General features: G+C 42.2%; 26 protein-coding genes. 12 read left to right on the top strand and 14 right to left on the bottom strand.

What is annotated here, in order from left to right; all coding sequences use genetic code 11:
* Positions 1-131: 131 nt before the first annotated feature.
* Together Q0954_RS16975 and Q0954_RS16970 are read right to left on the bottom strand one after the other, a co-directional pair.
* Positions 132-509: a four helix bundle protein gene (locus Q0954_RS16975; protein WP_299458690.1), complete on the bottom strand. Its 378-nt coding sequence runs from the start codon at positions 507-509 to the stop codon at positions 132-134.
* A 176-nt stretch (positions 510-685) separates the two neighbouring features.
* On the bottom strand, positions 686-1,849 hold the full coding sequence (locus Q0954_RS16970; protein WP_299458689.1) for a metallophosphoesterase: 1,164 nt from the start codon (positions 1,847-1,849) through the stop codon (positions 686-688).
* A gap of 90 nt (positions 1,850-1,939) precedes the next feature.
* On the opposite strand from Q0954_RS16970, the gene ppk2 reads away from it, so the two are divergent.
* From ppk2 to Q0954_RS16955, 3 genes are all read left to right on the top strand, one after another.
* A complete protein-coding gene (ppk2, locus tag Q0954_RS16965) occupies positions 1,940-2,794 on the top strand; it encodes a polyphosphate kinase 2 (RefSeq protein WP_299458688.1) in 855 nt (284 codons plus the stop codon).
* 411 nt (positions 2,795-3,205) lie between these two features.
* On the top strand, positions 3,206-4,513 hold the full coding sequence (locus Q0954_RS16960; protein WP_299458687.1) for a peptide MFS transporter: 1,308 nt from the start codon (positions 3,206-3,208) through the stop codon (positions 4,511-4,513).
* Positions 4,514-4,924: 411 nt separating this feature from the next.
* The gene (locus Q0954_RS16955; RefSeq protein ID WP_299458686.1) at positions 4,925-6,358 is read left to right on the top strand and encodes an MFS transporter; all 1,434 of its coding nucleotides are present in this window, start codon (positions 4,925-4,927) and stop codon (positions 6,356-6,358) included.
* A 136-nt stretch (positions 6,359-6,494) separates the two neighbouring features.
* Here the strand turns inward: Q0954_RS16955 and Q0954_RS16950 are convergent, their stop codons facing one another.
* The gene (locus Q0954_RS16950) at positions 6,495-6,881 is read right to left on the bottom strand and encodes a DUF1987 domain-containing protein (RefSeq protein WP_299458685.1); all 387 of its coding nucleotides are present in this window, start codon (positions 6,879-6,881) and stop codon (positions 6,495-6,497) included.
* A 233-nt stretch (positions 6,882-7,114) separates the two neighbouring features.
* Here Q0954_RS16950 and Q0954_RS16945 point away from each other — a divergent pair, with 233 nt between their 5' ends.
* Together Q0954_RS16945 and Q0954_RS16940 are read left to right on the top strand one after the other, a co-directional pair.
* The gene (locus tag Q0954_RS16945; RefSeq protein ID WP_299458684.1) at positions 7,115-7,912 is read left to right on the top strand and encodes an SDR family oxidoreductase; all 798 of its coding nucleotides are present in this window, start codon (positions 7,115-7,117) and stop codon (positions 7,910-7,912) included.
* A 731-nt stretch (positions 7,913-8,643) separates the two neighbouring features.
* Positions 8,644-9,222, top strand: a complete 579-nt coding sequence (locus tag Q0954_RS16940) for a phosphatase PAP2 family protein (RefSeq protein WP_299458683.1) — start codon at positions 8,644-8,646, stop codon at positions 9,220-9,222.
* A gap of 119 nt (positions 9,223-9,341) precedes the next feature.
* On the opposite strand, the gene Q0954_RS16935 is transcribed toward Q0954_RS16940, so the two are convergent.
* The 4 genes from Q0954_RS16935 to Q0954_RS16920 form a co-directional block, all read right to left on the bottom strand.
* The gene (locus Q0954_RS16935; protein ID WP_299458682.1) at positions 9,342-10,055 is read right to left on the bottom strand and encodes a LytTR family DNA-binding domain-containing protein; all 714 of its coding nucleotides are present in this window, start codon (positions 10,053-10,055) and stop codon (positions 9,342-9,344) included.
* Positions 10,056-10,324: 269 nt separating this feature from the next.
* Positions 10,325-11,392 (bottom strand): sensor histidine kinase, encoded by a 1,068-nt coding sequence (locus Q0954_RS16930; protein WP_299458681.1) that lies wholly within the window; start codon positions 11,390-11,392, stop codon positions 10,325-10,327.
* A gap of 4 nt (positions 11,393-11,396) precedes the next feature.
* Entirely contained in the window at positions 11,397-11,600 is a 204-nt protein-coding gene (locus Q0954_RS16925; RefSeq protein WP_299458680.1) for a hypothetical protein, read from the bottom strand.
* 99 nt (positions 11,601-11,699) lie between these two features.
* On the bottom strand, positions 11,700-12,611 hold the full coding sequence (locus tag Q0954_RS16920; protein WP_299458679.1) for an alpha/beta hydrolase: 912 nt from the start codon (positions 12,609-12,611) through the stop codon (positions 11,700-11,702).
* 822 nt (positions 12,612-13,433) lie between these two features.
* Here Q0954_RS16920 and ggt point away from each other — a divergent pair.
* Positions 13,434-15,140, top strand: coding sequence for a gamma-glutamyltransferase (gene ggt, locus Q0954_RS16915; protein WP_299458678.1), 1,707 nt, complete (start codon positions 13,434-13,436; stop codon positions 15,138-15,140).
* 431 nt (positions 15,141-15,571) lie between these two features.
* Positions 15,572-16,540: a hypothetical protein gene (locus Q0954_RS16910; protein WP_299458677.1), complete on the top strand. Its 969-nt coding sequence runs from the start codon at positions 15,572-15,574 to the stop codon at positions 16,538-16,540.
* Positions 16,541-16,593: 53 nt separating this feature from the next.
* Here the strand turns inward: Q0954_RS16910 and Q0954_RS16905 are convergent, their stop codons facing one another.
* Positions 16,594-16,983 (bottom strand): hypothetical protein, encoded by a 390-nt coding sequence (locus Q0954_RS16905; RefSeq protein WP_299458676.1) that lies wholly within the window; start codon positions 16,981-16,983, stop codon positions 16,594-16,596.
* Between the two features lie 118 nt (positions 16,984-17,101).
* Positions 17,102-17,464 (bottom strand): hypothetical protein, encoded by a 363-nt coding sequence (locus Q0954_RS16900; protein ID WP_299458675.1) that lies wholly within the window; start codon positions 17,462-17,464, stop codon positions 17,102-17,104.
* Between the two features lie 390 nt (positions 17,465-17,854).
* Here Q0954_RS16900 and Q0954_RS16895 point away from each other — a divergent pair, with 390 nt between their 5' ends.
* Complete coding sequence (locus tag Q0954_RS16895; RefSeq protein WP_299458674.1) at positions 17,855-19,009, top strand: DUF6569 family protein; 1,155 nt, start codon at positions 17,855-17,857, stop codon at positions 19,007-19,009.
* A gap of 81 nt (positions 19,010-19,090) precedes the next feature.
* Positions 19,091-19,963 (top strand): hypothetical protein, encoded by an 873-nt coding sequence (locus tag Q0954_RS16890; protein WP_299458673.1) that lies wholly within the window; start codon positions 19,091-19,093, stop codon positions 19,961-19,963.
* Positions 19,964-20,487: 524 nt separating this feature from the next.
* Here the strand turns inward: Q0954_RS16890 and tyrS are convergent.
* Positions 20,488-21,807 carry a tyrosine--tRNA ligase gene (gene tyrS, locus Q0954_RS16885; RefSeq protein ID WP_299458672.1) on the bottom strand — a complete coding sequence of 440 codons (1,320 nt, stop codon included), beginning with the start codon at positions 21,805-21,807 and terminating at the stop codon, positions 20,488-20,490.
* 419 nt (positions 21,808-22,226) lie between these two features.
* Here tyrS and Q0954_RS16880 point away from each other — a divergent pair, with 419 nt between their 5' ends.
* Both Q0954_RS16880 and Q0954_RS16875 read left to right on the top strand, forming a co-directional pair.
* A complete protein-coding gene (locus Q0954_RS16880; RefSeq protein ID WP_299458671.1) occupies positions 22,227-29,405 on the top strand; it encodes a gliding motility-associated C-terminal domain-containing protein in 7,179 nt (2,392 codons plus the stop codon).
* A 154-nt stretch (positions 29,406-29,559) separates the two neighbouring features.
* Positions 29,560-30,048 (top strand): hypothetical protein, encoded by a 489-nt coding sequence (locus tag Q0954_RS16875; protein ID WP_299458670.1) that lies wholly within the window; start codon positions 29,560-29,562, stop codon positions 30,046-30,048.
* Positions 30,049-30,113: 65 nt separating this feature from the next.
* Here Q0954_RS16875 and Q0954_RS16870 read toward each other — a convergent pair whose 3' ends face one another.
* Complete coding sequence (locus Q0954_RS16870; RefSeq protein ID WP_299458669.1) at positions 30,114-32,321, bottom strand: SulP family inorganic anion transporter; 2,208 nt, start codon at positions 32,319-32,321, stop codon at positions 30,114-30,116.
* 488 nt (positions 32,322-32,809) lie between these two features.
* On the opposite strand from Q0954_RS16870, the gene Q0954_RS16865 reads away from it, so the two are divergent.
* Entirely contained in the window at positions 32,810-33,736 is a 927-nt protein-coding gene (locus Q0954_RS16865) for a DMT family transporter (RefSeq protein WP_299458668.1), read from the top strand.
* A 22-nt stretch (positions 33,737-33,758) separates the two neighbouring features.
* Here the strand turns inward: Q0954_RS16865 and Q0954_RS16860 are convergent, their stop codons facing one another.
* From Q0954_RS16860 to Q0954_RS16850, 3 genes are all read right to left on the bottom strand, one after another.
* A complete protein-coding gene (locus Q0954_RS16860; RefSeq protein ID WP_299458667.1) occupies positions 33,759-36,125 on the bottom strand; it encodes a SpoIIE family protein phosphatase in 2,367 nt (788 codons plus the stop codon).
* Positions 36,126-36,506: 381 nt separating this feature from the next.
* Entirely contained in the window at positions 36,507-37,364 is an 858-nt protein-coding gene (locus Q0954_RS16855) for a M57 family metalloprotease (RefSeq protein WP_299458666.1), read from the bottom strand.
* Positions 37,365-37,949: 585 nt separating this feature from the next.
* On the bottom strand, positions 37,950-41,162 hold the full coding sequence (locus Q0954_RS16850; protein ID WP_299458665.1) for a S8 family serine peptidase: 3,213 nt from the start codon (positions 41,160-41,162) through the stop codon (positions 37,950-37,952).
* Positions 41,163-41,672 lie beyond the last annotated feature (510 nt).

Here is a 41,672-nt window from a genome sequence, read left to right as displayed (position 1 = left end):
GTTTTATGGTTTTATGGTTTTATGGTTTTATGGTTTTATGGTTTTATGGTTTTATGGTTTTATGGTTTTATGGTTTTATGGTTTTCATGTTGCTTGGCGCAACATTCAAAGCGAAGCCCCTCGAAGAGAAACTATGTTGTCAGTTTTTCATTGGTGTATTTAATGAGGCTATTGATCAAATAAGGTAAATCTTTTAATTGAGCGTATATGTGAGCGTACTGTTGCTGGGTGACTAACTTCCTTACTTTTGCCTTTTCGCACCAATCCAAGCATTCATACAAAGAGCCTCTGGCGTATAAATAAAATTTTATTTTATCCTTCTTATGGTACCTTCCAAAGCCCTCAGCAATGTTTGCCGAAATGCTATCGATTGCTCTTACAAATTGTTTTCCTACCGTATCTTTGGCAAAATAGTCCCAATGCGCAACCAGTTCCCACACGTCGTTACTCAATTGAAAAGCCTTTTTGTAAGCTTCTACATCGTTTAGAGTTAAATATTTTTTCGCCATTATTTTGATAGTTTATGTTGTGATTTTATGGTTTTATGGTTTTCATGTTGCTTGGCGCAACATTCAAAGCGAAACCTATCTTTAAGGCATAAGTTCAGAAACTTGAACATTCGTTGGAATGATAGAAAAAAGTGCTTCGCGAGCCATAAAGCCATTCCTAGCCATTTTTTAATTACTTATTTTATCTCAAATTGATGCGTTGGCGTAAGCCACGCTCCATTACTGGTTTTAAACATAGTTTTGACTGTACAAGTAGGGTATTTACCCTCAGGGCGTGATTGGTCGATGCGCTTGAGAACAAATTTTACAGGGTAGCCTTTGGTTTTTTTCTTCAAAAATACCTGGGTGGCTTTATGAGGCGACATTTCCCAACGCCCATCTGGATTGTCCCATTGCAGGTAAAAATGAAGGTCTTGTGAAGTGAAGTTATTCATGTGGAAGCTTACCTCGTAGCCTTCAGGTGTTTTCTTGAGTTGGCTAAAGTGGGCAAACTTGGGTTTGAATAAGTAATAATAGAGCAAGAAGTTTTCGTTATCGCGTGGGTATACCATTGTTGGGGGCAGTACACTGCCTGCTTTGATAATGGCATAGCTAAATTTACCATCGCGAACGGTGGCGAGTAAAAAGTGAGGGAAAGTGCCGCTGCGTAACTCATGGGTGCCCGATTTTCCGGTAGCGTTGGTCATTACATATTGTATACCGTCGCGTTCTTGGTATTCGTAATGATGACGATGCCCATAAAACACGTTTTTTACTTTATATTTTACAAACAGTGTATGCAATTGTTCGTGGTTTTTCAGAGTGTAAATAGGGTGATGAAAAAACACCATTCGATGAGCTTTGTTCTGGGCTTTCCTCAGGTCTTTTTCCAACCATTTTATTTGTGCTTTGCCTATCTGTGCTTCTTTACCATCGTTGCTGTTGAGTATGGTAAAGTGGGCATTTTTGTAGTCAAACGAATAGTTGGTTTTGCCCCAATATTGTTTGTAATAGGGCAAAGGATTCCCTTTTTTGTCTAACACATCGTGGTTGCCGGGTACAGGGTAATAAGGTGTGTTGCCCAAGGGTAGTAGTTGGTCTTTGAATCTTGCCCATTGTTTCAGAGTAGTGTCTTTGCCCTGGAGCTTACCTTTGATCAAGTCGCCTACTTGTATCACAAATGCGGGCGAGAGTTGGGCTACTTCATTGACTATTTTGTTAAATAGGGCAGGCGTGTTAAACTGGCTGTCGCCCAATATCACAAAGCTGAACTCTGTTTTGGTGGTTTGCTGGGCAAATAAATTTCCCGAAAGAGTGATAAAAAAAACCAGTGTTGATATAAATCTTCTCAAATTCAACATTTTACAACAATATTTTATGTATTATGAGGGCTAAATTTAGAGTTTAATCTCTAATGTTATTGTTGTTAAAATGTTAAAGATGTAAGAAATATGTCGGACTATAATCTCACCGTAGAAGATTTGCATTTGATCAATACCCGCAAAGGTTTGAAGGAGTTGCTGAAGCATAAGCATATTGACTGGAAGAAAATCGTAGAAAAACTACGCTACGAGGATGAGTTGGTGCTGCTACAGGCAGAGTTAAATAAGCTTCATAAATGGGTTCAAATTGAAAAAAAACGAATCGCCATTATTTTTGAAGGACGCGACGCGGCCGGAAAAGGTGGTACAATTAAACGTTTTTCTCAACACTTAAGTCCGCGATCTACCCGAGTAGTAGCCTTGCCCAAACCTTCAGATGTAGAAAAAGGGCAATGGTATTTTCAGCGCTATGTGAGCCATTTGCCTAACCCTGGCGAAATAGTGTTTTTTGATCGGAGCTGGTACAACCGTGCGGTGGTAGAACCTGTGATGGGGTTTTGCACCAAGCAGCAATATGACCAGTTTATGCACCAGGTACCTGAGTTTGAGCATATGTTGTATGAAGATGATTTGGTATTGATCAAGTTTTGGTTTGCCATATCGAAAGAAGAACAACAGAAGCGGTTTAAAGACCGGAAGGTAAACCCGCTCAAGCAGTGGAAACTAAGCCCGGTAGACCAAAAAGCCCAAGGCATGTGGGACAAGTATACTGTATATAAAGAAAACATGTTTAGTCATTCGCATACTTCGTATAGCCCCTGGATTATAGTAGAAGCCAACGATAAGCGCAAGGCAAGGTTGGAGTCTATTCGTTATGTATTGGCGCAGTTTAACTATGAGGGTAAAAACGAGGCAAAGGTGTCGTTGCACCCCGACCCCAACATAGTAATGCGTTACCACAGGCATTCAGAACATTCAGACTGATAGATTCTATTCTTAATAGAGGCAAGCATTAAGCGACAGGCGACAAGTTCCCCTTGCTTTACAAGCTTTCACAGTTTTATATCGCGTTGATTTTTAGTGATGTATGAAGGCCTTTATAGAGGCAAGCATTAAGCGACAGGCGACAAGTCCCCCTTGCTTTACAAGCTTTCACAGTTTTATATTAGTTGATTTTTAGTGATTTATGAGAGCCTCTGTAAAGGCAAGCTTTAAGCTACAAGTGACCTCGGCTTGCTGCCCCGGTTAAGGCAATTGACCTCAGTTGATAATGATATATAGCACTTCACCACACGGCATAGCAACTTGCCTAATAACCCCATGAATGCCAAATAGTATTTTGGATATTTGATGTATATCAATTGAAAATACTGATAATAACCAAACTATATAACTATGAAAAATCATCCTAAAGGGTTGTTTATCCTGTTTTTTACCGAAATGTGGGAGCGCTTTAGTTACTATGGGCTCAAAGCCTTGTTAGTACTGTTTTTGGTGTCCAAAACCAAAGGCGGCTATGGTTGGGGCGAGGCAGAAGCTTTGAGCTTGCTAGGGCTTTTCACTGGCATGGTATACATTATGTCCATTCCGGGCGGCATCATTTCCGATCGTTGGCTGGGGCCCAAGCGCTCAGTAATGGTAGGGGGAGCATTGCTGTGTGTGGGGCATTTTATGATGGCTTTTCCTGACCCCACGTTGTTTTATGTAGCACTTTGTTTTATTGTAGCAGGCATAGGCATGCTCAAGCCCAATATATCTACTATGGTAGGCGAACTGTATACCGAACAAAAGCGTCGGGATGCAGGATTTATTATTTTTTATATGGGCATTAACCTGGGGTCGTTTCTTGCCACCCTTTCTATAGGGTTTGTAGGCGAAACCTATGGTTGGCACTACGGGTTTAGCCTTGCGGGGTTTGGCATGGTGTTGGGGCAAGCAGTGTTTATATGGGGGCAACGCTACCTTAAACATGTGGGCAACAATCTGAAACAACGTCAGCAGGCACCCAAAGAACGCCTCAAGCTATCAAGTACCGATATTAATCGTTTGGTTGTGTTGGGCATATTGTTTCTGGTCATTTTTGTGTTTTGGATGTCGTTTGAACAAGCCGGAGGGCTGATGAATCTGTACGCCAAGAAATACACCAATCGGGTAATGTTTGGTTGGGAGGTGCCCGCCAGCATGTTCCAGAGCATCAACGCGGGGTATATACTATTGTTTGGTGGGGTGGTGGCGGCTTTTTGGGCAGCCCGTAAAACATCGGCTATAGCCAAAATGGGCATAGGCACTATACTGGTAGGCGTTGGCTTTTTATTTATGGTGGGAGCGTCTATGCAACGTGCCAGTGCTGGTCAATCGGCACTTTACTGGTTGTTTTTTGCTTATTGGTTCCATACCATTGGCGAGCTGTGTATTTCGCCGGTGGCACTATCTTACATTTCTAAAATAGCCCCCAAAGCCTTGGTTGGTTCTATGATGGGTGCCTATTTTGCTGCTACGGGTTTTGCCAATATTGCTGCCGCAGAGGTAGGCAAGCTTGCGGGCAAACTGGGCGAATTAAACATTTTTTCGGGCTTGGTCGTTGTGTCAGTGCTTACAGGTAGCTTGTTGTTGGTTTTTGCTCAAAGGCTCAAGAAAATGACCAGAGAAGACGAACTTGAGGAATCCAAAAATGAAGCAAAAGAGGCAGTAAAAGTTTCTTAGTACATTTATTTTTTGCTGTACAAGTACCCATACAAAGCACAAAAAACGGCCACATCTAGCCGTTTTTTGTGTTTTAGATTCTTTAGGTATTACTTTTATAATACAATTTGTTTGCCTCAATGCAGCACTTGCTCTACGAGTGTTATATTTTGTTTGCAGGGCGACTGTTTGTTTGCTTTCTCTTCTATTTTGCCAAAAAAATGTAAACATTTGCTTTGATATTCAAAATAGTGTAACAATGGAACATTATACAGGAACTTTTAAGCGGGTTTTTCTCCTATCTTACCATTGAATTAGATTTTTACTATATTTTGTGCAGGTAAAAATCTGTGAATTTTAATATATTACAAAGGATCATTAACCTGTGTATTGACAGGAATTATAAAAATCCAGCTTAAAAGAATTGAGTCCATGTTAACAACTACAAAGGAAAAAGCAATAAAACTAAAAACAAGTAAACCTCGCTTATCATTTTGGCAAATCTGGAACATGAGTTTTGGCTTTCTAGGCATTCAGTTTGGTTTTGCCCTACAAGGCGGCTTTATGTCCCGCATTTTTCAAACTTTGGGAGCCGAAAAGGAAGCCATTCCCATGTTATGGATTGCCGCGCCGCTCACTGGCTTATTGGTACAGCCCATCATTGGGTATCTTAGCGACCACACCTGGCATCCCAGGTGGGGGCGCCGTCGCCCTTACTTTTTTATTGGAGCAGTGTTGAGCTCTATTGCGTTGTTTCTTGTACCCCACTCAAGTGCTTTATGGATGGCAGTTGGGTTTCTCTGGATTTTAGACGCCTCCATTAATATCTCTATGGAACCATTTCGGGCATTGGTTGCCGACAAACTCCCCGAATCACAACGTTCTTATGGGTTTATTACCCAAACCCTGATCATAGGTATAGGTACTTGGGTGGCAAGCAATCTGCCTTGGATGGTGTCACAGTTGGGGGTGAGCAATGAGACTACCGCTAGTGGAGGCATACCTATGTCGGTGCAAGTGGCTTTTGCTATTGGTGCTTTTGTGTTTTTGACCAGTGTATTGTATACTATTTTTACCACTACCGAATACCCACCCGAAGACCTGGAAGAGTTTGAACGCCAAAAGCAGCAGAAAAAGCGTTTTGTTGCCGATATTCTCGACAACATTAAAACTATACCTCCTACCATGCAAAAGCTGGGATTGATTCAGTTTTTTTCCTGGTTTGCCTTTTTTACCATGTGGAGCATGGCCAACCCAGCCTTGACCGAGCACGTTTTCCAGACCCCTATGCCAGTAAAAAGTGCCTATGATATGGCTTCATCTGCTGCTGTCGAAGCTTTTCAAGTGGCCAATACAGCATTCCAAAAATCATCCAATCAAGTAGGGAGTTACATGGGCATTTATGGGCTTTCTTCTATGGCTTTTGCTTTGTTGCTTACTTTTTATACTGCCCACAGGCGAATCAATCGGAAACTGGTGCACATGGGGTCGCTCATTGCCGGAGGCATTGGTTTTATCTCTATGTATTTTGTGCCCTCCCCCCAATGGCTCATTCTTTCGTTTACCTTGGTTGGCTTTTCGTGGGGGAGCATTCTTTCTATGCCTTATGCGATGTTGTCGAGTTCGGTAGACCCAAAAAAGATGGGGGTAATTATGGGGATTTTCAACATGTTTATCGTAATTCCTCAAATTGTTGCGGCGCTTGGTGGGGTCAATATTGCTTACAAACTATTGGGGAACCAAACCATTCACGCCATGATAGTGGCAGGGATCAGTTTAGTCATTGCGGGTTTGTGCAATTTGTTGATTACCAATAAAAATGCGATTACCTATCAGCCCAATGAAGTGGCACCAGCAATGAAGTAAATACAGTATAGAGTTTTTAGTAGGATTGATGCCTTTAAGTAGATGGCAAGGATGTGGTCATGCCTTTTGAGGTGGTGTATGAGTAGTTAGCTCAGGAAGAATTAATAACGGTTTTTGGGATGACTAATTGTGGCCTTCATGCCTTCTCTACTTTCAATATATTGAGGGGCAAAACTCCTACTTTACTTTTAATTGTTTTTACATCTTTCATTGTTTTCATGTCCCTACAGTTTACAAACCAATTGATCATTACCAGTATTTTTTTGTTGGTATACAAATCATTGAATAACTGGAGTATTTGAAGCAACGCAGCGTAGGATGAAGCGTGATACTGGAGAAACTGTAAATTGACCGATATTGGTTTATGGCTTACTTGCATGTATGCTTCAAGCCAGTTTTTTACCTGTTCATAAAAGGTGGTAATATGTGCGCTGTCTTCTCCATAAATCTCGAAGAGGTTTGTCTGCCTATTGAATAAAATATAGCTTTTTCCCTCTTTGTCTTGCACTCTTAAATCGTCCATAAGTCTTTCTAAAATAAAATAGTATAATATGTTCAGTGTAAATACTTTAAAAAGAAAGAAATAGATAGAAAGAATCGGTCAATGTTTGATTTTGTTCGATAAAACAATAAAAAACTTTTCTTTTTTGTCATATTCTTCAATGTGACATATTTTGTGAGCCACGCCCTGTTGTTCCCTATAAATTTATTTCCCAAAAGTTTGTCTGCCTTGTAGCAAGGGTGTATACTTACACTATGTCAAAGTTTACAAACAAAGTAATATGGATTACGGGAGCTTCTTCGGGCATTGGAGAAGCCCTGGCTTATCATTTTGCCGCACAAAATGCCCGCCTGGTACTATCGGCACGCCGCCAAACGGAGCTCGAACGAGTAAAAAAGCAATGCAGTGCTGCTGCCGATGTATTGGTATTGCCCCTTGACCTTGCCCAAAGCAATACTTTTGTCGATAAAGTAGCCGAAGTGGTTCAAAAGTTTGGGCAAATAGACTACCTCATCAACAACGGAGGCATCAGTCAGCGGAGCCTTATCAAAGACACACTCGCTGACGTAGATCGACAGATTATGGAAGTCAATTACTTCGGAAACATCTTGCTTACCAAGGCAGTGTTGTCTCAACTGGTTTCTCAAAAACAAGGACATGTGACCATCATCAGTAGCGTTGCCGGAAAACTCGCCGCTCCTTTGCGTTCTACCTATTCAGCGTCCAAGGCTGCCGTTATTTCTTTTTTCGAAACTGTAAGGGCAGAATACCACCACCACAATGTAGAAGTGTTAGTGGTATGCCCTGGCTATATCCAAACCAACGTATCGGTCAATGCCCTTACTGGCGATGGCTCAGCCCAGAATACCATGGACAGCACCACTGGCAACGGTATTTTGCCCGAACGTTGCGCAGCCCTCATTGCCCGCGCCATTCGCAAACGCAAGCAGCAAGTCATTATTAGTGGGGCAAGAGAAAAACTGGGAATCATTGTCAAGAAATTTTTTCCTCGTTTGTTTGCCAACATGGTGCGCAAAGCTAAAGTAGCGTAGGAATGTTGTACTCTACCCAGCTTTTAATTTCGTTGAGCTCAGCACAGTAAAACTGTAGCTTCCTCGCCCCGCCTGCTCCGAGCTTGTCCTTGAAGGTTGCGTGTCTTTATCTATTGATAAATTCCGCTATATGGAGCCGATCGAAACTCTAAAATAAGTCGTTTTTTGGGCTTGTAAATGGTTTAATTTGTGGAGACACCATAGCCGTCAGGTTAAGCAAACAAGTGTAGAAAATTCACCCTAAGGAATGGTGAGAAATTAAATTACCATTCTTGAGGTAGAGGTTTTGTTTTGAGACGAGGCTATTTTTTGCGCCCATAGCAGCGCTACGGGCAATAAAAATAACGAAGTATCAAGGCGAAAAATCACCCCTCAGAGTGTAAATTTATTTTTGAACAATTCCTAAGAATATCGTCATCACCTCAGCGAGTGTCCCCACGCGCTGATTGAGTCTCTAAAAAAAAGCGCCCAAAGACAGTCTGGTCTCTTGTGAAGACACAAGCGACGGCGGAAAAAGAGGCTAGCCTGACGGCTATGGTGTCTTCACCAATTGATAAATCGGGCGGTCGAAACCCTTAAATAAGCTGTTTTTTAAGCTTGTGAATGAGGTGATTTGTGAAGACACAAATCAGGGCGAAAAATAGTAGGGTAGAGTAGGAGTGTTGCTTCCAATTTAAAAAATACTGATTAACTTTGCCCACAAATTGCCATGTGTTGCAAATCATAAATATATGTTAGATCAATTAATACAAGCTGACATTCAGCTATTTACTTTTTTAAATGGATTTCACTCTCCTTTCTGGGACCAAGTGATGTGGTGGATAAGTGCCCGTGCCCCCTGGATTCCGTTCTACCTGTTTCTGGTAGTGGCAATGGTCATGCGCTTGCGTTGGAAAAAAGGCTTGTTGGCGGTAGTATCTATAGTGTTGGTGGTCATCATTGCCGACCGTTTTACTTCTGGTTTTATGAAACCCCACTTCAAACGCCCGCGTCCCTCGCACGAACAAAAACTAAGGGCAACCACCCATGTGGTAAAAGACGCCAACGGGCACGAATATCGGGGAGGGGCTTATGGGTTTGCTTCTTCACACTCGGCAAATGCCTTTGGCATGGCCATGTTTATGTTTTTGTTGTTTCGGGGGCACTGGCGCTGGATGTTTGCCTGGGCGTTTGTAGTAGCCTACAGCCGCATTTATTTGGGCGTGCACTACCCCGGCGATATTTTAGTAGGTGGTTTGGTAGGTTGTGTGGCTGCCTGGCTCATGTACAATGTGTATAAAAGGTTGGCTGAGGTAATTGTAAAAGAGTAGTTGGGAGCAACAACGGCCTCAAGGTATAAGCGACAAGCTGCAAGTTTTTAGGTGCCAATGTATATCATTGCTGCAATCATGGTTTTAAGAAAATCCCTATCTGTTGAAAAATTGCACCATCAAAAACTCAACAACTCCTTAAATTTATTGGCTTGTCTTCGCGAAATCTCTATTTCTTCCCCTGTTTTGAGCCTGACCTTCAGGTTGCCACTAAACCAGGGAATAATTTTGTCAATCCACTGTAAATTAATGATATGCTGGCGGTTAGCCCTGAAAAAAACGCGAGGATCGAGTCGTTGTTCCATATAATTGAGTGAGCGGGCAATGAGGGGTTGGTGGTCTTCAAAAAAGATACGGGTGTGATTGCCTTCTATCTCAAACAATCGCACATTTTTTAATTGAATAAACCAACATTGTTCTCCATCTTTTACAAACACCTGATCGTGTTCGCTGAGTATTTCTTTGGCAGCAGATGGCGGTGGGGTGGTACTTGCCAAAAGTTTTTCTATAGCAGTTTTGAGCCTGGCAGGTTGCACTGGCTTAAGCAAATAGTCGAGAGCGTTGTACTCAAACGACTTTAGAGCGTATTCATCAAAGGCAGTGGTAAATATTACCTGTGGGGTAATGGTTAGCTCTTCCAAAAGTTCGAACCCGGTTTTGCCGGGCATTTCTATATCCAAAAAAATAAGGTCAGGCGAATGTTGCGCTATCTTTTCTTCGGCTTCCATGGCATTGGCTGCTTCGTCGAGTATTTCTATGGTAGGGTGTGCTTTGAGCAAAGTGCGTAGTTCCTGACGAGCCAGCCGCGAGTCGTCTATAATGATTGCTTTCATAAGGTGCAAATATAGTTTTTCTTGGAGAAATTTAACTTGGTATGTACCAAGACAAAATTAAATATACCTAATATGCAAGTATAACTATCATATTATGAGAGAGTTATCTTTACTTGTAGCACCGATATACATCGGTATCTAAGGACTTATAGCTAATTGCACCGATATTCATCGGTATCTAAGGACTTGCTGCTACTTAAAACTACATAAATAACCTAACCCATAGAACTTCGTCTTTGGGTACTGCGCATCTACTGCCTTCTTTTGGATCACTTTATTTTTTTTATTTTACTTGGAATCAAGACCGTAGCATTTACCTTGTCTTGTTTTTCACTGAGCTTTATTTGAGCTTCAGTTCCATACAACATCTGCAGGCGTTCGCGGACATTTTGTAAACCTGTACCTGTACTTTCCTTCGTGTTTTTTAGCGCAAGCGACCCCGTATTTTCTACTTCCAGAGTCACTATTCCATTGTCTTTAGTGCCTTTCAGCAATATTTTACCGCCTTGTGGCAATTGGGCAATGCCATGTTTGATGCCGTTTTCTACCAGAGTTTGCACCAGCATGGGGGGCACTTGCACATCCATAATAGCCGGGTTGATCTGGTTTTCAAACTGTAGCCTGTCTTCAAACTGAATAGAAGCCAGCTGCAGGTAACTATCAACTACCGTAAGCTCGTTTGCCAACGATACTTGCCGGGCGTTGCTGTAGCGCAAAGAATAACGCATCAGCTCTGACAAAGAAGTAAGCATTTCGCGGGCTTTAGTCGGATCTTCTAAAATCAATGCCCTGATATTGTTTAAGGCATTGAACATAAAGTGCGGGTTAATTTGGGCCTTGAGTGCCATCAGTTGGGCTTCTTGTGCCATAGATGCCATCTTCCATTGATCTATTTCGGCTTGCTTATAGTTTTTGAAAAAATGCCAGCCAAAGTATAACAAAGACCACATAAAGGTGACTACCACCACATTGAAAATGATAGAAAGTGCCAGGGGGAGCGTAAATGCTACCGGTTTGGGATTGATAAAAGCAAGAAGCCTCCAGATAGTAGTATTGGCTACAAACCAAACCATACCAATGACCACACAAGCAGGCAATACCCGTAATATTATTTGCCCCATATTCAGCTTAAGCCAGCCTTGGCGTTTGATAAAGCTACGGTAGGCGTGAGTAAGTACCAACCCCATCAATGATATAGCAATATTGAATATCATAGAATGTAGTTTTGGACTTCCGTAAAGACTCGCAAATCCAAAACCAGTCAATGTATACACGCCCCAACCAATGCCTTGGCAATACCAATAATACTTGTTGGAATGGCGATGTGTGCTTGCCATATAGTTAGTTTTTTTTGGCAGCAATATACTGATTCTTATTGAGATTTCGGGCTTGTTTTTTTTGCGCCAAGCCAATGATTAAAAATGTAAACCAAGGAGTATAAAAACTAAAGAAGTTCCAAAAAGGAGTAGACAATAGTAAGTGAATAATGATACTAACGATTAAGCCAGTGGCTCCGATAACGATGAATGGTGTTTTTGATTTCATAATGATTATAAGGTTTATTGATTGATTAAAAGTTTATATATCAGTTGTTTAGCTGTTTTCGGTTCTTTGAAAACAACTGCCTGTAGCTCGCAACTTGAATTAATTATTGCTCAAAGCCTGCCCCTTCAGAAAAGCCTTGAGTTTTTGTATCATCCAGGTTTTGTCGTCATACATAATAAAATGTTTGGCACTTTTGTGCATCAAAAAATGGTGTTGAGGAATGCGGGTAATCTGTTGGGTATAGTTTTTTTTCACTGCTTCCAGTGGTGTCCCATATTCTTTGCCCCACCAAACCCCCATCACCAACGTGGGTGCTTTGATGTTGGCTACTTTTTGACGTAAGTCTATTGTATACAACTCATACATTGCCTGGGCTACGGCTTTAGGGTCAGACTTTAAGTTCCACTGAAGCACCTGCTTGATGTGTGCATCTGAGCTAATCATTGCATGAAGTGTCCGGAGTTGATTTTTTTGAGCCACTTCTTTCGACACAGGCTTGAGCATTTGTTCCTTCATCTGTTGCGCAATGGGTTGCATACTTTGGGAGGTAGCGGCAGGGTTTTGCATACCACCCAAAAAGGGTAAGCCATCTACTGAGACCAATTTCTGGATTAAGTCGGGGCGTTCAGCAGCAATCCAAAACGACATAAATCCTCCCAGGCTATGTCCAATAAGAGTGACATTTTTCAATTGCTTTTTGTCTATATAAGCAATGATTTGGTCTTTGACTACAGGCAACATTGTGTTGGTCTTAAGAGCGGGTTGTCCGGCAAAACCAGCCAAAGTAAACACATGGCAAGCATACGCTTGTTTAAATACGGCTACAGTTTCGTCCCATACCTCTCCGGGGCAACCCAAACCAGGAATAAACAATATATTGCCCGATTTATTGGTGCCGGTTACAGTTACTTTAAATGCTTTGGTACCATTGCCTGGGGTGGCAACAACTGCCGTAATGCCTAAAATAAGCGAGGTGATCAGGCTAATAAAAATAACAGGTAATTTTTTCATTGTGATTTGATTTGTGAATGATTTACTCAAAAGTACGGCAATTGATTACGCAAGAAAAGCAAAACATGACGAGCGGTGTACAGCCTTGATGAGTGGTAAAATGAGCACAGCATGGCGTTGTCTGAAGCAGGTATTAAAGAACTATTGCGTGACAGATGGGCGTGAAATACCTAAAATTTAGTTTTTATTTACTAATTTTGGCAGTTATTAAAACTACAAAACTCATCTGTTTGTCTAAACAGGTGTTTTGTTTTATTAGAACACTTTATTTTTTTCGTTTTACTTATGTTACAATATTCCACAACGATTTGAGTCAACATGACTTGTTGATAACCAGTAGTTGATAGTCAACAATTAAATAAGGTGAACAGCTTTCGAGTTAGCTATGTACTTCTAAATGATGATTTTATAAATGCTTGATAGTAAGTGTGTTATAAGTTTGTTAGGTTTTGAAGCGCAGGATAACCTGGCAGCTAAAACCTAGTACCTTATCCTCTAAGTAAATGCACTATTTATTTTGGATGAAATTTGTTCTCTGACGAACTTCAAAAATTGAGCATAGCCATAGCTACGCGATATTTTTTAAGTAAAGTCAGGGGGCGAATATCGCCGAAATAATGTATCAGGTATTTAGAGGTTGAGGTACTAGTATTGACTAAATACATCTAACGACGTTTTTTTTGTAAGTCACTAAAAATCAATGTGACATAAAAGATGTAGTTAACTATGGAACAGAGGGGAGCACCAATATCTAAGGACTTGCCCCTGTCAGCGCTGTGGACTATTGTTAGCTAGACACATTGTCCCCAAAAGATTGAAAATATGAGGAAAATTTTACACTACCCAGCCTGGTTAATGCTGTTGGTATTGCTTGTTGGAAACGTGACGGTTGTGCGGGCACAAACCCAGCGAGGTCCAATTGGAAAAAATGGCATGGTAGTATCTGCCCACCCTGACGCGTCTAAGATAGGTCTGGAGATTTTGAAAAAAGGAGGAAACGCCTATGATGCTGCTGTAGCGGTGCAGTTTGCCTTAGCAGTGTGTTACCCAGCTGCCGGAAATATAGGGGGAGGTGGATTTATGGTGTACCGCCACGCTGACGGCACCATTGGTGCCTTGGACTACCGCGAAAAAGCGCCCGCAAAAGCCCATCGTGATATGTACCTTGACAAAGGGGGCAAAGTAATCAAGAACTTGAGCCGCTATGGGCATTTGGCAGCAGGAGTGCCCGGAGCGGTAGATGCCATGCTCAAAGTACACCAAAGGTTTGGTAAGTTACCTTTCAAAGAAGTGATTCAACCCTCTATAGATTTAGCCGCCCGTGGGGTGGTACTAACCGATAAAGAAGCCCAACGCTTAAACAAAAGCCGTAATGCTTTTTTTGACCACAACACGCAACCTCCTTATCCGCTGGTTCGCAATGACAAAACCCCCTTTAAAAAAGGCGATGTTACTGTATATACCGACTTGGCAAAAACCCTGGAGCGCATTCGTGACAAAGGACGAGACGGTTTTTATGCCGGCAAAACTGCCGAATTGATTGTCAAAGAAATGAAAGCCGGAGGAGGCATTATTTCTAAAGAAGACCTTCAAAACTATAGTGCAGTATGGCGTATTCCGGTGGTGGGTACTTACAAAGGTCACCGCATCATTTCTATGTGTCCTCCTTCTGCTGGAGGCATTGTGTTGTTGCAAATGCTCAAAATGGTAGAACCTTACGACCTGGGCAAAATGGGTTGGCAAGCCCCCAAAACTGTACAACTCATGGTAGAAGCCGAGCGCAGAGGCTATGCCGACCGTGCCAAATACCTGGGCGATTCTGATTTTTACCCGGTGCCCATGCACAATCTACTAGACCCTGCCTACTTGAAACAACGTATGAAAGACTTTAGCTTCGATAAAGCAGGAAGCTCTACCAAGACCAAAGAAGGCAAGTGGGGGAGTCATAGCGAAGAAACCACCCATTTTTCTATTGTAGACAAGGCAGGCAATGCCATTAGCATTACTACTACCCTCAACAGCGGGTATGGGTCGTATGTGATGGTATCGGGGGCAGGTTTTTTGCTCAACAACGAAATGGACGATTTCAGTGTCAAGCCTGGAGTACCCAATATTTACGGGTTGGTAGGCAACGAAGCCAATTCTATAGCACCCGGCAAGCGTATGCTAAGCTCTATGACGCCTACCATTATAGAAAAAGATGGTAAATTGAAAATGGTTGTAGGCACCCCAGGAGGTTCTACCATTACTACTTCGGTTTTTCAAACCATACTCAATGTGTTGGAACATAACATGACTATGCAAGAGGCAGTCAATGCTCCACGATTTCACCACCAATGGTTGCCTGATGAAGTGTTTGTAGAGAATAAGGCTTTGAGCCAAAAAACAAGGCAAACTTTGCGTAAACTAGGCTATATTATTCGTCCCAGGTCACCTATAGGTAGGGTAGAAGGTATTTTGGTATTGCCTGGGGGTAAACTAGAAGGAGGTGCCGACCGACGTGGCGACGATACAGCTTTAGGTTATTAGAGAGCTTGTTTGTACTTTCGTTTTTGAGAGTAATTGTGATGAATTTGCTAGTCAAAGTCGTACCAGGACTTCAATGCTTACAGTCCCGACCTGTTATGTCGGGGGATGAAATCCAAACAAGGTCTTAGTTATAAGCAAAGCCAGCAACAAATCATTGATATGTTCGTTATCTTTTGAGCTTGCTGGCTTGAGTAAGTACACAACATATCTTAATTATATTGAAGTGGCACAACATCTCGATATTTGTCACTTCACAAAAACATTTACTTAGTAACAAAATGATCCATTATAACAACACTCCACCGCTTTTAACTTCGTGTAGCTCAGCACAACAGCACAGCGTGTGCGCTTCGTCAAATAAAAGCATAAGGAAGAGGGTTTACAACCTGTTGAATTTCAGTATAATATCAGGTATTTATACTCGTACAACAGTGATGGACTACTGTTACAAACATGTTACTTTTTTTACCTGCCTATTATTGCTGGGTTGGGCAAGCGTACAAAACACTGTTGCCCAGCGCCGTCCTTTTGGCGAAACTGAAGGCTATATGAGCTTTGGTATACAGCTCAATGCAATGAATTTTAAAGGAGATGTTTATTCTGATTTGTCGCTTACCCGTCCAGGTGTTTTTTTGCATGCCACCCGTAAGTTGGGCGAAAGGGTACACGCCCGCCTAAGCATAGGGGTGGGACGTATTATGGGCAACGATATCAAAGCCGAAGAAAACAGTTTCAAATATGCCCGCAATCTCAACTTTCGTAATGATTTAAAGGAAATCACTTTGGTAGGTACCTACGATATTGCCGGAAGCCCTGGACGTTTTTTTCGTCGCAGAGGTTTTACACCTTATGTGTTGGGTGGCATAGGCATAGTACATCATAGCCCCAAGGGACACGCCGAAGCAACCAGTGCTGCCCGCTGGACTGATTTGCAGGCGTTGGGTACCGAAGGACAAGGCAGACCAGGCTACGATACTCCCTATAGCAAGGTACAAGTAGTAGTGCCATTGGGCGTTGGTCTACGTTGGAAACTAAACCGCCGCTGGGACTTTGCCATTGAAGCCAGCGTGCGTTTGTCTCTAACCGACTATTTAGATGATGTAGGAGGCAATTTTGTAGACCCTAGTGATTTGAACAGCGACTTAGCCAAAAGTTTTGCCAATCGGTCGTTTGAGGCAATAGGTGCCATTAACCGTACCCCAAGAAATGTAGGGCAATTGCGCGAACAATACGGCTCTACTACTTATACCGGGTTTGATGGCAATGCTTACGAAAACCTAAATAATTTGGGAGTGGGTGACGCCAGAGGTAAAAAAGGGAAGGATATTTATATTGTCACCGGATTTCACTTTACCTATATTATAGATACAGGGCTAAGCTGCCCTCAACTAAGGTGGTAAAATGTAGGACATAAAAAAAGCGGGGTGGAAGCCTCGCTTTTTTTATCTTCAACTCAATGGTTGGGGTAAGGGTTTTTGAACTTGTACCAGTTTTGGTTCTTTGAGTCTTCAATAATTTCCTGCAACATTGCTTCGCTTTGTCCTATCTTAAGGGCATACCCCAAGCAAAGCTCATACTCTTTCTCGTGTATTTCTTTGTCAATCATCATCACTTTTACAATGTCTGACAAGTGCAACATTTGTTGTTCTTCGGTATCTGGAATATGAAATTCCTCCTGGGTAATATTACGCATAATTGTGGCGGAGTCTCTAATACTTAGCCCCATGCGTATAGCTACTCCTACCAATAACTCCCTCTCTTCGGTGGCTAGTTTTCCATCAGCAATGGCAACCAAAAAAAGGTTTTGGAAATACTTTTTAGCTCTTTCTTTATCTAGTGTCATTGATTTAAATATTTTATGGCAATGAATTTCTTTCCTGGATTTTCCACTTTTTCAAATAAAGTGTACAAAAGTCGAAAAAAACTCGCCAATTCGAAAATTGCTGATGTCTAAAAGTAAATTATTTTAATCTATCCCTTTCAGCTTTTATACTATCAATGAGCCTATTCAGAGTGATTTCACTTTTGCCTATTTTTTCGGCGTACCTTTTACAAAGCTCATATTCTTTATTGTGAATAGTACCATCCGACATCATCATACTTACAATGTCTTTGAAGTGAGCCATTTGTTCGTCTTTGCTCTGGGGCACCACAAAGTCCCGGTATCGGATATCGAGCATGATCTCTGAGGCTTCCCGTGCATTGATTCCCATTTTTTGCGAAAACTTTACCAAAATCTTTTTTTCTTCATCGGCAAGTTTACCATCAGCAACTGCTATCAGATACAGATTCTGAAAATAGTGAAGGGCTGTTTGTTTATCCATTTTACTTCCAACAATTTTAGGTTATTAAAATTTAGTTAAGCAAATAGTTTGTGTTTAATCAACAAAAGTTTAACTATTCTAACGATAGAAATTTATGCTTTGATCAGGTTGGTTAAGGGTATGAAGTTGTCTGTATATTTAAATTACTCTAAGAAAATTGTGTTTTAGGTAAGTTTTGCCAAAGAAGCTATTACTTTTCTTACGAGCTACTTTTATGACAGGTTTTGTTATTGATTAAATACTTGATTAACAGGTAAAATACTGAGGAGGTTTGGGGATAAATAGGTGGGTGATTTTGTGTTTTTTTGGTGAAAACCTACTTCTTTCAACGATTTGCTTTGTCTTATTAAAAATGCATTTTTAATAAAAACCTTTATAATCAAAACACGCATGAAAATTACTCGTATGCTATCACTACTTTTGTTGGCAGGGTTTTGCTGTAGCTTGCAAGCCCAGCAGTTTAACCACCAACACGTAAAAGTCTCCTATGATGAAGGCACTGCTTTGGGCAACAAAAAGAATTTCACTTACAAAAACTTACGCTTATACCCAATAAGGGCAAGTAAAACGTTTTTGAAGGACAGCAAAAATATAGGCAAGTATACACCACTGAAGGTTGCCCTGAAAACCAAGAAAGTAGTCATTACCGAACAAAGCGTTTCTAACAATATTACCCCAACTCCCCGTACCCGCAATAATGCTGACACCACCAAGAGGTCAAGCACCACAAATCTACCAACGCGACCGCGAGTGGTACAGCAACGCCAACAGCATACCCGCCAAGTACAACAAGTTCAAAATGTGTATTTGCCTCAAAACATACAAGTGAGAGGCGGAGGAGGGTCTGCTTCGGTAAATAACCTCTACATACAAAACAAGTCGAATGACACTTTGTACATTATGGCAGGCGAAATAGTGCAAGGAGGCAAACAAGACCGGGTGATAGCCCAAGACATGGTGATTCCGCCCAACAGTGGTAAAATAAACCTATCGGTGTTTTGTGTAGAAAAGGGGCGTTGGGCTTATAAGAAATCTAAAAATAAAGACAACTTTGATGGGTATTATGGGGTGTCGAGCATTGCTTTGCGCAAAGTAGTAGACACCGAGAAAAAACAACAAAAGGTATGGAAAGAGGTAGCACGGTCGAACGCAAAAAATGCGGTAAAAAGTGGAACCAATGCGTATACCGAGCAAAAAAAGAATGCAAAGTTTAAGAAAGAGTATGCCGCATACACTCATTTTTTTAAGGATAAGTTTAAAGGTAAAAACGATGTAATAGGGGTGATAGTAGCCACGGGCAATCGGGTAGTAGGCTGCGATATGTTTGCGTCTCCTCATTTATTTCAATCGCAATACCAAAACCTCTTGGGGTCTTATATCAACGAAGCAGTAACTGATGGTGCTCCAGTAAACATTGCAGAAACAAGGGTAGAAAAGTATATGAGTGATTTGCTGGACAAGGAGCTAAAAAACGAAACAGAATTAAAGAAAAAAGGCAAAGTGTTTAAGCACAATCGAAAGAAATTGCACGTGTCAAAGTATTGAGGTTGATTTTTTGTAATTTAAGCCTGGCTGGTGTTCTAGTCAGGTTTTTTTTATACTTTTTAGTTAACTAACCTTGGTATTATGGAACAAGTACTATATCACTATGATGACGACAGTAGAAATATCACTAATGAGATAAGTTTGGTGTATATCCCTGAGGAACAAATAGGAGTACTTAGGATGGAGAAAATTACTCCTTATGACTCTCAACAAGCAACACCCAATCAGATAGAAGAAATAAAGGCTCCTTTTACTTGTAAAAATTGGTGGAACTTTTCAACAGTGAGTAGTATGGTAAGTGGGGTTCAGATGGTAGTAACATTGTACGTAGAAGTATATAATGCAGAAACAAAAATAGTATTGACAGAAACATTGAAACGAGGTTGGGAACCGCCACTGGGTTGGACACAAGACCCAACAGAGAACACAGAGGCACTGGTCTTTGAAGTAAAGGATTTGCTTCAGTTGTATCAACGTATGCAAGCCATGGACAACCTACAAATGTTGGACATAGCTGTAATAGGCGATGTAGCCAAGCAAATCAACGAAGCTATTCGGCGAATGAAATTTAAAAATGCTCCTGGCTATGCCATATTTGAAAAAATCAAAAAACTGATCGTAGTAAAAGAGATCAACGAGTTGCCTGAGGAAGAAAAAAGCTCTATTGCAGAGCAGCTGGCTATTTTGGCACATAGTGTTTGCCAACAGTTTTATGATACTAGCATGGCGTTGGAGATTGTGAGTTTAGGACAAAAGGTAGAGGGTGTTTTGCCAACAATAAAAGTGTTTTTATCAGATACTAAAGCAAAAATCACAGAGTTTGATCAACATAACCGAGAAGTCACCGAAGCACGTCAGGTAGAGCAGGAAAAACTGCAAAATAAAAGTATTTGGTATATTATTGCGGCAATAGCAGGTATTATATTATATATTTTGCAAGAGTTTGTTTTTTAAACGAAATTTCTAAAATTAGGTTCAAAACCGTACACTAATTTTTCACTACTAATACTTGTGCAGAGTTTAATTTTATCAGTCTCAAAAGTGCTTGAAAAACAGCGTCTTTACTTTCCGCCTTAGTTTGTGGGCGTTAAGAAATTTGAGAAATGAAGCCGTAAAAACAGATCACTGTCTGAGCCGCAGGCGAGTTTGAGCTGTTTCGGCGTAATGAAACAAATTTTAGCCAGGCAAACTACAGCGGTGGCTTTTTTTGGTTCGTTTTTTTAGCTAAAGAAAAAAATGAACGGATGCCTGAGGGAAACGAAACCAGGTTTTATTCTACAACTCAGCAGATTAGCAGCTATTTTTATGCTGTAAAACTATCAAAAAAATCAAGACTTATCTGCTATAAAAAGTGTACGGTTTCAAAAAATTAGGTAGAAGATTATGATTTTGTAGGTGGTACTTTTGATTGGTGCCACAAAAAAACCGTACAGTTCGTCACTGTACGGTTCAATTATATTTATAATCAAGTAAAAAACCTATACTTCTACTTCGGCGGCGCGTTGTACTACGCCTACCGTTACTAAAAAGTATTTTCTACCTTTTTTGATCAATAAAAACTTGTCTTTCAACAAGCCAAACTCAGGCTTGCTCTCGCCTTGGTCTTTAGTGACAGCTTTTTGGTTAATCTTTATTCCGTTGTTTTTGATCAAACGACGTACCTCACTTTTAGACACTGGCTTAGCCTCGTCTTCGGTCATGGCACTGGCAATAAGGTCTACAGTACTACCAAAAGCATCAAACTCGGTTTTGGTGTAGTTCTTTTTAGGAATCCCCTTAAACACATCCAGCAAGGTAGCTTCGTCGGTCGTTTCAAAATCTTCCAAAGTAGATTTTCCAAACAACAAACCAGAGGCTTTTTGAGCCCGGTCTAGTTCTTCCTGTGAGTGTACCATACGGGTCACCTCTTCAGCAAGAATACGCTTGAGCATTCTTGGGTCATTGGCATAGTCTGCCTCGTGTTTTTCTATAGTTTCCTGATCGAGCAAAGTAAACACCCGCAAAAGTTTAGCTGTTTCGCTGTCGTCTACATTAAGCCAAAACTGGTAAAATTTATAAGGAGAGGTACGTTTGGGGTCAAGCCATACATTGCCTCCTACCGACTTACCAAATTTGCTGCCATCGGCTTTGGTAATCAATGGACAAGTAACCGCAAAAGCATCGCCTCCACCCATACGGCGGATAAGCTCGGTACCAGTAGTAATGTTGCCCCACTGATCGGAGCCACCCATTTGTATTTTACAGTTTTTGTTTTTATTGAGCCAGAAAAAATCGTAACCCTGTAGCAATTGGTAGCTAAACTCAGTAAAAGACAAACCACTTTCGAGGCGTTTTTTTACCGAATCTTTAGCCGTCATGTAGTTAATGGTCAAATGCTTGCCTACATCTCTCAAAAACTCTAAAAAGTTCATTTGCCCAAACCAATCATAGTTGTTGAGCAATTCGGCAGAGTTTTCGCCACAGTCAAAATCCAAAAACTTGGCCAGTTGTTTTCCTATGGCTGCTTCGTTATGGCGCAAAGTTTTTACGTCCAACAAATTTCTTTCGGCAGATTTGCCCGAAGGGTCACCCACCATTCCGGTAGCGCCGCCTACCAAAGCCACAGGTTTGTGCCCTGCCATCTGTAAGTGCTTAAGCATCATCAAGGTGGCAAGGTTGCCTATATGAATAGAGTCTGCAGTGGGGTCAAAACCAATATAACCCACCGTCATTTCTTTATTGAGTTGTTCTTCAGTACCAGGCATTGCGTCGTGCAACATTCCTCGCCAGCGCAATTCTTCAATAAAATTCTTCTTCATCTTTGTCAATCTTTTCATTTAGCAGGCATGCATTGGTGGGGTTTTACTACTGCATACCCATTATTCATTATTGAATTTCTATCAGCCGTAAAATTGAGAAAGTTTTTTCAAATCTGCCAGTGATTAGTCATAAACTTACTACAAATGTATGCACTCTTTGGCTGACTAAATAAAATGGGCGTGGTGTATTTCCTGGTCAGAATCAGGATCATTTTATCATTTTTCTTACATCAGTGGGGTAATTATGCCTTGTACTCATAATCAACAGGTTATCTTTTGTTACTTTGTGCTTATTCTTGGCTGTGCTATAAATTAAAAGAAAGTGGTTACCTGTTAAAGCGTATCCGTATAAACCCCCATCAGATAATTTAAGGTATATCTGATAAAATTTTAAAACTAACTACAACGTCTGCATAACAATGATAGAGTCGAAGAGAACCTGGTGCTTACTATGGGCGAGTACCCTATGCCTGCTATTTTGCCATTGCCTGAACGCGCAACATAAAACCCCTCAATTGATAGATGCTCTGGTGGGACCTACTGGCAGCAGCCCCGAAATACTTACTGCGGTAGGCAACCAAGTGATTTTTAATGGATCTACTACCTCAAATGGTAAAGAGGTGTACCTGTCGAATGGTACTACTGCCCGAAGTTTTGACATATCTCCTGGAGGCAATGCCAGCGGAGCCAACTATTTTGTGCCGCTGACAGTACAGGGAGTTACTTACGCCTATTTCTTTGCTACCGATAATCAAGGCAATGGATCTTCAGTATTATATCGAGTCAATATCAAAGACAACTTGAATGATAGCCAGGTAGAATTTGTTGCGCGTGCCAACCCTAAGGGGGGAGACAACGGGCAATACCTGGTAAAAATGGGTAACGAATTGTTTTTTTCTGCTCAAGACCCGGTAGGCAGACAGGAGCTGTTCAAGAATGATGGGACAAATACCACTTTGGTCAAAGACCTAAATGCAACCCCTATCCCAGGCGGTGGTGGTATCACATTGCCATCTAACCCAAAGCACCTTACAGCCATCAATGGTACTTTGTTTTTTAGTGCTGACAATGACCCTAATTATGATGGAACAAACGATGCCAACCGCGAACTAGGCATCAGCAAAGGTGATGAAGCCACTACTGTTATGTTTGACCTTCACCCTGGAGGTAGCTCTAACCCCCGGTATTTTGTAGAAAAAGGGGGGCTGGTTTATTTTATAGCAGAAGACAATACTGGTACCCATCTCTGGAGCAGTGATGGTTCTAATACACCCCCCACTAAAATTCCCTTTCCTGCTGGAATTACCTTCTTCAACGAGTCACAACGTTTGGTAGTGGCAGGTGGACACTTGTTTTTTAGTGCTACCAAAACTACCCAGGCTGGATCAGACTATAAGCTATGGTCTTGTGATGGGACAAACTTTGAAGAAATAGCTTCTGTGGGGAATCCTAAGTATATGACCAATATGGGGGGAACGTGTTTTTTTTCTGCCACCGGCAAAAACAGTAAAGGTTTATCAATAGGCTTCGAGCTGTGGAAAAGCGATGGAACCAGTGCCGGCACCGAACTGGTAAAAGACATTGCTTCCAATACGTTTTCTTCTTCGCCTTATAACTTGACCGTGGTAAACACTCAAGTAAATGGGGCAAACAAAAGTACTTTATATTTTTGGGCAGGTATTAGTACTACCAAAGAGCTTTGGAAAAGTGATGGTACTACTAGTGGTACAGAAAAAATAGTGTTACCCAAGCTGAACTCAAGGCTTTCTCTGCCCGACAGCATTGTAGCAGTAGAAGTAAAACCAGGCAGAGAGGGAATCTTTTTTGTGGCAGTAGACAATGACCTGGGAGAAGAGTTATGGTATGCCGCCCCTTGCCCTTCTGCTACATTGAACTATGGCAGCAACAGTATTTGCGGAGGAAGCGGACCAATTAGCCCTCAGTTGGTGGGTGCCGATGGAGAAGATGTAAGCGCAGGAGTTTACTCTGTAGACAAGCAAGGGGTAGGGTTGTCTGTTGATCCTAACACTGGGGTGATTACTCTAGGTGGGAGTACGCCACCAGGCGATTATACGATTAAATATGAAGTAAACCAACAAGGTTGTGTGGTAGAGGCGCAAGTAGTGGTAAAGGTGGGCACCGGAGGCGGTGGTGGAGGAAGTGCTCCTACAGCAAAAATAAGTACTTTGGCATCAGGGTTTAAGTTTGATACAACCATTCAACCTGAAAACGATGGCTCGGCAGGGGTGGTAACTTCGCTCGATGGTAAATACTTGTACGTAGCCGACCAGAGAAACCATTCCATAAAAAAAATAGACCTGGCAACCGGGGGAGTATCTGCTGTAGCCGGAAGTGGTGTGGCGGGTTTCAAAGACGACAACGGTTCCTTGGCTCAATTCAATTACCCATCGGGGCTTGCCATAGACATGGCGGGCAACTTATACGTGGCAGATAAAAACAACCACGCTATACGGATGATTACTAACCCATCGGGCGGGAGCCCAACAGTGAGCACCATTGCTGGAAATAGCAGCTACCCCACCGCTGTATCAGGCAATGTAACCGGAGCGTTGGCTGTGGCCAAGTTTAACGAGCCATCTGGGGTGGCAGTAGACGCGGCTGGTAATATATACATAGCAGACAAAAATAACCATCGGATTAAAAAAATAGCCAACGGAATGGTGACCACTTTTGCCGGACCGGTAGCCGATGGAGTGTTTGCCCCTGGACGTGCCGATGGAGCAGCCGATGCCGCCCGGTTTTTCTTCCCTACCTCTGTGGCCTTAGATATTACAGGTACTCAACTGTATGTGACAGACAAGCTAAATAATATTATTCGACAAATAAATACGACCAATGGCCATACAACCACCTATGCTGGAGACGTGGCAAATGGCATTGCAGGGCATCAAGATGGTAACGCAGCTAGTGCACAGTTTCATTCCCCGGCGGGCATTACAGTAAATGCCATAGGGGAGGTATACATAGCAGATACGCATAACCAGAGGATTAGAAAAATAAGCCAGGGACAAGTAACCACCATAGCTGGAACAGGAGCCGAAGGAGATGAAAGCGATGTGCTTGCCAAAGACGCTAAATTTAGGTATCCTTCGGGCGTATTTGCCGATCTTGAGCAAAACTTATACATCAGCGATAAGCTCAACTTTGCTGTCAGAAAGTATTACCTCGATAATGCAAATGGCAGGGTGGTGACAGGCAAAACAATATGTGCGGGCACCAGCGGAACGCTCAAATTAGAAGGTTTGGCAGGAAGCAGCACCATAGATAAGTGGCAATCGTCTACTGACGGAACCAACTGGACAGACATTACGGGCACTGCCAATGCTACTAGTATCAACTACTCAAACCTCAGCGTAGTTACTTTTTATCGGGCGCTGGTACTCAGTGGTTCTTGTGGCTCAGACCCCTCCAATTATGCCATTCTTAAAATAGGAGGACCAGCAGCACCAGTGGCAGGTCAAGACCAAACCCGTTGTGGAAATGGCAGTGTAACGGTTACTGCCTCAGGTGGCACCGATGGTAGTTATATTTGGTATGACAAAGACGGCAATGTAGACAATGCCCAAACCAATGGTTCTTATACCGCCAGTTTTACCTCAGGAACCTATACTGTACACGTGGCACTCAAAGGGGCTACTTGCGAAAGTGCCAAGGTGCCTGTCAAAATAACTGTAAGCACTGAACCTAAGCCAGTAATTGACCCCACTGGTGCCCAAACAGTGTGTCTTGGTCAGTCACAAATTTACCAGGTAACGACCAACAATACCGCCAACGGCAACACTTACAAATGGGAAGTAACCAATGGAACCATTGTAGGAGCCGATGACCAGCCTCAGGTGACCGTAAAATGGGAAACCTTAGGCACTGGTACTCTTAAAGTAACTGAGCAAAATGGACCTACTTGTGTGGGTGTATCGGCTATATACAATGTCACCATTAACAGTGGTACGGTGGCCCCCGAAGGTGTAGATGGCTCTGGGTGTGGCACAGGTGGAATAAGCATACAGTTGGCCGCAAAAAATGCTACAGGCAGTATGCAATATTTGTGGTACGATGCCCCCGCTGGAGGAAATTTATTAAAAACCTCTGCCGATGCCAATGATGGCACTTTTAATACTCCCTCCATTAACTCTACTACCAGCTACTATGTGAGCATTAAAAGTGTGAGTTGTGAAACCGAAAGGGTAGAGGTAGTAGCCCACGTGTTGGCGGGTACCCCCAATGACCCAACCAATGCATTGACAAGCCCCCAAACCCGTTGTGGTGCTGGCGAAGTAACCTTTAAGGCTGAGGGTGCTGTAAATGGGCAAACCTATCGTTGGTATGACCAAGCCACTGGGGGTAAGTTGTTGCAAGACAACGCCGTAGCTGACTTCAGGACAGGGGTGCCTTTAGGCTCTACTACTTATTATGTGAGCATTCATAATACCAGTTGTGGAGGTGAGAGTAACCGAGTAGCTGTTACCGTAAATGTGACCAATACAGGAGGGACTCCACCACAGGTAACTCCACGGCAAGGCTGTGGCAAAAGTAATTTAGTGCTAGGAGCTACTCACCCCGATGCGGATGGCTCGCCTCAGTTTAAATGGTATGAAAACGCTACTGATGTAGTACCTAAAGCGACTAATACGGGGAGTTTTTTGGTGCCTAATCTTACTACCACTACCACCTACTATGTAAGTTTTGACAATGGTTCTTGCGAAACAGACAAAGTACCAGTAACTGCCACAATTACCAATCTGACTCCACCTCAAGTAATCGATGGATCGAGGTGTGATGCTGGTGAAGTAACCCTGACTGCCACGGGTGCTACGAGCGGACAAGTGTACCGTTGGTTTTTGTCTGCTACGCCTCCCGACGCATCTACTGCCAATTGGCTTAAAAGCTCCACAGATGAAAAAGACAATATCTACAAAACTCCTCCTTTGGGTGCTGGCAGAAGTTTTTATGTGGCAGTAGTAGATATAAATGATCCTGATACTAAAAGCGATGATTGTTACAGCAGTTTGGTAGAAGTAAAAGCAATTATCAAGGGGGCAGGCACGCCTCCTGGGGCGCCTATAGTACGTGCTATTCCCCCCAATTTGTGTACCGCTGGTACGTTTGACATAGAGGCTACCGGAGCCACGGGTGGGCAAGTATACAAGTGGTATGCTGATGCAGCAAAAACAGTGTTGAAAAAGACAAGTAGCGATCATCAAGACAATATGTATACTACAGACCCACATACTACCGGAACGACCGATTATTATGTGAGCATTGTAGATCCAAGTTGTGGCAACGCCGAAAGCACACTTACCAAAGTAAGTGTAAGTGTAGGTGGCGGAGTGGCAGACCCTGTACCTGTTCCTGGCGCCGCTTGTGGACCAGGAAAGGTGACTTTGTCGGCAAGCGGAGGCACCGAAGGTCAATACAGATGGTATACCGATTTGACCAATGCTACTGTATTGAGCACCAGCGCTACTTTTACCACTCCCCACATTGACCAAAGCACTACGTATTATGTGAGTGTACATAATGGCACTTGCGAAACCAAACGTATACCTGTGCTGGCGAGCGTGGAAGCTGCGCCTACTGCTAGTTTTGAGGGCAGCAGCCTGACTTGTGTAAATACTGAAGTAACTTATACTGCGGCAAGTACCGGACTGCAATATACCTGGACAGTGAGTAGTGAAGGAACCATTACTGCTGGAGGTGGTGCCTCAGATAACTTTGTAAAAGTAAGGTGGACAACAGGAGGCTTGGGTAAAGTAACTCTGGAAGAGCAAGTGGGTACTTGCAAAGCACAAACCGATAAAAATATCACCTTGAGTGCCAAACCTGATGTTCCGGTGGTTACGGGTGACATCACAGAAGTATGTGCCTATGCGATAGGCACCAACAACGAGGCGGTATACACCATTAGTACACCCAATCCTGCCTATACTTATGTATGGCGTATTGTAAACGGTGATGTAGCGGGCAAGATTGTTTTTACCAATGCAGAGGCTACTCAGGTGCGCATTCGCTGGAGTAATTCTTTGCCCACCGATATATTTACCGAAACATTTGAGGTGTTTGCCCAAGTAAAAAATACGGGCTGTACCAGCGATGTGTTTACCCAGGCGGTAAAGGTAAAGAGGGCTCCTATCAAGCCATTATTGACCGATAAGGTAGATTCGGTATATGTAAATACTATTCGTACTTATGCTACTACTACCAACAATGCCGGAGCGGGTATTACGTATGAGTGGCAAGTGACGGGAGGTGCTATTCAAAATCAAAACGCCAACCAAGTAACCATTAAGTGGAGCAATACAGCGGCTACCCGAGAATTATATGTCAAAGAAACGGTGACAGCTACAGGTTGTATCAACTATTCAGATACAGCTACCATTTATATATTTCCTTACAATGTGACAGCAAAAGCACTCTACCCTGTGATATGTGAAGGAGGACAAGTGCAGCTACAGGCAAATGATGTAAACGCAGGTACTTATGCCTGGTATACCACAGCAAACGGAGGAGCAGCCCAATACCAGTCTACCAACAATGGAACCGACTCAGATGTGTTGAAAGTACCTCAAAATACAGCGGGATTATATACTTATTATGCGAGCCCGGTCACGCTTTCGGGGGTCAATGGGGCAGATGATTCGGGAGGAGACAACGCCCGTATAGCAGTTGCTTTTGAAGTAAAAGCCAACAATCCGGCAAACTTTACAGTGGTAGGTGATACTACCAATGCCCAAAACTGTACCCCCAATGGCGCTGGTGGTGGAGCAGTAACGCTTACGACCGTATCGGGTGGGTTTGCGGGGGCTCCTTATACCTATCTGTGGAGCAAAACCGGAGAAGCTGCCTATAGTGCCACTACCCGCGATATAAGCGATTTGACTCCGGGTACTTATACCGTGCAGGTAACCGATGCCGGAGGTTGTATGTCTGACGTATATACTTTTGTAATAGAAGATAAGCGACAGTATGTGACTGATGCCAAGTTGAACATTACAAGTACTGGAAGCCTTGTGTTAAACGCGGCCAGTGATACTGCTACTATTACGGTGGGTGAGTCGGTGATTTTGACGGCTACTGCCACCGATGCGGCTACTTTTGCCTGGACTGCCAACACCAGTGCAGAGGTAGCCAATATCTCGGATTTAACTGCGGGTAGCCCCACGCTTACTCCCAGCCAAACCACAAGCTATACGGTACAACTTGCCAACTCTAAGGGTTGCGACACTACCCTAACAATGGTAGTGAGGGTGTTGCGTTTTCAAGTGTTTGTACCTTCTATGTTTACCCCTAACAACGACCAGAAAAATGACCGTTTTCAGGTGTTTGGCAATCAGGTGGCTACCTTAAGCCTTAAGGTGTATAGTCGTACTGGCTTACTGGTGTATGAGAGCAATAGCAAAGAAGAGGTGATGGGAAGTGATGAGTTTGGAGCCAAAACGGGCGAAACCCAAAACAACGGGTGGGATGGCACCTACAAACAAAGACCCTTGCCCAAAGGAAACTATGTGTGGTATTTGCGGGGCAAGTACAAAAATGGAGTGGAATTTAAAGAGTCAGGCAATGTGTTGCTGATAAGATAAAAACGAAAAAGAAGATGTGATTGCCTTGGTGGTTTGCTGTCCACCAGGGCTTTTTTGTGTGGTGGCGTGACCCAATAAATGTATAGAAGAAAACCAGGCGCTAGAGTAGCCAACAATGGTTTGAATACGTTTCCTGAAGTAAACTTTTGAACCTATGATAAAAATATTGGTAGTAATGGTTGGTTTGTTGTGGCAACCTGTTGCAGTGGCACAACTGGTAGGCAGGATAGAAGCCACCTCTCAGGGAGTGGGGGTGGGTACAGTGTTTGTCACTTCTGAAGAAGGCAATGTCGGTTTTAGCGTAGTCAAATTTGAAAACGATTTTTCGGGCGTAGGTGTAGGGCTGGAGTCTCCTTTGTTTTATACCATTCACAATACGACCGATAATCGCCTCATCATAGCCCCTCGTGTATCGTTTGAACACCACAAAAACTTTTTGCCTATGAGTTTGGGAGGACGAGCAAGCATCCTTTATTACACCAATTTTGGCGAAGGTATCCTGACGCTCCGCCCTGAGCTGGGGCTCACCCTGCGTAGCAATATCTACTTGTTTTATGGGTACCACTTTACCTTTGATAAATCGCACTTGATTCCTCGTGTGCACCAACTCACCTTGGGCTTTACGTTGGTAGGTGGTCACTAGTGGAGTTTGCCTTGATCTTGAAAATCCTATACTGCACTACCTGATTAAGTGTATAAAATACTTTTTTAAGTTTTCAAATGTTTCAACAAGTTGCGACCAAACTCAAGCATGTTTTCTGTTTCGGTAGGGCTTGAATAACGTATATTTTTAAAAATGCAAATGGCGGTACCATTGCTTTCCAGGTGATAGGTTTCCTGCGATTGCAAAAAGTGGATCAACTCTTCATTAAACAAATAAGTGATATAGGCTTTGTCAACTCCTTTGAGCAAAAAACGGGATGAAAACTCTTTATGTTTTTTAAAGTTGATATCACCATAGCCAGCAAACTTTTTTAATTTATCAAGCAATACCTCTTTTTCCAGCACAAACACGGGAATCTTAAAAGGGAGGTAGAGAATATGCACCGTGGCATAGTATACCTCCGCATCTGACAACAGACCTTTTACAAAAGTAATATCAAATATTTCCCAACGGGTATTAAAGTCATCGTGTAGCCCTTGCAGTGTGTTGGTCTTGTACTCTAGTATTTTATTTCTAAAATAAGGAAATTTCTTGAGTCCGTGGTTGTCCCATTGAATTTCAGGTCGAAAAGAACTTGAGTGTTGCGTTGCAATCTTCTGAAGTGCGAGCTGGCGGGGATTCAAAAACTTCCGCTTGGGGCGACGCAACGCGTGCAAAGCGTTGGGGTGGTTAGAGGTTGTTTGGTGTACATTCAACCCCACGATGTCAAACTGCCCTCCTTGTTGGTAATAGTTTCGGGCATACTCCTGGGTGTACTCCAGTAGCGTAAAATCTACCACAGAGGCTTTGGCAAAGTCAAGTATAATATGGCGATTGCTGCCTATGTTGTCGAGTAGTTTTTTTACTCTCAGCAGGTTATAAAAGTTGGCAATGCCCACAATGCTGATGTGGTAAGTGTTTTCGGCTTCGTGTGTGTAGATAATATTGGGGCGAAATAACTCTGAGAAAAAGTGTTGGTAGTTTTTACGCGAAAAAGCATGGTGCACCCCCAGGGTAAATAATATGCCTGTAAAAATGCCCCAGAGCAATCCAAAAAACAGGGTAGACAACAACGTGGCAAGCATGATTGCCAATTGCTCCCAGCCTTTGCGATAAGCATCTTTAAAAACCCTTGGTGCAGCCAGTTTATACCCTGTATAAATCAAAATTGCCGACAATGCCGCCCTGGGTATTTCCCGGATGATAGCGCCAAAAAACACAACAAAAATAAGCAGGATAATGCCGTGATAAAAGTTAGACCATTTGGTGAGTGCTCCATTATTTACATTGACCGAACTGCGCGCCACTACAGTAATGGTGGGCAAGCCTCCTATCAACCCCGAAAGTACCGTACTAAAGCCTACAGCTGCCAGGTCTTGGTTGGCGTGGGTGGGGCGTTTGTAAGGATCAATTTTTTCTATGGCTTTGCTACTCACCAAGCTTTCTATAGTGGCAAGCAAGGTGATTTGTAGTACCAATACCCAAAAAGTAACCGTACTTATTTTGCTAAAATCAGCCAGAACAAAGCCGTCTTTTAGATTTTTAGGGATATTTACCAGATGTTGGGGACCTACCTGATAGCTTTTGTTAAATAATGGGATGGTGTGTTCTTTGAAGAAATTGAACAAAAACACCAGAGGGATAGCAAATAGCAGTACCCAAACCGGCGCAGGCACAAATTGAACAACTTTATTTTTGAACCGGGAGTAAGCTACCAATATAATCAGACTCACGGTGGATATAATGGTAATAAAAGGGTTTTGGACCATAAAAGTAGCAGGTACTGCCATCAATACCTGTATAGTATTGCCTGTTTTGGGGGCTACCCCACCCAGCGCCACGTGTAATTCTTTCGATAAAATCATAACCCCAATTGCTGCCAGCATACCCTGAATAACCGATACGGGCAATAAGTCGCTTATTTTGCCCCACTTGAGCAGCCCAATGACTATTTGGATACCCCCAGCTACAATAAAGGCGGCCAGCAAGTATTGATAACCATTGAGCAAGCCTACTCCAGTTGCCACCACTACTATAAGGCTGTTGGCAGGTCCGTTGATGGCTACGTGGCTGCTTCTGAGCAGTGTAGTAACTGTGCCCCCAATGATTGCCGCCATTATACCTGCCATAGGGCTTACCCCTGACGATAAGGCAATGCCTATAGACAGGGGCAGTGCCACCAGCGATACGCTAAATGCCGCAATTAAATCTATGCGCCAATGTTTGGTAATTCCTTTAAAACCGGTGGCAGGTGTATTTTGTATAAATATCATGGGTTGTACTCTTAGGAATTGTTCAAAAATAAATTTACACTCTGAGGGGTGATTTTTCGCCTTGATGCTTCGTTATTTTTATTGCCCGTAGCGCTGCTATGAGCGCAAAAAATAGCCTCGTCTCAAAACAAAACCTCTACCTCAAGAATGGTAATTTAATTTCTCACCATTCCTTATTGCTTTTTTTGGTACCGTAGGATTAAAATAAATACTATGTTGGAAGGTATTTTATTTGTTTTGAGGGGGAATATTAAACTGACTACACTGCTTCGCCTCAAATAGAAATCTGTTCAAAATAAGTTTCCAGGTTTTAGAAGTATGCTCCCCATTAACTGCAAACATATTTCTAAATATATAAAAAGCATCAGTTTTTCACCAAATTAATTGTATGTTTACCGCCTGTAAAATGAATCCACCAGGGGTTTTGGACTGGTGGGCAAAGCCTTCTGCTCAACCGCTCGACTGCTTGCTTTTTTGACTAAAATTTTATGAATAAAACTGCCAAGGTACACCTCGCTTTATTTACTGTAAATTTAATTTATGCAACCAACTATGTAGTGGCTTCCAAAATAATGAAAGACGCTTACATTACACCTTTTGCTATTATTTTATTAAGGGTATGTGGGGCTTCTTTGTTGTTTTGGTTTTTTCAGGCGTTTACTTTCAACGAAAGGGTTCAGAAAACCAGCGACTACCTGCGTTTTGCTTATTGTGCCTTGTTTGGGGTAGTCATCAATCAACTACTCTTTTTCAAAGGGCTGTCTATGACTGTGCCCATTGATGCATCCATTATACTTACTTCGTCACCCATACTGGTATTGCTTGCTTCAGTCATTATCCTCAAAGAAAAAGTCACCTGGCTTAAATTATTAGGGATTATATTAGGTGCTATTGGTGCAGTAATGTTGATCGGTGGCGGCGATTTTTCTTTCAAAGGGGAAAATACCTGGGGCAACCTGTTGGTATTACTCAATGCCAGTTCATATAGTGTGTATTTGGTGGTAGTCAAACCATTGATGCGTCGTTATCAGGCGTTTACCGTAGTCAAGTGGGTATTTTTATTTGGTTGTATAGGTGTATTGCCTTTTGGCTGGAGCGAAGTGCAACAAGTGCAATGGAGCACCATGCCCGGCTGGGTGTACCTTACCTTGGCTTTTATAGTAGTAGGGGTTACTTTTCTTGCTTACTTGCTCAATGCCTGGGCACTACGCTTTGTAAGCTCTACTTTGGTGGCATTTTATATTTACCTACAGCCTGTGCTCACCAGTATTATAGCAGTGCTAAGCAGCCAGGACGAATTGACTTTTAAAAAAGTACTGTTTTCATTGTTGATCTTTACCGGCATATTTTTGGTGAGTTACAGTGGGGCACAAGAGGCTAAAAAACGAAAGAAACCAGAAGAAACAGAGTCGTAGAAAATTTACCACAAACTGCCTGTTACTGGTCGTTGGTAGTTTGTGGTGTGTCTTCCAACTTTTTCTTTTTTTGTGCTGTCTTTTTCTCCTTTATCTTAGCGGCTTGGTTAATACTGACCCCCATCACCAACAAATCGTCAATCTGTGGTTTTTTACCTTTCCACTCCTCAAAAGTGCTATCCAATATTTGCTCCTGCTCAACCATAGGGTGTTGATGAATTGCCAACAGCAAAGTTTTTAATTGAGACTTATTAAACAACCTGTTTTTGTAATTGGGTTGGTCTACATAACCATTGGTAAACATATACAATTTGTCATTTTCTTCCAGTTTCAGGCGGTGTGTTTCAAAAGGTTTCTCTTTGATAAACCTGCCCACAGGCTGTTTGTCAGCCTTTACCTCCAATAGCGTATATTCACCTTGTTGCATAGACCTTATCTGAGCGTTGAATTGGAAATTTTCCAAGGCTTTGGTAGGGCGTATAATGTGCAAAGCATTGTAAGCCCCGGCATATTGCAGTTCCATTTTTTCAAGGTCATACATGGCTAGAGCCATTTCTATGCGTCCCTTGTTACTTTCTTCACCTGCTTCATCATTATGGTGTCTAATCGTTTGCTTTACCTTTTCACGCAGTTGGTCTAAAATCTCCCCGGCGCTCAGCTCCATGTGGTCGCGTACAATGTTGTTCAAAAACGAAATGGCAAGCATGCCTGTCACTGCACTTGGTACTCCGTGTCCGGTGCAATCCGCCGTTACAATTACCACATACGGCTTCACTTTTTTTACCCAATAAAAATCACCACTTAAAATCTCGCGGGGCTTAAACAACACAAAATGATCAGTCAGCACCCGGTTGCGTTTTTTCATATTGGGCAACAACACCTTTTGTATTTCGCTGGTATATACCATGCTGTCATAAATATACTCTTGATGTTCAGCTGTTTGCTTTTCGCTTTCGGCAATTTTTTCTTCCTTTAGTTTCAGGGTTTGGTTAGCAACCTTCAGGGCTTCTTCTTTGGCAGAAATTACCTCTTGTTGATGAGAAATTTCATTATTTTGTGCTCCTACAATTTCTTTTTTCTGGTTTACCAATTCTTTGAAGCGCCTTTTTGTCTTTTTATTTTTTCTAAACAGCCAGACTAACAACCCACTGGCGCCAATACTTACCGTTAGTACCAAAACCAACAGCCACAGTGATTTGGCTTGTTCGTTGGCTAGGGTGGTCTTGTGGGCAGTGCGCAACATATCGGTACGGTGCTGTATCTTCACCTGCGTCTGAAAGCGTTCTTTGGCAAGCGCCTGGCGGTGGCTTTGCGCCAATAAACTATCGTTGAGCACCTGATATGCCTTCTGGTAGAGCAATGCATTTTTAGTATCTGTTTGCTTGTTATAGTACAAGCTCAAAGCTTTTGAAGCATCTCTGGCAATCGTGTGGTTATTGTACTCCAGGCTTTTTTCATACGCTTTTTTAACACATTCAAGGCTTTTTTCCTCATCATCTGCCAAATGCAGCAAACTTAACCTATAGTAACTTTCGGCAACAAATAACTTAGTTCCCAGCCTGTCAGCAAGTTGTAATACCTGCTCAAAACGTTTGATGGCTTTTAGGTTATTTTGTTGGACTTGTTGGCTTAAACCAATATAGTAATGCTGGGTAAGGATGCCTAAATGGTAGTGGCGTTTTTGATAAACAGCCAGGGCTTTTTTAAACGCCTTGAGTGCTTGGTTGGGCTGCCTACGGTTGAGATAAAACATGCCCGTTTTTTGATGAGTAAGCCCCAGTTGTTGAAAATCTTTTTGTTGGGTACACTCTTGTGCGGCTTTTGCAAAGTAGGCCAAGGTTTGAGAGAGGCTGTCTTGTTGGGCAGTGACATCGGCAAGCAAAAAGTATATTTGTATCAAGGTTGGTTTTTGTTGGTATTGCCGGGCTGTTTTCAGGCTTTTATTCAAGAGCTTCCAGGCAGTATCGAGATCACCGTAGCGACTATAAATTTTTGCCATTTCGATCAGGCATTGTGCCGATTCTTTTGTTCGCTTGTCAAGTTTTAGCAAACTGTCGGCTTTTTTATACCAGGTAATTGCCTCAGCGGGTTTATTCTGAGTATACAAAAACTTGCCTTTAGTTTTAGATAAATCAATGAGCCCCTGGCGGTAATTGATGCTGGAAGCATGCTTAAAGGCTTGGGTGAGGTAAAGTTTGGCTTTAAGGGGACGATTCACAACGTATGCATTGCTCAATTGACTCAAGATTTGAATCCGGACAGTGTCAATAAAAGCCTCGCTTAGCTCTTGCTCCAAACTATCGGTTTGCGCCAAAGAAAGTCCATTTTGCCCTTTAACAGCGGGAAAGCTTATGTTCAATAGCAGGATTAAAAGTATCCATTTATACATATATAGGGTTTTGTTTCGAGGGATTTTGTGTATTTAATAATTTTTTACTTATAAAACAATTATTGCTCCCTGATTATAGATTATAAACATAGTAGTCTGATCAGACACTTTTATAGCCTAACAATTTATTTACCAAATAGTTGTAAAGACTACTTTTTTCTGGAGATACCCTCTGTTGATTGAAATAAAATATTTTTTATTAACATAATTTATGTTATAAAACAATCAGTAAAAATACCTGCAATAAAAAGCGCAAAGCAAAGAGGTAAACCCAGAGAAAGGGAAAAAAGAGGATGGGAGAGTGACCAAACCAAAAATAAAAAAGCCCCTGACCGAGCGATCAGGAGCCTTGTTATACTATATATAGTTTAATATTTTCGCTTAAAAATTATCCTTGTACATCCAGTTCAAAGCAGAACGGTCTCCACTGGTAAAAGGACGATCGCTACCATCGGTACAAGCCAACATCCAAGATCCATTATCAGCCAAGTCAGCGTCTTTTGAAGTACCAGGAATGTTGATAGCTCCTACATCACTTGCGCCTTCGTTTGCGGTACTGCCACCACAACTAATAGAGCGGTCAAAGTAGTCGGTATGACGGAAGCCAATGCAGTGCCCCATTTCGTGTCCAATGATGGTAGCAATTCCATCAGTACTCAATCCGTAAGAAGACTCAAGTACTCCACTCATTTTAATTTCATTGTAGGGGTTGCCATTGGTTGGAAAACCAGCCGAACCTAATACGCCTCGTTGTTCGTCTGTTGTGCTCAAACGAGTCATTTTAATGTCAGCGTACCAAGACGAAGTAGTACGAGAAAAGGTCAGGTCTAAGCCCAAAGCATTGTAACGACTGATAGCTTCGTCTAAGCCAGCCAACATTGCAGCGCTGTAGCCTCTGTAACCAGTAGGCGCATAAATGGTGATGTTACGATTGCCGTTCGTGCTTACCACGTTACTGGTACGGAACTGCTCGCTTTTTCCTACGACTAGATTGTGTTGCTTGGGTGTGCTGTTCAAATCTGCCTCAGAAAGGAAAATATCGCCTTCTACAATGTAACCACCATCGGTTTTTATTACCCCAGTATTGGTAAAGCCCAAGGCATTGATCTGGTGTAATACTTTTTCAGAAACTTTGTTGTTAGGTGCCACATTTTTTTCGTCATTTTGCTTACAAGCAAAAGTAAAAGCAAGTATTGTAATTAAAGCGGCGGAAGATGATTTTGATAAAATTTTCATCATGTAATATATATTTGTTGAGTGTAATATTATGGTTGTAAATGTATGGCAGTTATTTTTATTACGCAAATTTTGTTTCGGAATTTACAAACAGTGTGTTTTTGTTAATATGTTGATTATTAAGCGTTTGAATTATTTTTTATTTATGTAAAATAGTGATATTTACTAAGTAAAATAAGAAATATCCCTATATGTTATAGGTATAATTACTATAGATTGCGATGTATGTTTTTTCCGCTATGATAATATAAGTATTATATATTAATATTATATGATTACATGATCATAATTACTTACGATGTGTTTTTGGTACTATTTTACTCTAAACAAAAAAACAAGGTTGGAGTAATGATCCAACCTTGTTAACTTATTATTTAAACAAAACGCAAAAATAATTACTTGTATAATACATCCTTTTTATGCTTTTTTACCTCCTTTAGTTTGTACTTTTGGTAAGGGTAAGTTGTCTCCCTGTTCATTGATATATATAGGGTTGCACTATTTCATTTTAAGGCAAAAAAAAACAAGGTTGAAGCAGTGCTCCAACCTTGTTCCCTTATTTTTTAAACAAAACGCAATGGTAATTTCTTATCTGACCACCACTTTCTCTATTTTTTGTCCCCCTTTGGTTTGTACTTTTATTAAGTAGATGCCTTTGGGTAAGTTGCCTACCTTAAACTGTTGAGTAGCTGCTCCATTGTTGGCTTGCGCCACTTTACGCATCATACTTCTACCATTCATACTTACCAAAGTAAAACTTACCTCACTATTGTTGGCGGCTTGAGCCTTTACTGTTACCACGTCAGTAGCAGGGTTGGGCGATACGCTTACTTCTTCTAACAGAATTGGGAAGCGCTCTGTTTGGCTGGCAAAGGTAGCTGTACCACTTGGAGCAATATTGATGGTATAGTCTTCTACTTCACCATAATTGAATGTTCCACAAGAAGTTGGAATAGCATTGTACCTCATAGATACCCGCATACGAGTGCTGCCAGTAGTCACCGACGTAGGTATATTGATGGTACCTGAAACAGGAGTGTTTCTGGTAGCTGCCTGGGTAAACACTTGTTCTCCGGCATCGGTAAAGTCACCATCACGGTTAAAGTCAATCCAGACACTGTAGCCTTCGTTGTATACAGTGCCTGGCCATACTGGGGTAATCGTAATGGTATTACTTGACCCTTGCGCCAAAGAGGTAGATATAGAAGTAAAATCGGTATAGCCATTGCTTCCGTTCGAAGGATTATTTATGCTGCCCAACTGTACTCTTCCAATGTATTCTTCGGTAGAATTGTTGCCTTGAGAGGCACAATAAACCAAAGGAGGGGCACTGGCTTCTACCCGTACATGGTCTATAGCAATATCGCTTTGCCAGCCACTAGAGCCTGTACCTGTAGTTACTGTAAACCTCACTGATACATTGCTGCCTTTGTAAGCATTCAAATCAACGGTTTGAGTAGCCCAGCTATTGCCCTGATTGCCCGACTTGTTAAAAATCTCGACCCAACTGCTTCCATTGGTGCTTACTTCAGCTTTAAGGTTGTTTACTTGCGACCCATACATGTGATAGTCAAACTTAAGCGTAGGGCTGTTTACGGCCGATAAGTCAAAACAAGGGCTGACCAAAGTGGCCGTTTTTGCCGGATAATTAGAGCCAGAAGCTTCTACATACATATAAAATGTGCCATTGTTGGCAGCCGAAGGTCCAGTACTGTTTGATGCCGTTCCGCCTGATTGACGAGTCCAGTTGATGTCATCTGCTGATGATTGTGTCCAGGCACCTAATCCTGTTTCGAAGCTTTCATTGTAAGGAAACGCTGTAATACAGCTTGCCGGAGTGCCAGTGGTAAAGCTTGCCGACGAAGAATAAGCACTTGAGCCATTGCTACAGTTGGTTCTTACCTGAAACTCATAAGTAGTCCCTTCAACCAAACCAGATACATTGGTAGACGTTCCGTTTACTCCATTGACTGTTGCCCAGTTGGTGCTGCCCTGAGCTCTATAGCGTACATCATAAGTGTTTGCACCGTTTACTGCGTTCCAGTTAAGTGTAGCCGAAGTAGTAGCAAGGTTAGAAGTAGTAAGGCCTCCTGCAACTGCACAAGCCGAGCTACCAGTAGTAATACCCGTTACAATGATAGAAAAAGCCTGGTTGCCACCGCTTAAAGCACCTTTGTGGTTGACTGTAATAGTGTAAGTGCCCGCGCCAGGGTTGGCAATAAACACCTTCTCTACATTGTCGCGGTCGTTGTCTCCTTTAGTAGCTGCTGCACTTGGGTTGGCTGGGTTGAGTATCCAAGGTTGGTAAGCGTTACCATTGCCCGAAATACGTAAATCCAAGTCATTGACCAACATACGGGTGGTAGGGTCAAGCGCGGGGGCAGTAGGTGTACCTGGAGCATCAGTCCATACTATAGTAGCCACCAAAGGTTCGTTGCCAGTAGCATTTACCTGGATAGAATAAGTACCATTGTTATTCAAAGTTTCTTCTTCTATTTTAGTCGATACATTGCGGTTGGTAATTACATCAGCTGCTGCTTTGGTATTCATCAAACCCCAACCATTTGAATAATCAGGACCATTGGCATTGCCTGCTTCATCGGCAGTGTGAATCACCAATGCCTTAAGGGTAGCGGCACGCATAAAACTCCCTCCATTCTTATTTTTATAGTGTTGTTGTAGTAGCCCCAAAGACCCAGTTACACTAGGCGAAGACATCGATGTACCACTTTTATTACCATAATCGGTATCGCTGCCACTATCTGGCGAGAAAAGACTGGCACCATTTGCCACAAGGTCTGGTTTGATCCGTCCATCGTCGGTAGGTCCCCAAGAGCTAAAACTGGTTTGCACCACGTCAGAAGGCTGCGAATAACCCGAACTGATGTCGTTTACTGCACCTATAGTCAATATATTCTTGGCTACCCCACCTGCACCTATACAATCATAGTCTCCATCTCTTTTGCGAAAAGCAGTAGAGTTTACCCAACTAGTGCCATTGTAGTATTGGTGGCTGCCTGAGTGGTTGTCGTTGCGGTCGTTACCCGCTGCCTTACAAATCAGGTAAAAAGGTGCATCAAAGGCAATTTGATCCATGTCTTTGGAGTAATCGCTGTAAAAACCAAACCTGTAGTCTTCAGTAGTGCTGATGTTTACATCGCCATACCAGCGCCAGCCGCTTCCACTAAATGCCCATCCAGTAATAAAACCATACGAGTGGTTAGATAGTAGCAAGCCGTTTGAGGCAGCATTTGCCATTTCGGCAAGGTCGCTGTTCCAGTCATAGGCATGAATAGTAGCGTTGGGTGCCATTCCTTTGGCATTACTGCTTACCCCGGCAGCTCCCATAGTACCCGCCACGTGGGTAGCGTGTGAGCTCAGAGTAGTAGCATTGTCTTGTTGGGTTACCCGGTTGCCAAACTCCTGGTGAGTGGTTCTTACTTTTCCACCGTCCCAAATGCCCAGCACAATGCCTGTACCTGTAAGCCCTAGTTGGGCTTGTACTTTGTCGGTAGAAATGGTGCGGGCAGCGTTGAGATTAAAATTGGTAAAGTACAAAGGTGTTCCACCATTGGGGCGGCTAAACCCCTGCAGTTCTATCACCCTGTCTTTGGTCACTACTTTCAGGGGTAGCTTTGCCTTTAGTGCCCTGGCATAAGCACGGGCGCGTTGGGTTTTGTACTTTGCTGTGTAGGCATTGCTTAGACCTTTTAGCTTTTGCGTTTGGCGCTGACTATAGCGCTGTTGTGCCATTACAGGTGTTACCACCAGTGCTGCCAATAATAAGAGGCAGACTGTCATTGCTTTTTTGTTAATCATCGTTGTGTAAAAGTTTTGTGTAATAATAATTGGGCATAGTGGTCATTTAGACGTTGCTAAAGTGGATGTTTTTTACGATAAAGTAAGAAAAAACAGGTATACAAAAAGTAAACAAAGGCAGAATAGGAGTAAATAAAAAGTAAACAAACCAGGTAAAACTAGGATTTTTGCCTGATTGATGTGTAAATATGGGAATATTTGAATAGTCATACTATGAGGCGGTATTTTTATATAAAACAATGGTCAATTGTTAACCGCTGGTCATCTATCTTCATAAGTAAGTGAAACAGCAGTTGATTTGGTTGGGTTTTACCTATGTTTTTAAAAAGGAGGTAGTTTTGACAAGATTTGCTGTTTGGCGACCTTCAATATTTATCTCTTAGGAATGGTGTAAAAATAAATTTCTATAGTTTAATAAAATATTTTGTTGCTAGACGAGGCTAAAAATCGGCTAATAGCAGCGCTATTCGGCTATTTTTTAACAAAGTATAG

Origin of the sequence: uncultured Microscilla sp., assembly GCF_947493425.1 — a bacterium.
GTDB lineage: Bacteria > Bacteroidota > Bacteroidia > Cytophagales > Microscillaceae > Microscilla.
The sequence above is the reverse complement of the archived record's forward strand: the minus strand, read 5'-3'. Positions and strand labels throughout refer to the sequence as shown.

Coding starts and splice junctions, on each gene's coding strand:
- Q0954_RS16935 (WP_299458682.1), bottom strand. CDS start 10,055: ATGAAAGCAATCATTATAGACGACTCGCGGCTGGCTCGTCAGGAACTA.
- Q0954_RS16900 (WP_299458675.1), bottom strand. CDS start 17,464: ATGGATAAACAAACAGCCCTTCACTATTTTCAGAATCTGTATCTGATA.
- Q0954_RS16870 (WP_299458669.1), bottom strand. CDS start 32,321: ATGATATTTATACAAAATACACCTGCCACCGGTTTTAAAGGAATTACC.
- Q0954_RS16890 (WP_299458673.1), top strand. CDS start 19,091: ATGGAACAAGTACTATATCACTATGATGACGACAGTAGAAATATCACT.
- Q0954_RS16860 (WP_299458667.1), bottom strand. CDS start 36,125: ATGTATAAATGGATACTTTTAATCCTGCTATTGAACATAAGCTTTCCC.
- Q0954_RS16880 (WP_299458671.1), top strand. CDS start 22,227: ATGATAGAGTCGAAGAGAACCTGGTGCTTACTATGGGCGAGTACCCTA.
- Q0954_RS16950 (WP_299458685.1), bottom strand. CDS start 6,881: ATGGACGATTTAAGAGTGCAAGACAAAGAGGGAAAAAGCTATATTTTA.
- Q0954_RS16925 (WP_299458680.1), bottom strand. CDS start 11,600: ATGAAATCAAAAACACCATTCATCGTTATCGGAGCCACTGGCTTAATC.
- Q0954_RS16850 (WP_299458665.1), bottom strand. CDS start 41,162: ATGACAGTCTGCCTCTTATTATTGGCAGCACTGGTGGTAACACCTGTA.
- Q0954_RS16955 (WP_299458686.1), top strand. CDS start 4,925: ATGTTAACAACTACAAAGGAAAAAGCAATAAAACTAAAAACAAGTAAA.
- tyrS (WP_299458672.1), bottom strand. CDS start 21,807: ATGAAGAAGAATTTTATTGAAGAATTGCGCTGGCGAGGAATGTTGCAC.
- Q0954_RS16945 (WP_299458684.1), top strand. CDS start 7,115: ATGTCAAAGTTTACAAACAAAGTAATATGGATTACGGGAGCTTCTTCG.
- Q0954_RS16905 (WP_299458676.1), bottom strand. CDS start 16,983: ATGACACTAGATAAAGAAAGAGCTAAAAAGTATTTCCAAAACCTTTTT.
- Q0954_RS16865 (WP_299458668.1), top strand. CDS start 32,810: ATGAATAAAACTGCCAAGGTACACCTCGCTTTATTTACTGTAAATTTA.
- ppk2 (WP_299458688.1), top strand. CDS start 1,940: ATGTCGGACTATAATCTCACCGTAGAAGATTTGCATTTGATCAATACC.
- Q0954_RS16855 (WP_299458666.1), bottom strand. CDS start 37,364: ATGATGAAAATTTTATCAAAATCATCTTCCGCCGCTTTAATTACAATA.
- ggt (WP_299458678.1), top strand. CDS start 13,434: ATGAGGAAAATTTTACACTACCCAGCCTGGTTAATGCTGTTGGTATTG.
- Q0954_RS16930 (WP_299458681.1), bottom strand. CDS start 11,392: ATGGCAAGCACACATCGCCATTCCAACAAGTATTATTGGTATTGCCAA.
- Q0954_RS16920 (WP_299458679.1), bottom strand. CDS start 12,611: ATGAAAAAATTACCTGTTATTTTTATTAGCCTGATCACCTCGCTTATT.
- Q0954_RS16875 (WP_299458670.1), top strand. CDS start 29,560: ATGATAAAAATATTGGTAGTAATGGTTGGTTTGTTGTGGCAACCTGTT.
- Q0954_RS16895 (WP_299458674.1), top strand. CDS start 17,855: ATGAAAATTACTCGTATGCTATCACTACTTTTGTTGGCAGGGTTTTGC.
- Q0954_RS16970 (WP_299458689.1), bottom strand. CDS start 1,849: ATGTTGAATTTGAGAAGATTTATATCAACACTGGTTTTTTTTATCACT.
- Q0954_RS16940 (WP_299458683.1), top strand. CDS start 8,644: ATGTTAGATCAATTAATACAAGCTGACATTCAGCTATTTACTTTTTTA.
- Q0954_RS16975 (WP_299458690.1), bottom strand. CDS start 509: ATGGCGAAAAAATATTTAACTCTAAACGATGTAGAAGCTTACAAAAAG.
- Q0954_RS16960 (WP_299458687.1), top strand. CDS start 3,206: ATGAAAAATCATCCTAAAGGGTTGTTTATCCTGTTTTTTACCGAAATG.